Genomic DNA, 56,068 nt, shown 5'->3' with positions numbered 1-56,068 from the left:
TGCGAGGGGGCGGTCGGCGGCCTCGACGACGGTGACGGCGCAGCCCGCCTCGCGCGCGGCGGTGGCGAACTCGGCGCCGATCCATCCGGCACCGACGACCACGACGGTGTGGCGGCGCCCCAGGACGGGCCCGAGGCGTACGGCGTCGTCGAGGGTGCGCAGCAGGTGGACACCGGGGACGCCCTCGGCGCCGGGCAGGGTGACGGGCTGGGCGCCGGTGGCGACGACGAGGGTGTCGTAGCCGACGGGTCCGGCCTCGGTGTCGATCTCGTGGTCGGCGGCGCGCAGTCCGGTGACGTCGAGGCCGAGGCGGAGCTCGATGCCGAGGGCCTCGAAGTCGACGTCGAAGGCGGAGTCCTCGGCCTTGCCGAGGAGGACGGCCTTGGAGAGCGGGGGCCGGTCGTAGGGCTGATGGGGTTCGGCCCCGATGAGGGTCACGGGGCCGGTGAAGCCCTGTTCGCGCAGGGCGACGGCGGTCTGTACGCCCGCCATCCCCGCGCCGACGATCACGACACGCTGCTCGGCCTGCTTCTGCTCGCTCACCCGACCACCTTACGCAGCTGACGGGCCATCAGGAATATGGAGGTGAGGGAGGGGCCTGTGGCCCCCCGGAGGCGGAAGCTAGTCTGGCGGGCGTAAAGCACTCGCGGGAGCCCGGACGCACCGGGCTGAGAGGGAGGCTGGGACGGCCTCCGACCGTACGAACCTGATCCGGGTCATGCCGGCGAAGGGAGGGGCTGGACGCCCATGCGTTCTTCCGAAGTCTCACGCACCTCCGACACCTCCGACATCTGCGATGTCCTCGTGGTGGGGGGCGGGATCATCGGCCTGGTCACGGCCTGGCGGGCCGCGCGGCGCGGACTGCGCACCGCCGTCGTCGACCCGGACCCCGGTGGTGGCGCCGCGCGGGTCGCGGCCGGGATGCTCGCCGCCGTCACCGAACTCCACTACGGCGAGGAGACCCTGCTCGGGCTCAACCTCGCCTCCGCCGCACGGTATCCCGCGTTCGTCGCCGAGATCGAGGAGGCCACCGGCCACGACGTCGGCTACCGCGCCTGCGGCACCCTCGCGGTCGCCCTCGACGCCGACGACCGGGCGCACCTGCGCGAGCTGCACGCCCTGCAGACCCGCTGCGGGCTCGCCTCCGAGTGGCTCAGCGGCCGGGAGTGCCGCCGCCTCGAACCGATGCTCGCCCCCGGGGTGCGCGGCGGGCTGCGGGTGGACGGCGACCACCAGGTCGACCCGCGCCGGCTCGCCGCCGCGCTCCTCGTCGCCTGCGAACGGGCCGGGGTGGTCTTCCACCGCGCCCTCGCGCGGAGCCTGACGGTGGTACGGGACCGGGCGCGCGGTGTCGTACTCGCCGGGGGCCGGGAACTGACGGCCGACCAGGTCGTCCTGGCCGCAGGGAGCCTGAGCGGGCGGCTCGCGGGCGTGCCGGCCGAGGTGCTGCCGCCCGTGCGCCCCGTGAAGGGCCAGGTGCTGCGGCTGCGGGTGCCGGCCGCGTACGCCCCCTTCCTCTCCCGGACCGTCCGGGCCGTCGTGCGGGGCAGCCACGTCTACCTGGTGCCCCGGGAGAACGGCGAACTCGTCGTCGGCGCCACCAGCGAGGAGCTGGGCTGGGACACGACGGTCACGGCGGGCGGGGTGTACGAGCTGCTGCGCGACGCCCACGAGCTCGTCCCCGGGATCACCGAGCTGCCGCTCACCGAGACCCTGGCGGGGCTCCGGCCGGCGTCCCCCGACAACGCGCCGCTGCTCGGCCCCACCGCGCTGCCCGGCCTCCACCTGGCCACCGGGCACTACCGCAACGGGGTCCTGCTCACCCCCGTCACCGGCGACGTCATGGCCGAGGTCCTCACCACGGGCGTCCTCCCCGACGAGGCGCGTCCCTTCACCCCCCGCCGTTTCTCCCCCGCCCCTCCCGCACGTCAGGAGCAGCCCGTATGAACGTGTCCGTGAACGGAGAACCGCGCGAGCTCTCCGGCCCCGTCACCCTCGACGCCCTCGTCGCCACCCTGACCACGTCCCGCTCCGGGGTCGCCGCCGCCCTCAACGAGACGGTCGTGCCGCGCGGGGAGTGGGCGTCGACGCCGCTCGGCGAGGGCGACCGGGTCGAGGTCCTCACCGCGGTCCAGGGAGGCTGAACCCGATGTCAGACGACGTTTTCACCCTCGGCGGTACGGAGTTCTCGTCGCGCCTGATCATGGGCACCGGCGGGGCGCCCAGCCTCGACGTCCTGGAGCGCTCGCTGGTCGCCAGCGGTACGGAACTGACGACGGTCGCCATGCGGCGCCTCGACCCCACCGTCCAGGGCTCCGTCCTGTCCGTCCTGGAGCGGCTCGGCATCCGCGTCCTGCCCAACACGGCGGGCTGCTTCACGGCCGGCGAAGCGGTCCTGACGGCCAGGCTCGCGCGGGAGGCGCTGGGCACCGACTGGATCAAGCTGGAGGTCGTCGCCGACGAGCGGACGCTGCTGCCGGACGGGGAGGAGCTCCTCGCCGCGGCCGAGACCCTCGTGGACGACGGCTTCACCGTCCTCCCCTACACCAACGACGACCCGGTCCTCGCGCGGAAGCTGGAGGACGTGGGGTGCGCGGCGATCATGCCGCTCGGCTCCCCCATCGGCTCGGGTCTCGGCATCCGCAACCCGCACAACTTCCAGCTGATCACGGAGCGGGCGGGCGTGCCGGTGATCCTCGACGCGGGCGCGGGCACGGCGTCCGACGCGACCCTTGCGATGGAGCTGGGGTGCGCGGCGGTGATGCTGGCGTCGGCGGTGACGCGGGCGCAGGAGCCGGTGCTGATGGCGGGGGCGATGCGGCACGCGGTCGAGGCGGGGCGGCTGGCGTACCGGGCGGGCCGGATCCCCCGCCGGCACTTCGCGGAGGCATCGTCCCCGACGGAGGGCCGAGCCACGCTGGACCCGGAACGCCCGGCGTTCTGACCCCCGGCCGGGACGGACGCCCGGTCGGCGGGCGACGGCGCGCGGCCGGGCCCGGGGTCCGGGCGATGCTCGTCACAGGTGCGCTGCAACAGCGGGACGACCGCGCGGGGGCCCCGTCCACGGCTCGTAGACTCGACGCCGTGGACACGACCCTTCAGGACCCCCTCGTCGGGCGGCTGCTCGACGGCCGCTACCGCGTCGACGCGCGCATCGCCGTCGGCGGGATGGCCACGGTCTACCGGGCCGTCGACACCCGCCTCGACCGCGTCCTCGCGCTCAAGGTGATGCACCCCGCCCTCGCGACCGACGCCGCCTTCGTCGAGCGTTTCATCCGCGAGGCGAAGTCCGTCGCCCGCCTCGCGCACCCCAACGTCGTCGGCGTCTTCGACCAGGGCGCCGAGGGCGCGTACGTCTACCTGGCGATGGAGTACGTCGCCGGCTGCACCCTCCGTGACGTCCTGCGCGAGCGCGGCGCCCTCGCGCCCCGCGCCGCCCTGGACATCCTGGAGCCCGTGCTCGCCGCGCTCGGCGCCGCGCACCGGGCCGGGTTCGTGCACCGGGACATGAAGCCGGAGAACGTCCTGATAGGGGACGACGGCCGGGTCAAGGTCGCCGACTTCGGTCTCGTACGGACCGTCGGCTCGGCGACCGCCACCACCGGCTCGGTCCTCGGCACCGTCTCGTACCTCGCGCCGGAGCAGATCGAGCACGGCACCGCCGACACCCGCGCCGACGTGTACGCCTGCGGTGTCGTCCTGTACGAGATGCTGACCGGCGGCAGGCCCCACTCCGGCGACACCCCCGCCCAGGTGCTCTACCAGCACCTCAACACGGACGTGCCCGCCCCCTCGGCCACCGTCGCCGGTCTCGCCCTGGAGCTGGACGAGCTGGTCGCCGCGGCCACGGCCCGTAACCCCGACGTCCGCCCGCACGACGCCGTCGCCCTGCTCGCCCTCCTCCGCGAGGCCCGCGCCGCGCTCGGCGAGGAGCAGCTGGACGCCATACCCCCGCAGGCGCGGTCCGGGGCGCGGGACACCGCGGAGGACCGGACCAGCGTGATCGCCCGGCCCGTCCCCGCGGCCGGGGCGGAGGACCCCCAGCCGGTGCTGCACACGAACCGGCTGCCCGCACCCGAGCCCCCCGCTCCCCCCGCCACGGCCCGCCGGCGACCTCCCCGCGGCCCGCTCCTGATCGTCCTCGGCGTCCTGCTCGCCCTCGGCCTCGGCGCCGGTGTCTGGTACATCAATTCCGGCCAGTTCACCCGCGTCCCCGCCGTCCTCGGCCAGACCGAGCCGGCGGCGACGAAGCGGATCACCGACGCCGGCCTGGAGGTCGGCTCGACGAAACGCGCGTTCAGCGACGTGTACGAGCGCGGCACCGTCATGGCCGTCGACCCGGCACCGGGCGAGCGCCTCCGGGGCAACGCCACGGTGACCCTGACCCTCTCCCGTGGCCCGGAGATCGTGAAGGTGCCCAACCTCAGGAACAAGCCGCTCGCCGAGGCCAGGCGCGTGCTGGAGCGGGAGGGTCTGGCGCCCGGGGTGACCACCTCCGCGTTCAGCGAGTCCGTCGCCCAGGGCTCCGTGATCAGCTCCGACCCCGAGCCCGGCACCGAGCGCTCCCCCGACTCGGCCGTCGCCCTGGTGGTCAGCAAGGGCGCGCCGATCGACGTACCCGACGTCACCGGCGAGACCGTCGACGCGGCCACCGCCCGCCTCCAGGAAGCCGGGCTCACCGTCCGGGTCGCCCCGGAGCGGATCAACTCCTCCGAGGCCGCCGGCGCCGTCGCCGCGCAGTCCCTCGCCGAGGGCAGCCGGGCCGCCGAGGGCGACACCATCACCCTCACCGTCTCCAAGGGGCCGAAGCTGGTCGCGGTGCCGGACGTGACGGAGAAAACGACCGAGGACGCCCGCGCGGCCCTGGAGGACGCGGGCTTCGAGGTGGAGATCAAGAAGTCCTTCCCCTACCTCGGTGACACGGTCACGGGCCAGTCCGTGGCGGGCGGCGAGACCGCGCCCGAGGGCTCCACCATCACCCTCACGATCAAGGGACTCTAGAGACTCATGCGCAACCCCGTCGGCGGCCATGTCCCCGTGGCCGGAGGCCTCGCCACGACCGGCCTCGGCTACGCCCGTGAACTCGGCGCCGAGGCCGTGCAGGTCTTCGTCGCCAACCCGCGCGGCTGGGCCACCCCGCCCGGCAACCCCGCCCAGGACGAACGGTTCCGCGCCGAGTGCGCCGCCGAGTCGATCTCGGCCTGGGTCCACGCCCCGTACCTGATCAACTTCGGCTCCGGCACCGAGGCCACCGTGGAGAAGTCGGTGGAGTCGATGCGGCACTCGCTGCGGCGGGGCCGGGAGATCGGCGCGCAGGGCGTGGTGGTGCACACCGGCTCGGCGACCGGGGGCCGCCCGCGCGCGGAGGCGCTCGCCCAGGTACGGGAGCGGGTGCTGCCGCTCCTCGACGAGCTGACGCACGACGACGATCCGTATCTGCTCCTGGAGTCGACGGCGGGCCAGGGTTTCTCACTCTGCTCCCGCGCGGAGGACTTCGGGCCGTACTTCGACGCGCTCGACCGTCATCCGAAGCTGGGGATCTGCCTCGACACCTGCCACATCTTCGCCGCGGGCCACGATCTGACCGGTCCGCACGGCGCGACGCAGACGCTCGACCAGCTGGTGGAGACCGTGGGCGAGGGGCGGCTGAAGCTGATCCACGCCAACGACTCCCAGGACGTGGTCGGCGCCCGCAAGGACCGGCACGCGAACATCGGCGTGGGTCACATCGGCGAGGACGGGTTCCGGAACCTGCTCCGGCACCCGGCGACCGACGGCGTGCCGCTGATCATCGAGACGCCGGGCGGCAAGGAGGGGCATCTCGCGGACGTGGAGCTGCTGAAGAAGCTCAGGGGCGTCATTTCCCGTTGAGGAATACCCCAGGGGGGTATACGGTTCCTGTAACGGCAGGAACCGCTACCCGCCTTTGGGGGCACCCGATGCAGCACGACGCACACGCTCACCACGACCACCACGACCACAGCGCCCACACGGGCCACGCAGGTCACGCCGGCCACGAGGGCCACGAGGGCCACTCCGGCAAGGTCTCCTGGTCCATGGCCGCCAAGGCCACCCTGCACTGCCTCACCGGCTGCGCCATCGGCGAGGTGCTCGGCATGGTCATCGGCACCGCGCTCGGCTGGGGCAACGTGCAGACGATGATCCTCGCGATCACCCTGGCCTTCTTCTTCGGCTACGCGCTCACCCTGCGCGGCATCCTGGCCGCCGGCGTCGACTTCAGGACGGCGTTCAAGGTCGCCCTCGCCGCCGACACCCTCTCCATCGCGGTCATGGAGATCATCGACAACGGCGTCCTCGCCCTCTGGCCCGGAGCCATGGACGCGCACCTCTCGGAGCCGTTCTTCTGGATCGTGCTCGCCATCGCGCTCGCCGCCGCGTTCGTGATCACCACGCCGGTCAACAAGTGGATGATCGGCCGCGGCAAGGGCCACGCGGTGGTCCACCAGTACCACCACTGACGGCCTGACCCACACTGCACCCGCAGCTACAGCTCCGGGCCGTCCCCCGGCTCCTCCTGGTACGAGTAGCGCTGCTCGGTCCAGGGGTCGCCGAGGTTGTGGTAGCCGCGCTCCTCCCAGAAGCCCCGGCGGTCGGCGGCCATGTACTCCACGCCCCGGACCCACTTCGGGCCCTTCCAGGCGTACAGATGGGGAACGACCAGCCGGAGCGGGAAGCCGTGCTCGGCGGTGAGCAGCTCGCCGTCCATGTGGGTGGCGAAGATCGTGCGCTCCGCGGCGAAGTCGGCGAGCCGCATGTTGGCGCTGTAGCCGTACTCGGCCCAGACCATCACATGGGTGACCTGGGGCGCGGGCGGGGCGAGGTCGAGGACCGTGCGGGCCGGAACGCCACCCCATTCGGCCCCGAGCATGCTGAACTTCGTGACGCAGTGCAGATCGGCCACGACCGTGGAGAACGGGAGGGCCGAGAACTCCTCGTGGTTCCAGCACCGCTTGTCGCCGTCGGCCGTCGCCCCGAAGACGCGGAACTCCCAGCGGTCCGGCTTGAACTTGGGGACGGGCCCGTAATGGGTGACCGGCCAGCCGCGCTGGAGCCGCTGGCCCGGCGGAAGGTCCGGTGAACGATCCGGCTGCCCCGCTTCCCGGTGTACTCCGCTCTCCGGCTGACCCATGTCATCCATGGTGACAGACGGCGAGGGGTGGTCATGACCAGGAGACCACCCGCACCAGCGGATTCGGGCAACTCCGACTAAGCCTGCACTTACTGGACGACCCCCATTCGGGGTGCGAGGATGCGGCCATCCTGCCCAGTGACGGCATAGACACGTAACGTGGAAGGAGCCTCTGCGATGCAGGGCGACCCCGAGGTCCTCGAGTTCCTCAACGAGCAGCTGACCGGCGAGCTGACGGCCATCAACCAGTACTGGCTGCACTACCGCATCCAGGACAACAAGGGGTGGACGAAGCTCGCCAAGTACACGCGCGAAGAGTCCATCGATGAGATGAAGCACGCGGACAAGATCACCGAGCGCATCCTGATGCTCGACGGTCTGCCCAACTACCAGCGGCTCTTCCATGTGCGGGTCGGCCAGACCCTCACCGAGATGTTCCAGGCGGACCGCCAGGTCGAGGTCGAGGCGATCGACCGCCTGAAGCGCGGGATCGAGGTCATGCGCGCCAAGGGCGACATCACCTCGGCGAACCTCTTCGAGGAGATCCTCGCCGACGAGGAGCACCACATCGACTACCTGGACACGCAGCTGGAGCTGATCGAGTCCCTGGGTGAGGCGCTCTACATCTCGACGCTCATCGAGCAGCCGAGCTAGCGGAGCCGGGCCGAGCCGCGGAGCTAGGCGGCTTCCCCGAGTTCCACGACGGGCTCGGCGACGGACTCCGTCGCCAGCGCGGGCATCCCCTGGTCCAGGAGTTCGCGCCGGGGGCAGTTGCCGCGCCCGAGGATGGCCTGAATGCGACGGACGCAGGAACCGCAGTCCGTGCCGGCCTTGCAGGCCGAGGCGATCTGGCGGGGCGTGCAGGCGCCCGCGTCGGCATGCTGCTTGACCTGCTTCTCCGTGACACCGAAGCATGAGCAGACGTACAACGCGGTTCACCTCCCGCCGTGATCGATAAGGCTAACCTAACCTTACCCGGCGCGGCGGGACCGTAAAAGCCCTGGAAACGACGATGGGGCGCGGATCACATGGATCCGCGCCCCGTCGTCGTAGGTACCTACTTACTGATCGCGGTACATCTCCGCCACCAGGAACGCCAGGTCCAGGGACTGGCTGCGGTTGAGCCGCGGGTCGCAGGCCGTCTCGTAGCGCTGGTGCAGGTCGTCGACGAAGATCTCGTCGCCGCCGCCCACGCACTCGGTGACGTCGTCACCGGTGAGCTCGACGTGGATGCCGCCCGGGTGGGTGCCGAGGCCCTTGTGGACCTCGAAGAAGCCCTTGACCTCGTCGAGCACGTCGTCGAAGCGGCGCGTCTTGTGGCCGGAGGCGGCCTCGAAGGTGTTGCCGTGCATCGGGTCGGTGACCCAGGCGACGACCGCGCCGGAGGCGGTGACCTTCTCGACCAGCTCGGGGAGCTTGTCGCGGACCTTGTCGGCGCCCATGCGGACGATGAAGGTCAGCCGGCCGGGCTCGCGGTCGGGGTCGAGACGGTCGACGTACGTCAGCGCCTCGTCGACCGAGGTGGTCGGGCCCAGCTTGATGCCGATCGGGTTCGCGATCCGCGCGGCGAACTCGATGTGGGCGTGGTCGAGCTGGCGGGTGCGCTCGCCGACCCAGACCATGTGGCCGGAGGTGTCGTACAGCTTGCCGGTGCGCGAGTCCGTACGGGTCAGGGCGCCCTCGTAGTCGAGCAGCAGCGCCTCGTGGGAGGCGTAGAACTCGACGGCCTTGAACTCGGCCGGGTCGGTGCCGCAGGCCTTCATGAAGTTCAGGGCGTTGTCGATCTCGCGCGCCAGCTGCTCGTAGCGCTGGCCCGAGGGGGACGCCTTCACGAAGTCCTGGTTCCAGGCGTGCACCTGGCGCAGGTCGGCGTAACCACCGGTGGTGAAGGCGCGCACCAGGTTGAGCGTGGAGGCGGAGGCGTTGTACATCCGCTTCAGGCGCTCGGGGTCCGGGATGCGGGACTTCTCGTCGAAGTCGAAGCCGTTGACCGAGTCGCCGCGGTACGTCGGCAGGGTCACGCCGTCACGGGTCTCGGTCCCCTTGGAGCGGGGCTTGGAGTACTGCCCGGCGATGCGGCCGACCTTGACGACGGGCACGGAGGCCGCGTACGTCAGGACGGCGCTCATCTGGAGCAGCGTCTTGAGCTTGGCCCTGATGTGGTCGGCGGACACGGCGTCGAAGGCCTCGGCGCAGTCGCCGCCCTGGAGCAGGAACGCCTCGCCACGGGCGACGGCTCCCATCCGGGCGCGCAGCTGGTCGCACTCGCCGGCGAAGACGAGCGGAGGATACGACTCGAGGTCCGCGATCACATCGCGCAGAGCCTCGGCATCGGGGTACTCGGGCTGCTGCGCCGCGGGCAGGTCTCGCCAGGTCGCCTTGGCGACGGCGTGGGATTCAGCGTTCACGGTCACACGGACCACATTACGGGGTTCTTCGTCCGGTCCTGTCCCCCTGCCCAGTGGCTGAGACACGCGCCCGAAATGTCCACCGGCGATCTTCACGCCATCGAGTGGTGTTACCCTCTGGCCCGTTTCACAAGTTGACAGTCGAACCACAGGGGTGGGCGTGACCCAGAGGCACCGCAGGGACCGCAAGAAGAAACGAATCTTGTACGGAGCGGCGGCCGCCGTCGTGGCCACGGCCACGATCGGCACCATCGCGGTCGCCTCCCCCGGCCTGCTGGGCGTGGCGGCGAGCGACGGCAAGGCTGCTGGGGACTCTTCCCTGCAGTCGCAGTTCGCAAACGCGGCGCGTGAGTTCGATGTGCCGCAGAGTGTGCTGATGGCCGTGTCGTACAACCAGACGCGGTGGGAGTCGCACGACGGCGAGCCGAGCGTCACCGGCGCGTACAACGTCATGGGTCTGACGAAGGTCGACGCCGATGACGTGGAGCAGGAAGTCACCGACGAGCAGATCGATCACTTCAACGGCTCCGGCCGCCCGGAGATCGAGAAGACCTTCGACCGTGAGAAGGTCCGGAGCATCCTGGAGAAGGCGATCGTCGACACCGACGACCCCCGCCTCCACACCCTGGACAAGGCCGCCGAGCTGATCGACAGCTCCACCGAGGCCGTCCAGAACGACTCCGCGGCCTCCATCCGGGCCGGTGCGGCGCTGCTCGCCGACTACCAGAAGCAGGCGGGCGCCGAGCTGTCGGAGGAGCCGGGCGACTGGTACCCGGCGGTGGCGCGCTACGGCCAGTCCTCCGACCGGAAGGGCGCGGACCTCTTCGCGAAGCGCGTCTTCGAGTCGATCAGGACGGGTGAGCGGGAGCTCACCCAGGACGGCGAGCAGGTCGCCCTGCCGGCCGACGCCACGGTCGAGCCGGTCAAGCCGGCGAACGTGCCGTTGGCGGCGAGCTTCGCGGGCACGGCGGCCACCGCGCTCCCCGAGTGCCCCACCGGCCTGAACTGCAACGTCAAGCTGTCCGTCCCCGATGCCGAGGGGAGGAAGAACTACACCGCGGCCGACCGCCCCAACCAGGGCGTCGACATCCGTCAGATCGTCATCCACGACACCGAGGGCGGCTACGACGGCTCGCTCCAGGTGCTCACGACGCCGACGAGCGGGGCCAGCGCCCACTACCTGATCAAGGCCTCCGACGGCCTGGTCACCCAGATGCTCGAGAACAAGAATCTGGCGTGGCACGCGGGTAACTGGACCCACAACATGCACTCCATCGGCGTGGAGCACGAGGGCTACGCCATCAAGGAGGGCAGCTGGTACACGGAGCAGCAGTACCGTTCCTCCGCGGAGCTGGTGAAGCACCTGGCGAAGACGTACGGCGTGCCGCTCGACCGTGAGCACATCATCGGTCATGACGAGGTGGCGCTCCAGACGGACGCCGGCCTCGGCAAGCTCCACTGGGACGCGGGCCCGTACTGGGACTGGAACTACTACATGTCCCTCATGGGCGCCCCGCAGGGCGACAAGGGACCGGGCGGTCTACTCAAGGCCGGCCAGGTGGTCCGTGTGGTGCCGCCGTTCACCACGGCGAACCAGCCGAAGCTCACCACCGGTGGCACGGCCGTCCCCGCGCGTCCGTCCAACTTCGGCTACCTGTACACCTCGCCTTCGACGTCCGCGGCGACGCTGAAGGACCCGTACTTCAGCTCGCTCTGGTCCGAGGGCTCGAACTACGGGAACAAGGTCAGGGCCGGCGGCTCCTACGTCGTCGCCGAGAGTCAGTACAACTGGACGGCGATCTGGTACGCCGGCCAGAAGGCCTGGTTCTACAACCCGGGCGGTCAGTACACGGCGCCGGTGACCGGCGCCACGACCGTGAAGGTGAAGTCGGGGCTCACCTCGGCCAAGGTCTACGGTCGTTCCTTCCCGGAGACCGCCGCCTACACCGCGGCCGGCCTGGAGGTTCCGAAGGACGACGGTGCCTACCTGACCAAGTTCACCTTCGCCCCCGGTCAGGCCTACGTGAAGGCCGGCCCGGCGGTGAAGGGCGACGACTGGTTCGGCTCCGCCCAGAAGAACGTCGTCGGCAGCACGATGTACGTGCCGATCCGCTTCCACCACAAGGTCGTCTGGGTCAAGCAGAGCGACATCGCGGAGGCGCCCGGCGCTTCCCCCGTCGCCACGACCAACCGCTACAACGTCATCGCCCGTGACGCCTCCGGTGTCCTCTGGCAGTACCAGGGCACGGGCAACGCCTCCGCGCCGTTCCTGGCCCGGTACCGGGTCGGCAGCAGCTGGGGGGGCTACAACGTCGTCACCCCGATGACCGCTCTCCGGGCCGACGGCACCGGTGACGCCGTCGCCCGGGACACCTCCGGTGTGCTCTGGTACTACCAGGGCAGCGGCAACCCGTCCGCCCCGTTCAAGGGCCGACTGCGGACCGGTGGCGGCTGGGGGGCCTACGACCGGATCGTCGCCGTCCGCGACGTGACCAACGACGGCAAGCCGGACCTGATCGCGCGCGAGAAGTCGGGCGTCCTGTGGCTGTACCAGGGCACCGGCGTCCCGGCCACCCCGTTCGCGACCCGGGCCCGGATCGGCACCGGCTGGCAGGCGTACAACGCGATCGTCAGCACCGGCGACCTGTCCGGTGACGGCAAGGCCGACCTGATCGCCCGCGACACCGCCGGTGTGCTCTGGTCGTACACCGGTACGGGCAAGGCCACCTCGCCGTTCGCCACCCGCGTCAAGGTCGGGGCGGGCTGGGGCGCGTACAACAGCATCGTCGGTCCGAGCGACCTGTCCGGCGACGGCAAGGTCGACCTCATCGGCCGCGACGGCTCCGGCACGCTCTGGTCGTACAAGGGCCTGGGCAGCGCTACCACGCCGTTCGCCACCCGTGTCAACGTGGGCCCGGGCTGGCAGATCTACAACCTGATCTTCTGATCGGGTAGTCGAGACGCTCTCTCAACGGGGCCCGGTCCGTACCGTCCACGGTGCGGACCGGGCCCCGTTCCCGTGTCCCGCTGGGTTACAGTGCTGGCATGTTCGCGCCTCAGATCCAGAACTGGTGGTGGACCGCTCATCCGGCGGCCCACTGACTGCGCGTACACCGACAGACGCAAAGGCCGCCCGAGGGGCGGCCTTTTCTCGTACCCGGGCCGTTCCTCTCCGCACTCCGCCGGAAGGAACCACGGATCCCATGGACCTCTCCCGTCTCCTCGACGACTCCGCCCCGCCCTTCGCCCTGCTGCGCCGCCGCACCCCCGGCCGTGACCACGACACCGTCGAGGTGCTGATCGGCCGGGTCCACGAGGCCGAGCGCCTCGCGGAGCTGCCCGTCGGACCGCTGCCGACGCTCGCCCTCGTGCCCTTCCGGCAGATCCGGGAGCGCGGCTTCGACGTGCGCGACGACGGCACCCCGCTCTCCGTGCTCGTCGCCGACGAGGTGTACGAGCTGCCGCTCGCCGAGGCCCTCGAACGGCTTCCCGCGCACGACGTGGCCGTCGAGGGCGGCGGCTTCGACGTCTCCGACGAGGAGTACGCCGGCATCGTGCGGCGGGTCATCGACGAGGAGATCGGCTCGGGCGAGGGCGCGAACTTCGTCATCCGCAGGACGTACACGGGCGAGATCCCCGGCTTCGGGCGCACCGACGCCCTCGCCCTGTTCCGGCGACTGCTGACGGGCGAGCGGGGCGCGTACTGGACCTTCGTCGTGCACACCGGCGACCGGACCCTGGTCGGGGCCAGCCCCGAGGTGCACGTACGGATGTCGGGCGGGACGGTCGTGATGAACCCGATCAGCGGCACGTACCGCTACCCGGCCGGGGCCGCCCCGACCGCCGAGGGCCTCCTCGCCTTCCTCGCCGACCGCAAGGAGACCGAGGAGCTGTCGATGGTGGTCGACGAGGAGCTCAAGATGATGTGCACGGTCGGCGACATGGGCGGCGTGGTGATCGGCCCACGGCTCAAGGAGATGGTCCATCTCGCGCACACCGAGTACGAGTTGCGGGGCCGCTCGTCCCTGGACGTGCGGGAGGTGCTGCGGGAGACGATGTTCGCGGCGACCGTGACCGGCTCGCCGGTGCAGAACGCCTGCCGGGTGATCGAGCGTCACGAGGTCGGCGGGCGGGGTTACTACGCGGGGGCGCTGGCCCTGCTCGGCACCGACGCGCACGGCGCCCAGACCCTGGACTCTCCCATCCTGATCCGTACGGCCGACATCGACACCGGCGGGCGGCTGCGGGTCCCGGTCGGCGCCACCCTCGTCCGGCACTCGGATCCGGCGGGCGAGGTGGCCGAGACCCACGCGAAGGCGGCTGGGGTGCTCACCGCCCTCGGGGTACGGGAGGGCCGGCCGTCCGGCGGACCGGCACCGGCTCCCGCTCCCCTCGCCGACGACCCCCGGGTACGGGCCGCCCTGGACGCCCGGCGGGCCGACCTCGCGCCGTTCTGGCTGAAGATGCAGGTCCGCTCGGCCGAACTGTCCGGCCACGCCCTGGTCGTCGACGCCGAGGACACCTTCACGGCGATGCTGGCGCATGTCCTGCGCTCCTCGGGCCTCGACGTGTCGGTCCTCCGGTACGACGAGCCGGGCCTGCGGGAGTTCGCGCTCGCCCACGAGGGGCCTGTGGTGCTGGGCCCCGGTCCCGGAAACCCCTCGGACGCCGCCGATCCGAAGATGCGCTTCCTGCGCTCCCTGACGGCCGACCTCGTGCGGGACCACCGGCACGGCCTGCTCGGTGTCTGCCTCGGGCACGAGCTGATCGCCGCCGAACTGGGCCTGGAGATCGTCCGCAAGCGGACCCCGTTCCAGGGGGCCCAGCTGCGGATCGACCTCTTCGGTCAGGAGCGGACGGTCGGCTTCTACAACAGCTTCACCGCCCGCTGCGACGAGCGGACGGCGACGGAACTGGCGCTGCACCGGATCGAGGTGAGCCGGGACGCGGAGACCGGCGAGGTCCACGCGCTGCGCGGGCCGGGCTTCGCGGGGGTCCAGTTCCACCCCGAGTCGGTGCTCACGACGGACGGCGCCGCCCTGACGGCCTCGCTGCTCGCGGGCGTGCTGGTCTAACCGGCGACCCTGGGGACCAGGACGTTCTCGCCGCGCCGCCCCGCCGTGTAGTCGAGGACGTTCTGGACCGTGGTGTCGATGATCTGGCCGACCGCGTCCACCGTGTAGTACGCCTGGTGGGAGGTCACCACCACGTTCGGGAAGGTGACGAGCCGGGCCAGGGTGTCGTCCTCGACGACCTCCAGGGACTTGTCGAGGAAGAAGAGCCCGGCCTCCGCCTCGTACACGTCGAGGCCGACCCCGGTGAAGCGTCCGGCCCGGAGTTCGACGACCAGCGCCTCGGTGTCGACGAGCCCGCCCCGGCTGGAGTTCACCAGGATGGCGTCGTCCTTCATGGCCTTGAGGGCCCTGGCGTCCACGAGGTGCTGGGTCGACGGGAGCAGCGGCACGTGCAGGCTGATCAGGTCGGCCTCGGCGAAGAGCTGTTCCTTCTCGACGTACCTCATGCCGAGGGAGACGCAGGCGGGGTTCTCGGCGACGTCCCAGCCGAGCAGGTTCATGCCGAAGCCGTGGGCGATCCGGGTGAAGGCCTCGCCGATCTTGCCGGTGCCGAGGACGCCGACGGTACGGCCCCGCAGGTCACGGCCCATCAGCCCGTCGAGGCGGAAGTCGAAGTCGCGGGTCCGGTTGGAGGCGCGGACGATCCGGCGGTTGACGGCGGTCGCGAGGGTCCAGGCGAACTCGGCGACGGAGTAGGGCGAGTAGTACGAGACCCGGGCGACGGTGAGGCCGAGGCGCTCGGCCACCTCCAGGTCGATGTTGTTGAAGCCCGTGGAGCGCTGGGCGATCATCTGGGTGCCGCCGGCGGCGAGGGTCTGCAGGACCCGGTGGTCCAGGATGGCGTTGACGCTGGTGGAGACGATCTCGTAGCCGGCCGCGATGGGGGCGGTGTCCTCGGTGAGGAAGACGTCCAGGCAGCGGATGTCGTGGTGACCCGCGAACGCCTTCTCGAGCAGGGGCTTCTCGTCCGCCTGCACGCCGAATGCCAGGATTTCCACGTATACCCCTCGCTGCGGTGACAGGCCGTATATGCGGGAATATACGGCCCACCGTCACACCGGGCGCCTCAGGCGTCGTCGAGGCCGCGCTCGATGGCGTACCGGACGAGCTCCACCCGGTTGTGGAGCTGGAGCTTGCCGAGGGTGTTCTGGACGTGGTTCTGGACCGTGCGGTGCGAGATCACCAGGCGCTCCGCGATCTGCTTGTAGCTGAGGCCCTTGGCGACGAGCCGCAGGACCTCCGTCTCGCGCTCGGTCAGCTGCGGCGCCTTCGGCTCGTCGGCGCCTGCCGCCGGGGCGGGTTCCGAGGCGAGCCTGCGGTACTCGCCGAGGACCAGACCGGCGAGACCGGGGGTGAAGACGGGGTCGCCGACCGCCGTCCGCCGCACGGCGTCGATCAGCTCCTCCGTACTGGCCGACTTCAGGAGGTAGCCGGTGGCGCCGGACTTGACGGCCTCCAGGACGTCGGCGTGCTCGCCGCTCGCGGAGAGCACGAGGACCCGCAGTTCGGGGCGGGCTCCCACGAGCTCCTTGCACACCTGGACGCCCGGCTTCACCGGCAGGTTCAGGTCCAGGACGAGGACGTCCGGGGTGACGGCCTGGGCACGGCGCACCGCCTGCTCGCCGTCGCCCGCGGTGGCCACCACGTCCAGGCCCGCCTCGGCGAGGTCGCGGGCGACCGCGTCCCGCCACATCGGATGGTCGTCGACGACCATCACTCTGATCGGCCGCTCGGTCTGCTGCTCGTTCATCTTCCTCGTCCTGCCTTCCCCCGTGGGACCTTCAACTCGACTTCCGTGCCCTGCCCGGGGACCGAGATCAGCTCGGCCGTGCCGCCGAGCTCCCGCAGTCTCCCCCGGATGGAGAGGGCGACGCCCATCCGGCCCTCTCCCTCCGCCTGCGCGAGGCGGCCCTCCGGGATGCCGGGGCCGTCGTCCCGGACGGTGACGATCACCTCGTCGGTCCAGTCCTCCACGAGGATCCAGGCCTGGGCGTCCTCCCCCACGTGCACCCGCACATTGTCCAGGGCGGCGCCGACGGCGGCGGCCAGCTCGCGGGCGGCGGGCGGCGGCAGCAGGACCGGAGCGCCCGGATCGGAGAGGGTGACCCTGGCTCCGGCGCGCGGGGCGAGCAGGAGCCGCAGGTCGACGGGCGAGTCGTCGTCGGCCTCGTCGTCCTCGTCGACGACCCGGACGACGGCGCCCTCCGACTCGTCCTCGGAGACCAGGCTGGGCCGGGCGAGACCGCCCGCGACGAGGGTACGGAGGGCGACCTCCTGCTCCCCCGCCATCCTGCCGAGCTCGGCGGCCTCACCGCCGATCGCCGTGCCGCGCCGCTGCACCATCGCGAGGACCTGGAGCACGCTGTCGTGGATGTCCCTGGCGAGCCGCTCGCGCTCCCGGGTCGCGGCCTCGATCTCCAGGGCGCGGGCGAGGGTGCGCTCGGAGGCGCGGGCGACCTCGACGACGTATCCGATGGCGATGGAGGCCACCCAGACGAGCAGGACGTTGTGGAGGGTGTCCCGGCTGGGGTGGCCCCGCTCGACGATGTTCGCGACGGCGACGAGGGAGGAGGCGACACCGGCCCAGCGCCAGCCGCCCTTGATCGCGTACGCGAGGACGGAGCCGGCGGTCCATATCGACGGCAGGGTGGGGCCGTCGACGGTCTGGGCGTGGGCGTCGGCGAGCGGGGTGAGGAGGATGCCGACGAGGGCGACGGTGAGGTCTGCGCCCAGGAAGCGCTTGGTGCAGCTGGCCGCGTTCGCCACCTTGGGCAGCGTCGCGAGCGTCCAGACGCACATCACCGCGAGATAGGCGACGGCGATCCAGGGCCGCTCGTACGCGTCCCGGGTGAAGGCGAACAACAGGACCGCGTAGACCATGGTCAGCACGCGGTAGCCGGTCAGCGCACGCCACAGCGGCTGCTCGACCGACATGCGCACGACACGCTCGCGCTTGGCCATCTCCCCCACCCCCGGACGCCCCTCGCGGGGACGCCTACGCGCCGAACGCCTACGCGCCGGACTCTTCCCGCGCCGCGATCTCGGCCTTGACGGCTTCCTTGGCCGCCTTCTCGGCGTCCGCGATCTGCCGCTTGGCGGCGGTCGCGTAGATGTCGACGTACTCCTGGCCGGACAGCTTCATGATCTCGTACATGACCTCGTCGGTCACCGAACGCAGGATGAAGCGGTCCCCCTCCATGCCCTGGTAGCGGGTGAAGTCCAGCGGCTTGCCGATCCGGATCCCCGGGCGCATCAGCTTGGGGACGACCTTGCCGGGCGGCTGGATCTTCTCGGTGTCGATCATGGCGACCGGGATCACGGGCGCGCCCGTGGCCAGGGCCACGCGCGCGAGACCGCCGGGCTTGCCCCGGTAGAGACGCCCGTCGGGCGAGCGGGTGCCCTCGGGGTAGATCCCGAAGAGGCCGCCCTTCTCGATGACCTGGATCCCGGCCTTGATGGCCGCCTCGCCCGCACCGCGGGCACCCGAACGGTCCACCGGGAGCTGACCGACGCCCTTGAAGAAGGCGGCGGTGAGCTTGCCCTTCACGCCCGGCGAGGTGAAGTACTCCGCCTTGGCGATGAAGGTGACCTTGCGGTCGAGGACGGCGGGCAGGAAGAAGGAGTCGGAGAACGACAGGTGGTTGCTCGCCAGGATCGCGGGCCCCTCGGCGGGAATGTTCTCCAGACCCTCCACCCAGGGCCGGAAGGCAAGCTTCAGGGACCCTCCGAGGGAGAACTTCATTGCGCCGTAGATCAACTCGCCATGCCTTCCGTGTGCCGTGGCGACGACTTTATCCCGTACCGGCGTACGGCCCCCGCTACGGCCCTGGTCGGTGTCGGTCCGGTCGCGTACCGTGAAGGTCCTTCCCCGTTCTCCGTCGCTTCGGCGCATCCGAAGACGCCGGAGACGCAACCGAACAGGAGACCCCGGTGCCGGTCCTTCCCGGAGCCGAGCCGTACCGCCACGAGGGCGGAGAGGTCGGCGTCCTTCTCTGTCACGGATTCACCGGTTCCCCGCAGTCACTGCGCCCGTGGGCCGAGTATCTCGCCGAGCGCGGGCTCACGGTGTCGCTGCCCCTGCTGCCCGGCCACGGCACCCGCTGGCAGGACATGCAGCTCACCACCTGGCGCGACTGGTACGCGGAGGTGGACCGGGCGCTGCGCGAGCTCCTGGAGCGGTGCGAGACCGTCTTCGTCTTCGGTCTCTCCATGGGCGGGGCGCTGACGCTGCGGCTCGCCGCCCAGCACGGGGACGCCGTGCGGGGCGTCGTCCTGGTCAACCCGGGCAACAAGGTGCACGGCGTGGCGGCGCACGCGCTGCCGGTCGTCCGGCATCTGGTCCCCTCGACGAACGGGATCGCCAGCGACATCGCGAAGGAGGGCGTGAAGGAGATCGGGTACGACCGGGTGCCGCTGCACGCCGCGTACTCGCTGCGACAGTTCTTCCGGACCGTGGACCGGGAGCTTCCGCAGGTCACGCAGCCGGTTCTGCTGCTGCACAGCCCCCAGGACCATGTCGTGCCGCCGGCCGACTCGGCCCGGATCCTCTCCCGGATCTCCTCGACGGACGTCCGGGAGATCCTGCTGGAACAGAGCTACCACGTGGCGACGTTGGACCATGACGCGGAGCGGATCTTCGACGAGAGCCTGGCCTTCGTCGAGCGTCTCGCCCCGGGTCTGGTCGGCGGAAAGGGGAGCAGGAGCGGTGGCTGAGCAGCAGGACGGCGGCGAGCGGGAGCCGCAGCCCATCGACGAGGAGGCGGCCTGGGCCGCGATCGTCGCCGGGTACGGTGACGAGCCCGTGGACCCGCCGGGGGCGAAACCGTTCCGGACCGTCGAGAACCTGTCGTTGCCGGAGCCGGAGGACGAGGAGACGGACTCCTCCGACGGGCCCGGGAGCGGGGGCGCCCCGAAGGGAACCTCCCCGACCGGAACCTCTCCGACCGAGAAGTCCCTGACCGAGAAGTTCAGGATCGAGGCGTCCCGGCCCGCGGAGGACCCGGAGCCGGAGGACCCGAAGTCGAAGGACTCGACGCCGGGCGACACCGAGCCGGGCGACAGCGAGCCGGGGGACGGGCCCGCGCCGCCCGCGCTCGGGAGTTCCGTCGTGTTCGCACCCGGGGTGCGGCCCAGCGGCCCCCGGGACTACTCGCCCGCCGACCCCGAGGACTCCCCCGGCGGCTCCGGCGACCACTTCGTACCGCCGGAGCCGCCGCCGCTGCCCGAGGCGGACGCCACGACCAAGTTCGGCTGGCTGGCCGTGATCGGCGGCCCGGTGCTGATGCTGATCGCGGTCCTGCTGCGCTGGGACATGACCTGGTGGCTGACCACGCTCTGCGTCGGCGGCTTCCTGGGCGGCTTCGCCACCCTGGTGGCGCGCATGAAGCACGACGACGAGGACGACGACGGCTTCGACGACCCGGGCCGCGGCGCGGTCGTCTGATCTCTTGACGCCGCCCTCGCACCGTTCGGCGCCAGGGGCGCCTCGCGGGCTTCGGGCGGCTGCGCCGGACTCCGTCCGCCGAGCCGGTGGCGGGCGCCCCGGCCGGCGGGCGGGCGGCCCTCAGGTCGCCGCGGGGACGCGGACCGCCGCGAGCACCGGCAGGTGATCGGTGGCGGCCCGCAGGTCCGCCGGGTCGAGGTCCTTCGGCACCCCGCAGCCGAGGAACTCGATGCCCGGAGTGGCCAGGATCGCGTCGATCCGCTGGTGCGGGTCGGCGGGGGTCGAGGTGTGTTCGCCGCCCCACGGGCTGACCTCCCAGCCGTCCTGGAGCTCCTTGGTGAGGCGGCGGAAGGCGGGGCCGTCGGGCCGTTCGTTGAGGTCCCCCGCGACCAGGGCGTACGGGGTCCCCAGGGCGGCGACCCGGTCGAGGACCATCCCGGCCTGGGCGTACCGCTCCTCCTTCCGCAGGCTCAGATGGCAGCTGACGAGTCCGACCCGGGCCCCGGCGAAGCGGACGACGGCGGTCGCGAGACCGCGCCGGTGGAGGCCGGGGGTGAGGGGAAGCAGGACGTCCTCGGTGCGCTCCACGGTGGCCCGCAGGGAGCAGAGCAGCAGCGGCCCGGCGGCGGTGGCGCCGCCGCTCAGGACGACGAGGTCGCTCTTGGCGGCGAGCCGGGCGGCGTGCTTGCGCCAGCGGAAGAAGCGCGGGGCCTCCTGGACGAGGACGAGATCCGGGGCGCAGGCCCGGATCACCCGGGCGAGGGCGTCCTCGTCGTCGCGCATCGAGCGGACGTTGTAGCTGAGGACCCGCAGGACGGCCGAACCGTCCGCCTCGGTCCGGGAGTTGGGCAGCTCACTGATCGCCATGGAACGTAACGTACGACAACCGCCCGCCGCGTCCGCAAGGACGCGACGGGCGGTCGCCGTATGCCTTCGTACGGGTGCTCAGCCCTGGCGGGCCAGGTCCGCCGCGCCGACGAGTCCGGCCTTGTTGCCGAGCTGGGCCGCGAGGACCTGCGCGTGCGGGCGCCACTGGCCGCCGATCAGCCAGCGCCGGAAGGACTTGCGGATCGGGTCGAGGACGAGGTCGCCCTCGTCCGAGACGCCGCCGCCGACGATGAACGCCGACGGGTCGAACAGCGAGGCCAGGTCGGCGAGACCGGCGCCCGCCCAGCGGGCCAGCTCGCGGAAGGAGTCGACGGCGACCGGGTCACCGGCGCGGGCGGCCTGGCTGACGTGCTTGCCCTCGATGCCGTCGGGGGTGCCGTCGCCGAGACCGAGCAGGACCTCCGCGCGCTCCGGGGTGGCGTTGGCGCGCTGCTTGGCGTAGCGGACGAGGGCGCGTCCTGAGGCGTACTGCTCCCAGCAGCCCTGGCTGCCGCAGCCGCACAGCAGACCGTCGGGGACGACCCGGATGTGGCCGAACTCGGCGGCCACGCCGAAGCGTCCGCGGCGCAGCTTGTTGCCGATGATGATGCCGCCGCCGAGGCCGGTGCCGAGGGTGATGCAGATGACGTCCTCGTGGCCCTGGCCGGCGCCGAACCTGTACTCGCCCCAGGCGGCCGCGTTGGCGTCGTTCTCGACGACGACGGGCAGGCCGACCCGCTGCTCGACCTTGTCCTTGAGCGGCTCGTGCCGCCAGTCGATGTTCGGCGCGAAGAGGACGGTGGCGCGCTTGTCGTCGACGTAGCCCGCGGCTCCGATGCCGACGGCCTCGATCGAGTGCCCCTTGCCGGCCTCGGAGACGGCCGCGCAGATCGCGTCGACGATGCCCTCGGGGGTCGGCGGGGTGGGCACCTTGTGCGTGTCGAGGATGTTGCCCTCCTCGTCGACCACGCCGGCCGCGATCTTCGTGCCGCCGATGTCGACGCCGATGGTGAGTCCCATGTGTCCCTCAGTTTTCGGTCGAGCCCCGCTAGGGCCCACCGTACCCGAGGGGGACGGGGCTACTGATCAGTCGAGGTCGATGTGCTGGCCGGTTCCAGGCCCCTCGTCGTCCTTGCGGTCGTCCTTGTGGTCGTCGTCGCGCGGGTCGTCCGGGGATCGCGGGGGCACCGTGTCGTCGCGGGTCCAGCGGCGCTCGTGGCCCTCGACGGCGGAGCGGTAGGCGGCGAGCAGTTCGTTCCCGGCGGCGGCGAGGTGGTCGAAGACCTGCGGGTTGCGCTCGATGACGGGCTCGACGGCGGCCTTCGCCTGGTCGACGAGCTGCTGCACGGTCTGCGCGGCCTGTCCGCCGAGCAGCGGGCTCCCGAGGCTGCCGGAGACCTTGTCGGCGACGACCTCGAAGAGCTTGCGGAACTCCTCGGCGGGCGAGCCGGGCCCGTCCCCGCGCTGGGCCCTGCGGCGGGCCTTCTCCGCCTCCAGGTCCTCGGCGCACGCCTTGGCCCAGGCGTCCGAATCGCTCATGGCGTACTCCTCAGTGGCTGGTACTTCGACGGTACACGCCCTCTCAGGGAGTACGGGGCCACAGGCCGGGGTCCGGCGTGAAGCGCACCCTGAGGTCTCCTTCGACGAGTGCCGCCCCAGTGACGGTGCAGCGGCGCAGGGCGCCCGGCAGGGGCACGTTGCGGCGGAAGGCGCCGACGCCCAGAAGCAGTTCGTCGCCCCGCCGGACGAGGGACAGCTCCTCCTTGACGGCGCCGGGGAGGGCGATGTGCCAGACGAGGACACCGTCCTCCTCCCGCCGGTCCTCGACGGACCACTCCGGTACGGGGGCGGGTGCGGCGGCGGGCCGTGCGGGCGCGAGGAGCGCGAGGTCCTCGGGGCCGCGGGGGTCCCGGCCGAGGTGGGGGAGCTCGTCCACGGCGCCGGTGGCGGTACGGAGCTCCGCGAGGTGCCGGTGCTGCTGGGTGGTGAGGCCGGCGAGCCAGGGGTCGTCGGAGTCGGCGGGCAGCAGCCGGTTGGCGACGACGGTGTCGAGGGCGAGGCCCTGGAGGGCGAGGCCGAGCCGGGCGGTGCGCAGGGCGCGGCCGGCGGCGGGGCCGGGTTCCAGGACGAGACGGACGCTGGTGGTGGGGGCCTCGACGACGGCCTGGACGGCGGCGAGCTCGGCCTCCCAGCGCGCGGTGGTCTCGTACAGCCACTGCGCGGGCATGGGGACCCCGGCGAGCTGGGCGAGCATCGGGCGCAGGGCGCGGGCGGCCTGCCGTTCGGTGGGCAGGAGGCGGCGCAGGTAGCGGCGGAGCTGCTCGGGCAGGGCGAGGACGGCGAGGGCCTCGGGGAGCGGCGGCAGGTCGACGACGGCGAGGTCGTGGTCGCCCTGGGCGGCGTCGCGGAGGGAGCGGAGCAGGGCGAACTGGCGGCTGCCGGGGAGTTCGGTGAGTTCGGCGTCCTCGAAGGGTGCGGCGCCGAGCAGGTCGAGGGCGGCGCCAGAGCGGGCCTGGAGGTCGAGGAACTCGCGGCGGAAGTCGGCGGCCGGGGCGGGGCGCAGGATCCGGAGGCCGTCGCCGCTGCCGCCGCTGTCGCCGCCGTCGCCGCTGAAGAGCGGGTCGGCGTCCTCGGAGACGAGCAGGACCCGGCGGCCGGCGCGTGCCTCGGCGAGGGCGGTGGCGGCCGCGACGGTGGTACGGCCGGCGCCGCCGAGGCCGGTGACAAGGATGATCCGCATGGCGGGGAACGTTACCGCTCCCCCTCACGGCGGGTTACGCGCGGGATTCGACCCGCTTCTTCAGGCCGGCCAGCGCGCGGTCGATGATGACCTTCTCCGCCTTGCGCTTGATCATGCCGAGCATGGGGATCTTGACGTCGACCGTCAGCTGGTAGGTGACCTCGGTCCGGTCTCCGCCGACCGCGGCGAGCCGGTAGGACCCGTCGAGGGAGCGGAGCATCTGGGACTTGACCAGGGTCCAGCTGACCTTGTCGGTGCCGGTCCAGGTGTAGGCGAGGGTGTGGTCGTCCTTGATCGCGCCGGCGTCGAGGAGCAGCCGGACCTTCTCCGCGCGGCCGGAGTCGTCGGTCTCCAGGACCTCGGCCTCCTTCACCTCACCCGTCCACTCGGGGTAGCGGGCGAAGTCGGCGATCACGCCCATGACGTCGGCCGGTGCCGCCTCGATGGTGATGCTCGAGCTGGTGTGTTCGGCCATCGCGGTGGCTCCTCCACTGTGCGGTCCGGCAGAGATCGAGGGAAATCGCAGGGCACGAACGTGCAGATGTGCCGACGGCAGGCTATCGCGCCGCGACCGGGCGCCCGTCACCACTCCAGCGCGAAGGGTCTGCCCGTGGAGGCGAAGTGGCCGACGTTCACGCACTCGGTCGAGCCGATCCGCATCCGCCGGACCAGCGGCTGGTGGACGTGGCCGAAGAGGGAGTAGCGGGGCCGGGTGCGCCGGATGGCGTCGAGCAGGGCGCGGCTGCCGCGCTCGAAACGGCGGGCGACGGTGTCGTACGTCAGGTCCGGGACCTCCGGCGGGATGTGGGAGCAGAGGACGTCGACGTCGCCGAGGGCCTCGACCTTCGCCGCGTACTCCTCGTCCGAGATCTCGTACGGGGTGCGCATGGGGGTGCGCAGGCCGCCGCCGACGAAGCCGAACACGAGTCCGCCGAGCTCGATCCGGTCGCCGTCGAGGACGGTCGTCCCCGGCCGGGCGAAGTCGGGCCAGAAGCGGGGGATGTCGACGTTGCCGTAGGTGGCGTACGTGGGGGTGGGGAACGCGGCGAAGAGTTCGGCGTACTGGCCGCGGACCGCGGCCTCGATCGCGGTCTCTCGGTCGACGTCGAGCTCGGCCCAGAGGCGGCGGCCCAGGTCACGGGCCTCGTCGAAGCGGCGGGCGGTGCGGAGCTCCACGAGCCGGTCGGCGTTCTCGACGCCGAAGAGGTCGGGGAAGATCCCCCGGCTGTGGTCGGCGTAGTCGAGGAAGAGGACCAGGTCGCCCAGGCATATGAGGGCGTCGGCACCGTCCCCCGCCCTGGCGAGGTCTCCGGCGTTCCCGTGCACGTCACTGACCACATGGACTCGCATGCGCCCTACCTTAGGGGGTGCGACCTGCGGTTACTTCCGAGTCGGGAAACCCGTGGATTACTCTGCGCAGAGCACCGCCATACATGTGTGACGCACCGAACATCTGGCCGGGACCCCCTATCGGGAACCTAGTACTGATGGGTAACGTCCGGGCAGTCCAGTCGTGCTCATCCCCACTGAGCACCCGCCAGTTCTTGGACTTCACCGGTGCATCACACAGAGCCGTGGCGCCGGCGCCCGATGAGGAGCAGCAGTCTTGCGCGAGTTCAGCCTTCCGGCCCTGTACGAGGTCCCCGCGGACGGCAACCTGACGGATCTCATCCGCCGCAACGCCTCCCAGCACCCAGACGTCGCCGTGATGGGCCGCAAGGTCGGCGGTGCGTGGACCGACGTGACCGCCACCCAGTTCCTCGCGGAGGTCCGCGAGGCCGCCAAGGGTCTGATCGCCGCCGGGGTCGAGCCCGGCGACCGGGTCGCGCTGCTCTCCCGTACGCGCTACGAGTGGGTGCTCCTCGACTTCGCGATCTGGAGCGCGGGCGGTGTGACCGTACCGGTGTACGAGACGAGCTCGCCGGAGCAGATCCAGTGGATCCTCGGCGACTCGGGCGCGACCCTGGTGATCGTCGAGAGTGCGGCCCACCAGGCGTCGGTCGTGTCGGTCCAGGAAAACCTGCCGGACCTCAAGGGCATCTGGCAGATCGAGGACGACGCGGTCGCGCACCTGACCGGGACCGGCCTGGACATCTCCGACGAGTTGCTCGACGAGCGCATGTCGGCGGCGAACGCGGACGACCCGGCGACGATCGTCTACACCTCGGGCACGACGGGCCGCCCCAAGGGCTGCGTCCTGACCCACCGGGCCTTCTTCGCCGAGTGCGGCAACGTGGTGGAGCGGCTGAAGCCCCTCTTCCGTACCGGTGAGTGCTCGGTACTCCTTTTCCTGCCCGCCGCGCACGTCTTCGGGCGGCTCGTCGAGGTCGCGTCCGTGATGGCGCCGATCCGGCTGGGCTGCGTCCCGGACATCAAGAACCTCACCGACGAGCTGGCCTCGTTCCGGCCGACGCTGATCCTGGGCGTGCCCCGGGTCTTCGAGAAGGTCTACAACTCGGCGCGGGCGAAGGCGCAGGCCGACGGCAAGGGCAAGATCTTCGACAAGGCCGCGCACACGGCGATCGCGTACAGCCGGGCGCTCGGCACCCCGCAGGGCCCGTCCTTCGGTCTCAAGCTGAAGCACAGGATCTTCGACAAGCTGGTCTTCTCCAAGCTGCGGGCGGTGCTCGGCGGGCGCGGCGAGTACGCGATCTCGGGCGGCGCGCCGCTCGGCGAGCGGCTCGGTCACTTCTTCCGGGGCATCGGCTTCACGGTCCTGGAGGGCTACGGCCTGACGGAGTCGTGCGCGGCGACGGCGTTCAACCCCTGGGACCGGCAGAAGATCGGCACGGTCGGGCAGCCGCTGCCGGGTTCGGTGGTGCGGATCGCCGACGACGGCGAGGTGCTGCTGCACGGCGAGCACGTCTTCTCGCGGTACTGGAACAACGAGGCCGCGACGGCCGAGGCGCTGGCGGACGGCTGGTTCCACACCGGCGACATCGGCACCCTCGACGAGGACGGGTATCTGGCGATCACCGGCCGGAAGAAGGAGATCCTGGTGACGGCGGGCGGCAAGAACGTCGCCCCCGCGGTCATCGAGGACCGGATCCGGGCGCACGCGCTCGTCGCGGAGTGCATGGTGGTCGGCGACGGGCGCCCGTTCGTGGGCGCGCTGGTCACGATCGACGAGGAGTTCCTCGGCCGCTGGGCCGCCGAGCACGGCAAGCCGGCGGGCTCGACGGCCGTCACGCTGCGCGATGACGCGGACCTGGTGGCGGAGGTCCAGCGGGCGATCGACGACGGCAACGCGGCGGTCTCCAAGGCGGAGTCGGTCCGCAGGTTCCGCATCCTCCCGGCCCAGTTCACGGAGGAGGCGGGTCACATCACGCCGTCCCTGAAGCTGAAGCGGAACGTGGTGGCGAAGGACTTCGCGGACGAGATCGAGGCGATCTACACGGCGTGAGCCGGGAGCGCTGAGCACTGAACACTCAGTACCGAGCGCTGTACGAAGGGGCCCGAGGCGACTGGATCGCCTCGGGCCCCTCCGTACACCTACGACCGTCCTCAGAGCAGCGCGCGCAGCTTCTCCGCCAGGAGGTCCCAGCGCCATTTCTCCTCGACCCAGGCGCGGCCCCGCTCGCCCATGCGGGCGCGGAGCTCGGGGTCGAGCAGGAGGGTGCTGACGCGGTCGGCGGTGTCCTCGGGGGACTCGCCGCGGACGACCCAGCCGGTCTCGCCGTCGAGGACGGCGTCGGGCGCGCCGCCGGAGTCACCGGCGACGACCGGGAGGCCGGTGGCGGAGGCCTCCAGGTAGACGATGCCGAGGCCCTCGACGTCGAGGCCGCCGCGCCGGGTGCGGCAGGGCATGGCGAAGACGTCGCCGGCCCCGTAGTGGGCGGGCAGCTCGGACCAGGGGACGGCGCCGGTGAAGCGTACGGATCCGGCCACGTCGGTCTCGGCTGCGAGACGGCGCAGGTCCTTCTCGTACGGGCCGCCGCCGACGATCAGGAGGACCGCGTCCGGGACCCGGCGGAGGATCAGGGGCAGGGCCCGGATCAGGGTGTCCTGGCCCTTGCGCGGGACCAGCCGGGAGACGCAGACCACGACGGGACGGTCGCTGAGCCCGAGGCGGGCGCGGACCTCGGCGCCGCCCGAGCCGGGGTGGAAGGTCTTCTCGTCGACGCCGGGCGGGAGCTGTGTCATCCGGCCGGCGGCGGCGGGTGTGAGGGCCGCCGCGATGCGGGAGCGGGTGTACTCGCCGAGGTAGGTGATCGTGTCCGTACCCTCGCCGATCCGCCGCAACAGCTGCCGGGACGCGGGCAGTTGGGCCCAGGCCGCCTCATGCCCGTGGGTGGTGGCGACGAGCCTCCGGGCGCCCGCCCGGCGCAGCGCCGGCGCCATCAGGCCGAGGGGGGCGGCGGCGCCGAACCACACGGACTCGCAGCCGTGCTCGCGCAGGAGCTCGGTGGCCCGGGCGGTGACCCGGGGGGTGGGCAGCAGCATGGTGGTGCGATCACGGACAACCGTGAAAGGCTGTTCGGCGTCGAACAGAGCGGTCGCCTCGACCCCATCGCGGCTGCGCTTCCACGTGGAGGCGTAGACCACGACGCGCTCGGGATCCAGGCGGAGCGCCATGTTGTGCAGGAAGGCCTGGATTCCGCCGGGACGCGGCGGGAAGTCGTTGGTTACGATCAGGGTCTTGTGCATCGTGGCCGACAGTACCGCGAGCGCACCCACCGCCCAGCACCACCACTCCCCCGCGTGAGCGGGGCCGACAGGACAAGGACGAACCAGTGATGACGGGCGCAGTGGGGAAGTGGTCACGATCACGCACGGGTCTGGGGCTTCCGCTCGGACTCTGGGGTCTCACCCGGATCATCCTGCTGCTCCTCGTCTTCAAGGTCGTGGTGATCCCCGGACCGGACATCACGTTCGACATCGAGGACATCTACCAGGGCTGGTACGAGGTCCTGCGGACGGGCACGTATCCGCTGGACGACGTGACCTGGCAGTACCCGCCGGCCGCCGCGTTCGCGATCCTCGCCCCGGGGCTGCTGCCCTTCCTCGGCTACTCGGCCGCCTTCTTCGTCCTCGCCTTCCTCTGTGACGCGCTCGTCTTCGGGCTGCTCGTCCACACGGGCCGCCGGGCCGGCCGGACGATGCGGGGCGCCTGGATCTGGATCGCGGGCGTCGCGCTGCTCGGCCCGACCGCGTACGCCCGTTACGACGTGATGGTGACCGCCGTCGCGGTGGCGGCGCTGCTCGCTGCGGGCCGCAGCCCCCGCGTCCTCGGCGCCCTCGCCGGGTTCGGCGCGGTCCTCAAGGTGTGGCCGGTGCTGCTGCTCGCGGGTACCCCGAAGGGGCGGGCGACCTTCCGCGCCTGGCCGACGGCGGTGGGCGCGGCGGCCGCCGTGCTGCTGTTCTGCGTGCTGTGGATGCCGGGGGCGCTGGCCTTCCTCTCCTTCCAGCGCGACCGGGGCACGGAGGTCGAGTCGCTGGGTTCGATGGTCTTCCATGTGGCCCGGCACTTCGGCTGGGACGGCGAGGCGCGGATGAACTACGGCTCGATCGAGTTCCTCGGCCCGTACGTCTCCACGGTGTCGACGGCCGCCATGGTGCTCACCTTCGTCGCCTTCGGCTGGCTGCTGCTCTGGCGGTTCAAGGCGCGCCGCTTCACGTCGTCGACGGTGGCGGACGCGGCCTTCGTCGCGGTGCTGCTGTTCACGACGACGAGCCGGGTGCTCTCCCCGCAGTACATGCTGTGGCTGGTGGGTCTCGCGGCGGTGTGTCTCGCCTACCGGGCGAGCCGGATGGAGCGGCCCGTGCATCTGATCGTGTGGGCGACGGCGGTGACGCAGTTCGAGTTCCCGGTGTGGTTCTCGCACGTGACGCGGAGCGATCCGCTGGGTGTGGCGGTGCTGTTCACCCGGAACGGTCTGCTCATCGCCGCCACCGTCATGGCCTGCCGGATCCTGTGGCGGCAGACGGTGACGGAGCCCCGCCTCGCCGAGATCGCGAAGGTACCCGCCCAGGCGTCCGAGCCGGAGCGCGAGAAGGCCCTGTCCGGCACGTTCTGACGCCACGCCGAGAAGCCGGCGGCCGCCGTGGACGCGAAGCCCTCCGGGATGTCCCGAGGATCCCCGGTCGGTTAAGCTGCGGGGTCGGAAGAGGCCGTGCCGTCCCGACCCCGGTCGAGGGGGCGATCAGCGAAGCCGCTGCCGACGTCGACGTAGGAGAACACAGCGTGGATGTCCCACACGACGCGGACGGGTTCCGCCCGGTGCAGTCGCCAGGTAGAGCTCTGCTGGAGGTAGGCCCCTTGTCAGGTCGTCCGGGGGTGAGAGCCGTGGGCGAGATCAACGTGATGACGCGCCCTTCCTGGGAAGACGCGCTGGCGACCATGGCACGGCGTCACACGGACATCTCCTACGTGGAGATGTCCGGGCTGAACTTCGTCGACGTGGCCGGCGTGGCCGCTCTGGCGGTCACGGCGCAGAACCTGCCCGACGGCCGCATCGTCCTGGAGGACCCGCCGTCCGAGCTGCGGCGCGTACTGGACATCTTCTGGCCCGACCTGTCGACGATCGAGGTGGCACCGGTATGAGTTCAGTTGCCACCGGGGGGTCGTTCGTGCACCCGGCGCTGTTCTACCGGGACGAGCCGGAGTACCTGGCCGGAACCGTGCCCTTCGTACAGGAGGGCCTGGCCGCCGGCGAAGCCGTGGCGGTCGCGGTGCCCGGCGAGAACCTCGCAGCGATCAGGAGCGCCCTCGGGCCGAGCGCGGAACGTGTCAAGTTCCTCGACATGACCGAGGCCGGCCGTAACCCGGGCCGGATCATCCCGGGAGTGCTGAGGGCGTTCGCCGACGCTCACCCGGAGGGCCACGTCCGCATCATCGGCGAGCCGATCTGGGCCGGCCGTACCGCCGCGGAGTATCCGGCGTGCGTGCAGCACGAAGCGCTGATCAACACGGCCTTCCACGGCCGTGACGCGACCATCCTGTGCCCCTACGACACGGTGCGGCTCGACGCCGAGGTCATCGCCGACGCCTGGGCCACGCACCCCACGGTCATCGACCAGGGCCGTGAGCTGAACAGCCCGTCCTACGACTGGCAGAAGATCGTCGCCCGCTACAACGAGCCCCTGGCCCAGCCGGCGGGCGCCGCGACCGTCTCGTTCGGTGCCGGGGAGCTGCCGGCGGCGCGTCACTTCGCGGTGCGGGAAGCCGAAGTGCTGGGGCTGCCCGGCGGCCGGACGCAGGACCTCGCGCTCGCGGTGTCGGAACTGACGACCAACAGCGTGATCCACGGCGGCGGCTCCGGCACGCTGCGGATCTGGGCCGACGGCGAGCGGATCGTGTGCGAGGTCGAGGACGGCGGCCGCATGGCCGACCCGCTGGCCGGCCGTCGCCCGGCGGCCCGAGGCCAGCTGGGCGGGCGCGGTCTGCTCCTGGTCAACCACATCGCCGATCTGGTCCGGGTGCACACGGCTCCGGACGGCACCACCGTCCGCTTCTACCTGAGCCGCTGACCGCCTCCCGGCCTCGCCGGAGGAGCGAGCGCCTCAGCACTGAGTCGTGAGCATGCCTTCGCGAAGCTGCTTCAACGTGCGGGACAGCAGGCGGGAGACGTGCATCTGCGAGCAGCCCAGCTGCTCGCCGATCTGGGACTGGGTGAGCTCCTCGGTGAAGCGCATGTGGAGGATCCGCCGGTCACGGTCGGCGAGTTCGGCGATGAGAGGCGCGAGGGCGTGGAAGTCCTCGACGAGTTCCATGGCGGGGTCCTCGGCGCCGATGAAGTCGGCGAGGGCGGTCTCGCCGTCCTCGTGGTCGCCGGTGATCGCGGCGTCGAGCGAGCTGGAGTTGTATCCGTTCGCGGCCAGACGGGCTTCGATCACCTCGTCCTCCGACAGACTCATCAGCTCGGCCAGCTCCTTGACCGTGGGCGTGCGGCCGAGCCGGGTGCTCAGCTCGTCGGTGGCACGGGCGAGCTCGACGCGGGCCTCCTGGAGGCGGCGCGGGACGTGGACGGCCCAGGAGGTGTCGCGGAAGAACCGCTTGATCTCGCCCACGATGTAGGGGACGGCGAAGGTGGTGAACTCGACCTCACGGGACAACTCGAAGCGGTCGATGGCCTTGATCAGGCCGATCATCCCCACCTGGACGATGTCCTCCATCTCGTCGGCGCCACGGCTGCGGAAGCGGCCCGCCGCGTAGCGGACGAGGGACATGTTCATCTCGATGAGGGTGTTGCGCACGTACTGGTACTCGTGCGTCCCCTCCTCCAGCACCGCGAGCTGGCCGAAGAACGACTTCGACAACTCCCGGGCGTCCTTCGGAGCGACCTTGCGCGGGTCGTCGATCGTCGGCAGATCCGCCACCCCGTGGCCCGCCCGCGTCCTCGTTGCCGTCGTCAGCATTTCCGGCCCCTCCCTCATCGATCAGCACACATGTCGACCGTCAGGCGGCCCGCATACCCGGGACGGTGCCGGGTATGCGGATGATTTCATTTCTCGTCCCTGCGGGTCGAGTTCTCGTCCCTAAGGGCCGAGCAGCTGCCGCAGGTATTCCCGCCAGTCGGCGGTGAAGTCCTCCGGGGTGGTGCCGAGTACCTCCTGGAGGGCGTTCTCCACCGCGCCCGGGCGGCCCGGGTGCGCCCCCACTGTCCGGTAGAAGTCCGTCAGCTTCTCCTCGCCCCAGCGGTCCGCGATCAGCTCGCAGGCCAGCCAGCCGCCCTCGTAGGCCCGTGCCAGGGCCTCCGCGTCGCCGCCGAAGCCGAATTCGGGGTCCTCGGGGAGCCGGGCGGGCAGCTCGCCCGCGCGGACCGCGCGGCGCAGCTCGGGCGCGGCCTGGGCGGGGGTGCGGCCGGTGCCGCGGTAGGCGACCCAGTCGGCGAGACCCTCGGAGAGCCAGATCGGGGTGGCCCCGGTGGTCTGGGCCCGGGTGGCGACATGGGTGGCCTCGTGGGTGAGGACCAGCTGCCGGCCGAAGGCGCCAAGCACCGCGTACGCCTCGGGGTTCACGATCACCCGGTCGGCGGGCGCCTGGGGGCCGCCGCCCGTCTCGCCGGTCGTGACGGCCGCGATGCCCCGGTAGGAGGCGGCCGGTCCGCCGAGGAGCCGCCCCATCGCCTCGACCGACGCGGGTACGAGGACGACGACGCGGCCCGCCCAGTCGCCGTGCCAGGCGGACCCGACGGCGGGCACCGCCCGGTCCGCGGCCGCCGCGATCTCCCGGAGCCGCTCGGTGCTCTGGCCGACGCCGAGGACGAGGCTGCTGCGGCCGGTCACCGCCTCGACCTCGCCCTGCTGCCACAGCTGCTGCGGGGCGCCCTCGGCGGCGCGGTCGCCGGTGACGTACCAACGGCCGTCCCGCTCGGCGAGGTCCAGGATCCGTCCGGTGGTGACGGGCCCGGGGTCGTAACCCTCGATCCGGTACCCCAGCTCGGCCTCGGCGGTGGCCGTGTCCTCACCGGTCCGGTCGACGTCGGTGACCCGGTAGCTCAGGCCGCCGAGCGGGACCTGCGCGAGCCGGTCGAACTCGGTGCGCGCTGCCGGTGCGAGCGAGGGGTCGAGGGCCGCGAGGTAGCCGGCCTCGTCCCGGTCGAGCAGTGCCCGCGCGTGCCGGTCGAGCAGGCTCTGGATCTCCCGGGGCGCCGGGTCGGTCGGCGCGGGGGCGGTGCACCCGCCGACGGCCAGGAGGGCGGCAAGCAGACACCCGGCCGCGCCGCGCGCCGCTCCACTCCCCTGACCTGCCACGCCCCGATCGTACGGTCGGAACGGCCGGCCCCGCTTCCCGTACGGGACGGGCGCGACGGGGTGCCCGGCTCAGAGCCGGGTCACCGTCGCGTGCGACATCATGTTGACCGGGTCGTAGCGGACCCGCGCGCCCGGGTAGGGGGCGTGGATGACCTGCCCGCCGCCCGCGTAGATCCCGACGTGGCTGGCGTCGCCGCGGTACGTGACGAGGTCGCCCGGCTGCGCCTGCGACAGCGGCACCTGACGCCCCGCGTAGCGCTGCGCCGCCGAGGTGCGCGGCAGGCTGATCCCGGCCTGCCGGTACGACCAGACCATCAGGCCCGAGCAGTCGAAGGCGGACGGGCCGGTCGCCCCCCACACGTACGGCTTGCCGATCGCGCTGCGGGCGGCGATCACCGCCGCGGAGGCCCGCGAGGAGGCCGGACCGAGGTCGGCCATGGGCGGCGGTTCCTCGGCGGCCGCGCCGCCGAGTCCGCCGTCCCGCCCGCCGTCGCGTCCGCCGGACCTGGAGGCCCGGTCGAAGTCGGCGCGCTCGGCGGCGGTGAGACTCGCGAGGACCCGGCGGGCCTCGGCGAGCTTGCCCTCGACGGTGCGCTTGTGGCGGGCGACCTCGGCCCGGCTGCGCTCCAGATCGACCAGGGCCGTGTGGGCCTCGGAGCGCTTCTGGTTGAGCCTGCGCTGCTCCTGCTGGAGTGCGGTGAGGGCGGCGCCCTGGCGGGCGGTGATCCGGTCGAGGGCGGCGGCCCGGTCGAGGTAGCTGTCCGGGTCGGAGGAGAGCAGCAGGGCGAGGGCGGGGTCGATGCCGCCGGAGCGGTACTGGGCCCCGGCGACCGAGCCGAGCGCGCCCCGCATGTGGTTGATGCGCTCCTGGCCGCGGGCGAGCCCGTCGCGGGCCTGGGCGACCGTCCGGCGCAGCGCGTCCGCCTTCTCGTCCGCCTTGTTGTAGCCCTCGGTAGCCCGCTCGGCCTCCTCGAAGAGGCGGTCGACCGTGGCGCGGGTGGCCTCGGTCCCGGCTCCCGGGTCGGCGCTCGCGGGGACGGCCCCGAGGGACGCCGCCGCGGTGGCCGCGGCGGCGGTGAGGACGGTGACCCTGGCGGGTCGGCGGTGGGACGCCACGAATCGCGCTCCGTTCGGCTCGACGCAGACTGGCGCGGCAGACAGTAGCCGCTGATCAGTCCCCGTCCAACGAAGCGGATGGACACGCAAAGTGACGCCCCACCGGAGAACACAGGTCACCGGCGGGGCGTCAGGTCAGTGCGCGTCACCGCGAACCACCCGTTCGGGCGGCATACCGCGGTGGTTCAGCCTCCGATGCGGACGCCGAACTGGAACGTGCCCATGTAGCCCATGGACTCGTAGCGGACGCTGGCGCCCGGCTTGGGGGCGTGCAGGATCGTGTTGTTGCCCGCGTACAGACCCACGTGCGACAGGCCGTTGAAGAAGACCAGGTCGCCCGGCTTGAGCTGGCTGCGGCCGATCTTCGTGCCGTCGTTCTGCTGGGTGTAGGTGGTGCGGGTGAGGTTGACGCCGGCCTGGCCGTAGGCCCACATGGTCAGACCGGAGCAGTCGTACGCGCCGGGGCCCTCGGCGCCGGAGACGTACGGCTTGCCGACCTGGGTGGCGGCGGCGGCGAGCGCCGCGGCGCCGTAGCCGTTCGCGGGCGCCTCGTTGCCGAGGTCCATCCGCTCGCCGGCGGCGCGACTCGCGCGCTGCTCCTTCGCCCGCTCCTCCTGCTCCAGCTTGGCCTTCTCGGCCGCGGTGAGGGTGTTGAGGAGCTTCTGCGCCTCAGCCAGCTTGGCCTGGAACTTCTGCTTCTTGGCGCCGAGGGTCTTGCGGACGTCCTCGAGGTCGGCCAGCTTCGTGGTGGCCTCGGCCCGCTGCTGGGCGAGCGTGCGCTGCTTGGCCTGGATCGAGGTGAGGACGTCGGCCTGCTGGGCGCTCACCTGGTCGATCGCGGACGCCTTGTCGAGGTACGTGTCCGGGTCGGCGGAGAGGAAGAGCTGGAGCGCCGGGTCGATGCCGCCGGAGCGGTACTGGGCGCTGGCGACCGAACCGATCTGGTCGCGCAGGGTGTTGAGCTCCTGCTGACCGCGGGCCACCTTGTCCTGGAGCTGGCCGATCTCCTTCTGCAGCGTGCCGCGGCGCTCCTCGGCGAGGTTGTACTGCTCCGTGGCCTCCTCGGCCTCGTGGTGCAGCGCGTCGACCTTGGACTTGACCTCGTCGATCTTGGGCTTTGCGGGAGCCGCCTGGGCGCCGGACTGTGCGGTGAGGGCGACGGCCGCGGCCGCGGTCACGGTGAGCACGGTCACGCGGGCGCGGCTCGGCTGCTTGGGTCGACGGTGGGACGCCACGAAGGCGAGCTCCTTCTTCCTCGAGCCGCCCAACCGGTCAAGGGCAGGCGGTTCCTCCGCCGTCATCCCGGATGGATGATCAACCGCGCGAAGGTTCGAAGGCCGACCCTAGTGACCAAGTTGTGATCAGTTCAAATCCCACTGGCAAAAATATCGCTCAGGCACCACTTTATTTACGCGCATCGCACGGGCAGTGATGACCACTTGACGGTCCGCCATCCAGAATTCGGGCATAAGGCCCAGGAGTTGCCATGCGTTACGAGAGCCGCGAAAGCCGCTTCAGCAACAAGGCGGACGCGACCGGACGCGCCCCCGCCTTCGCCACCCCGTCGGCCACCTCACGGTCCGTGGAGACCACCACGACCGGCCGGCCGGGCGGCTCCGCCCGTACCAGCTGGCGGATCAACTCGTCGGCCGTGACCCCGGGCTTGGAGAACAGCACGCGCACCCCGCGCGGCGGCGCGAGCAGCACCGGGGCCGCCAGCTCCGCCCCGTCGAAGACGCAGGTGACCTCGGCGCCCGAGCGGGCCGCGAGGGCCGAGAGGGAGCCGAGCAGCCGCAGCCGCTGCTTCTCCAGCGGCATCGTCGGATAGCCGGTCTTGGTGACGTTGTAGCCGTCGACGACCAGATGGGCCTGCGGCAGCGCGAGGAGCTGGTCGAGCAGCGCGGGATCGGTCTCGGAGAGCGCCCGCGCCGCGATGTCCTTCGGGGACATCCGCCCCGGCTCCACCGCGTCCACCGTGTCCGCGGGGTGCGTCGAGACGGGCGGCAGCGCGAGTTCACGGCGCAGCCCCTGGGCGGCGTCGAGGACGGTGTCGAGCAGCAGGCGCAGCCGCATGTCCTCCACCGAGCGCCCTTCACGGGCGGACCTGCGGCTGGCCTCGAGGGCCGCCTCGACCTCGCCGAGCCGGGACTTGAGCCGCCGGCTCTCGCTCTCGGCCGAGGACACCTGGGCGGCCGCCTCCGCCCGCGCGCTCTCGATCTCGCCCTGGACGCGACGCAGCGCGGCCTCGCCGCGCTTCACGTCGCTCTGGGCGCTGCGCAGCTTGCGGTGAAGCGATTCCGCTTCCTTCCTGGCCGTCTCCAGGTCGCGCCGCAGCTGCTCGGTCTCGTCCCGTGAGCGGTCGCGGGCGGCGGCGAGTTCCTCGCGCAGCCGCTCCAGTTCGCGGCGGCCGGCCTCGTCGGCCCGCTCGGCGTCGACGCGCAGGGCCTCCTCGCCCGCGGCGGCCACGAGCTTGACCCAGCCCGGCGGGCGCATCACATAGGCGGCCGCCGCGACATCGAGGGGGTCGGCGGCGGCGGGCGGGGTGCCGGTCTCGAGGGCTCCGGCCAGTTCGGGCTGGCCCTGCTTGAACCGTTCGCCGATCCGCTGCCGGAACAGCGGGTCGCTCTCCAGGGCCGCCGCCATCGCGTTGCCGGCGAACTTGGCCCGGCGGCTCGCGGTGAACCGGGCGTACTGCCTCAGGGGGGCGGGCAGCTCCGCGACGGTCAGCCCGCCGAAGGCGTCCGCGACCAGCGCGACGACCCGCCGCCGTACGCCTTCGGGCAGTGGGTGGTCGAGCGTCTCGGCAGCGTCACCTGCCGCGCCGGCCGGCTCACCACCGTGCGCGGGCTGCTCCACGATCCGTCACCCCTATGTCGTCCGCGCCGTCCCTCAGGAGGCGGCGCCCGGCCTGTCCACCAGTTCGATCTGGTCCACCGCGTTGCACCAACGGCAGCGGACCGACTCGATGGTCTCACTGACCACCTGCCGCTCCTCGACCGTCGGCTCCCCCGCGAGGTCCAGATGGACGTACTCGACGACCTTGGAGGAGCGGGTCACGTCGAAGCGGGTCAGGTTGCCGCAGAGCGTGCAGCGCCAGCGGGTCTCGGCGGTCGGCAGGGGAACCGTCGTCATCGAGCCGTCCTTCTTCCTGTTGGTGGTACCAGGTGCGGGAGCCGCGGTGCGCCGTCGAACTGCGGTTGTACTGCCCGCAACCCTACGGCCTCACGGGTCGGCGGGGGCACGGCGAGGCACTCTGTCCACTTCGACGCGGGTACGCCATGATCTGTCCGTGATCGATTGGCGAGGAGCGGCCCTCGGTGCCTGGCGCGGCGCCCGCGGCGGACCCACGGTGACCTACGGACTGATCGCCGCCTGCTGCCTCCTCTTCCTGGTCAGTCCGGTCTCGGGACTCAATCCGGTGCACGGCGCCGGGGAGCAGCTGCTCGCGGCGCAGGGCACGTACTTCCGCCGCTGGGGCGTCATTCCCGCCGAGCTGATGAGCGGTGAGCCGCGCGCCCTGCTCACCCCGCTGACCGCGCTCTTCGTCCACGGCAGCTGGCTCCACCTGCTCGGGAACATGCTCTTCCTGTACGTCTTCGGGGCGATGACCGAGGAACGCATGGGCGCCTTCGGGTTCGCCCTCTTCTACCTGGGCACCGGCTACCTCGCGCTCCTCGGGTACGCGGCGGCGCACGCGCACAGCGAGCAGACGCTCGTCGGGGCGTCGGGGGCGATCTCAGGGGTGCTGGGGGCGTTTCTCTTCCTCTTCCCGCGGGCCCGGGTCACCAGCCTCTTCCCGTTCCTCTTCTTCCTGCCGCTGCGCTTCCCCGCCTGGATCGTGCTGATCTTCTGGTTCGTGCTCCAGTGGCTGGCCGCGCGGGCGGCGGGCGCCGGTCCCGGTGTCGCCTATCTGGCCCATGTGGTGGGCTTCTCCGTCGGCTTCCTCTACGCCTGGGGGCGCTACCGGGGTGGGGATAGAGTGAAAGCCCAAACCGCGGCGACCGAGGGAGAAAGCCAGCCGTGATCACCGCGATCGTGCTCATCAAGACCAGCGTGGACCGCATCCCCGAGATCGCCGAGTCGATCGCCGCGCTCGACAGCGTCAGCGAGGTCTTCTCGGTGACCGGTACGTACGACCTGATCGCCATGGTCCGGGTGCCGCGCCACGACGACCTGGCGGACGTGATCCCCGGCAGCATCAGCAAGATCCCGGGCGTCGAGGCCACGGACACCCACGTCGCCTTCCGTACGTACTCCCAGCACGACCTGGAGGCGGCGTTCGCCATCGGTCTGGAGTCCTGAGGCCGCGCACGACCCATGAGTGAAGGGGGCCTCCCGGTCGGGAGGCCCCCTTCACCCGTACGAGTGAGTGCTCAGCCGCGGTCGGGGACGCAGCGGCCGTCCTCGGTGCGGTAGTTCCACCGGGCGCCGTCGCGGACGAGCTCCTTCACGGCGCCGACGAACCGCTCCACGTGCTCGTCGGGCGTACCGGCGCCGAAGCTCACCCGGATGGCGTTGAGGGACTTCTCGCCGGGCGCGGCCTCGGGGGCGCCGCACTCGCCCTGGGTCCCCGGGTCGCTGCCGAGGAGCGTGCGGACCAGCGGGTGGGCGCAGAAGAGTCCGTCGCGGACGCCGATGCCGTACTCGGCGGAGAGCGCGGCGGCGAAGTGGGAGCTGTTCCAGCCCTCCACGACGAAGGAGATGACGCCGACCCGGGGGGCGTCGTCGCCGAACAGCGAGAGCACCCTGACCTCGGGGACCTCGGCGAGGCCCTCGCGGACCGTGGCGATCAGGTGCCGCTCGCGTGCGACGAGGCTGTCGAAGCCGGCCTCGGTGAGCGCCTTGCAGGCGGAGGCGATGGAGTACACGCCGATGACGTTCGGGGAGCCGGCCTCGTGCCGGGCCGCCGTGGTGTGCCACTCCACGTCCACGCCGCCGTCCGCCCGGCGCGCCACCTTGCGGGAGGCGCCGCCGCCCGCGAGGTAGGGCTCGGCGTCCTGGAGCCAGTCGGCGCGGCCCGCCAGGACACCGGAGCCGAAGGGCGCGTACAGCTTGTGTCCGGAGAAGGCGATCCAGTCCACGTCGAGCTCCTGGACGGAGACGGGGTGGTGGGGGGCGAGCTGGGCGGCGTCGAGCACGATCCGGGCGCCGTGGGCGTGTGCGGCGGCGGCGAGTTCCTTCACCGGCCACAGCTCACCGGTGACGTTGGAGGCGCCGGTGACGCAGACGAGGGCGGGGCCGTGAGGGTCGCGGTCGGCGAGGGCGCGCTCCAGGGTCGCGACGGCCTGCTCGGGGGTGCGCGGCGCGTTGAGGTAGGTCACGCGGGCGTCCTGCCACGGAAGCAGCGAGGCGTGGTGCTCGGTCTCGAAGACGAAGACCTCGCAACCGGCGGGGAGCGTCGCGGCGAGCAGGTTGAGCGAGTCGGTGGTGGAGCGGGTGAAGACGACCTGGTCGCCGGGGCGGCAGTCGAGGAACTCGGCGACGGTGACGCGGCTGTTCTCGAAGAGGTCGGTGGAGAGCTGGGAGAGGTAGCCGGCGCCGCGGTGGACGCTGCCGTAGTAGGGGGCGTACGCGGCGACGTCGTCCCACACCCGCTGGAGGGCCGGGGCGCTGGCCGCGTAGTCGAGCGCCGCGTAGGTCACCTCGCCGCCGGTGACGAGCGGGACGGTGACGTCCCGGCCGAGGACGGGCAGCGGGGCGGCGCAGCAGGCGTCGGCGGACTCGGCGGTGGTCTCGGCGGTGGTCTCGGCGGTGGTGGCGGCGGTGGTGGCGGCGGCGTGGGGGTGTGCGGACATGGCGGTATCTCCCGGCGGGCGGTGCGGAATGGCTTCGGTGATCCCGTACGCGGCCGGAGACGGCGGGGTACGGGTGATGCCTCGGAGACGACGGGGACGCGCACGGGTACGTGTGGGTGCGTGGGTACGCAGGTACGCCGGGTACGCGGAAGAGACCCTGTTCCGAGGGGTGAAGAAGGGGCGGACTCGCCCTATCGCATTCGCTTGCTCACGGAAAAAGCTCCTCGAGAGACCAGGACCCCTGGTGTTCGAGGGGTCCGCGCTTGCCGTAGACCTCGCTGCCTACGGCCTGGTCATCACCCGGGGCACCCCGCCACGGACGGAGGGTTGCCGGACAGCAAGCCGGGGCCAAAACGCTGTCACTCGTGACCTGTAGAGCATCCTGCCACATGATCGCCGAAGCGCAAGACCCCGGTCCGCATGCTGGACCGGGGTCGTACGGCGGCGGGACTGGTCCTACGCGTTGCTGACCGCGATCCAGCGCTCCAGGGCCCGGCGGGCCTGGCCGGAGTCGATCGCCTCCGCGGCCTGCTCGATGCCGGTACGGATCTGCTCCACGAGGGTGCCCTCCCCCGGTGCGAGCGCGGTCAGCGCCGCCGCCGAGTTGAGCAGCACCGCGTCCCGTACCGGACCCGTCTCCCCGGCGAGCAGCCGGCGGGCGACGTCCGCGTTGAACGAGGCGTCCGCGCCGCGCAGCGCCTCCACCGGTACGAGGTCGATGCCGACATCCCGGGGGTCGAAGGCCTCCTCCCGCACCGAGCCGTCGCGGACCACCCAGACCCGCGAGGTGGCGGTGGTGGTCAGCTCGTCGAGCCCGTCGTCGCCGCGGAAGACGAGCGCGGAGGAACCGCGCTCGGCGAGCACCCCGGCCATGATCGGAGCCATCCGGGCGTCGGCGACACCGGTGGCCTGGGCCCGGACCCGGGCGGGGTTGGTGAGCGGACCGAGGAAGTTGAAGGTGGTCCGGATGCCGAGTTCCTTGCGGGCCGCGGCGACATGACGCAGCGCCGGGTGGAACTTCACCGCGAAGCAGAAGGTGATCCCGGCTTCCTCCGCGACCTCGGCGACCCGCCGCGGGGTCAGCTCCAGGTTGACGCCGAGTTTCTCCAGGACGTCGGAGGCGCCGGAGGCCGAGGACGCGGCCCGGTTGCCGTGCTTGACGACCTTGGCGCCGGTGCCGGCGACGACGATCGCGGACATGGTCGAGATGTTGACGGTCTTGGCGCCGTCGCCTCCGGTGCCGACGATGTCGACGGAGGGGCCGGGCACCTCGATCGTGTTGGCGTGCTCGTACATGGTGCGGACGAGCCCGGAGATCTCCTCCACGGTCTCGCCCTTGGCACGCAGGGCGACCGCGAAGCCGGCGATCTGGGCGTCGGTGGCCTCGCCGCGCAGGATCCGGTCCATCGCCCAGGCGGTGTCCTCGGCGCTCTGGTCGCGGCCGGTCAGCAGGCCCTCCAGCACGACGGGCCAGGAGCGGCCCGCCGACGTAGGTCCTCCAGCGGGGGTCGCAGCGCTCATGGCAGCTCCTGGTCGTCACGTGACGGGTACGAGGGCCACCCTATCGACCCCGGGGGACGGCAAAGAGCCCCGTCCATCGAATGGACGGGGCTCTCGCCGTGGCGACCTTCAGGAGGTCAGGTGTTCAGGGTGATCAGTGGTGGCCGTGGCCGTCCTGGATCTCCTTGTACTCCTCGACCGTGGGCTTGGCGATCTGGTTGTCGTCGCCGTAGTAGCCCTTGTTGAGCTTGATCCGGAGCTTCTCCATGCGACCGGTCTTGCGCTCCACGCCGTTCTCGTCGACCGCCGGCGGAAGCGCCGCGGCCTCGTACTGCTCGTGCGCCGTGAGGCGGTGCAGCTCGCCCTGGCTGAGCGGCTGGTGGACCTCGACGAACTCACCGTGCGGCAGGCGCTTGATGATGCCGGACTCGCGGCCGTGCAGCACCTTGTCCTTGTCGCGGCGCTGGAGGCCGAGGCAGATCCGCTTGGTGGCGATGAACGCGATGACCGGGCCGACGAAGAAGAAGATCCGCACGAACCAGGTGATCGAGTTGAGCGACAGGTGGAAGTGGGTCGCCCAGAGGTCGTTTCCACCACCCACGAGCATGATCATGTACGCGGTGATCCAGGCGACACCGAAGGCGGTGCGCGTCGGAGCGTTGCGCGGGCGCTGCGCGATGTGGTGCTCGCGCTTGTCGCCGGTGATCCAGGACTCGATGAACGGGTAGACCGCGATCGCCGCGAGGACCGCCGGGAAGATGGCCAGCGGGATCATCACGCCGAGGACCAGCGTGTGGCCCCAGAGGTTGATCTCCCAGCCCGGCATGACGCGGATCAGACCCTCGGCGAAGCCCATGTACCAGTCGGGCTGGGCGCCGGTGGACACCATGTCGGGACGGTACGGGCCGAGCGCCCAGATCGGGTTGATCGAGGCGATCGCCGAGATGATCGCGATGACACCGAAGACCAGGAAGAAGAAGCCTCCGGCCTTCGCCATGTAGACCGGCAGCAGCGGCATGCCCACGACGTTGTTGTTCGTGCGGCCGGGGCCGGCGAACTGCGTGTGCTTGTGGAAGAACACCAGGATGAGGTGGGCCACCACGAGGCCGAGCATGATGCCGGGCAGCAGCAGCACGTGGGCCGAGTAGAACCGGGCCACGAAGTCGCCGCCGGGGAACTCGCCACCGAACAGGAACATCGACAGGTACGTGCCGATGACCGGCACGGACAGGATCGCGCCCTGCATGAAGCGGACACCGGTGCCGGAGAGCAGGTCGTCCGGGAGCGAGTAGCCGGTGAAACCGGTGAACATGCCCAGGAAGAACAGCAGGAAGCCGAACAGCCAGTTGATCTCACGCGGCTTACGGAACGCGCCCGTGAAGAACACGCGCATCATGTGCACGAACATGCCGGCGAGGAAGATCAGCGCCGCCCAGTGGTGGATCTGCCGGATCAGCAGACCACCGCGCACCTCGAACGAGATGTGCATGGTCGAGTTGAACGCCTCGGACATCAGCTGTCCCTGGAGCGGGACGTACGGTCCGGCGTACTCCACCTCGTTCATCGACGGGTGGAAGAACATCGTCAGATAGACGCCCGTCAGGATGATGATGAGGAAGCTGTAGAGGCAGATCTCGCCCAGCATGAAGGACCAGTGGTCCGGGAAGATCTTCCGCATGTTGGCCTTGGCCAGCGAGTAGATCCCCAGCCGTCCGTCGGCCCAGTCGGCGACCCGCTCACCCGCGGGCGCCTTCTTCGGTGAATCGGTCACGGTGCTCATCCGCGCTCCCAGAAGGCAGGACCGACGGGCTCGTCGAAGTCGCCGAGCGCCTCCAGGAAGCCCTTGTCGTTCACGCCGATCCGCAGCTGCGGGAGGGCGTGACCGGCCGGGCCGAAGATGACGCGGGCGCCGTCGGAGAGGTCGAAGGTGGACTGGTGGCACGGGCAGAGGACGTGGTGCGTCTGCTGCTCGTACAGGGAGATCGGGCAGCCCACGTGGGTGCAGATCTTCGAGAAGGCGACGATGCCCTCGTGCGACCACTCGAGCTCGCGCTTGTCCTTGATGTCCTCCGGCTGGATCCGGACGATCATCAGGGCGGCCTTGGCGATCTCGGTCTGGAAGTGGTGGTCGTGCTCCGAGAGGCCCTCGGGCATCGCGAAGGTCAGCGAACCGACGGCGACGTCCTCGGGACGAAGCGGCTCGTGCGTGTTCATGTTGATGAGCTGAAGACCCTTGGCCCACATGGTGGTCCGGAGCTTCTTCTCGGGCAGCGGGCCCATGTCACGCAGCAGCACGATGCCGGAGAGCGGTACGAGCGACAGCGCGCCGAACATCGTGTTGCGGATGAGCTTGCGGCGGCCCATGCCCGACTCGGCGGCACCGGCCGCGAAGTCCGACATGACCTTCGCCTTGACCTCGGGCGACGCCTCGATCGGGTGACGCTCGTCGGCGACCTCGACGTCGGACATCAGGGTGCGGGCCCAGTGGACCGCGCCCGCGCCGATGAAGAAGAGGGCGAGACCGAGGGTCCAGCCGAGCGCGAAGTTGAGCGCGGACACCCGGCCGAAGGGCCAGATGTACACGATCTTGTCGACCGGGAAGATCACGTACGAGGCGATGAAGCCGACCGTGGCCAGCATCGACAGCGTGAACATGAAGGCGACCGCGCGCTCGGACCGACGGGCGGCCCGCTCGTCGATGTCCTGGATGCGGGGCTTGTGGGGCGGGAGGCCCGGGTCGGCGAACGGGTCGTCGGCGACCTTCACCGCGCCGTGCGCGGTGTCCTGCCCTGCCGGCAGGTTCTCTTCTGGAATCTCTTGGGTACTCATGACTTCTTGGCCTTAGCGGTGTGGGCCGCGACCCAGATGGCAACTGCGATGAGCCCACCCAGACCGAAGATCCAGGCGAACAGGCCCTCGCTGACGGGGCCGAGGCCACCGAGCTTGAGACCGCCCGGGTTGTCGGCCTTGTCGCTGTTGACGGCCTGGACGTACGCGATGATGTCCTTCTTCTCCTTCTCCGGCATGGTCGTGTCCGGGAAGGAGGGCATGTTCTGCGGGCCGGTCTGCATGGCCTCGTAGAGGTGCTTCGCGCTCACGCCTTCGAGGCTGGGGGCGTACTTGCCGTAGGTCAGCGCGCCACCCTCACCGGTGAAGTTGTGGCACTGGGCACAGTTGTTGCGGAACAGTTCGCCACCGCGGCCCTGGTTGGCGCCGGCCGTGTCGTACTGGCTCTCGGCGGGCGTGACCGGGCCGGAACCGAGAGAGGCGACGTACGCCGCGAGCTGATCGATCTCAGCCTGCGAGTAGATGACCTTCTTCTTCGGGACCTGGGCGCCCGGCTGCTGGGCCGGCATGCGGCCCGTGCCGACCTGGAAGTCGACGGACGCCGAACCGACGCCGACGAGGGACGGGCCGTCAGTGGTGCCCTGACCGCCGGTTCCGTGGCAGCTGGCGCAGCCGACGGAGTAGAGCTTCTTCCCCTCCTCGATGGCGAGGGACTGGGCGGTCTCATCGGCCTTCGCCGTGCCCGCGGGCGCGAACGCGGCGTACAGCCCCCCAGTGGCCGCCAGCGCGAGAAGTAGGACGACGACCGCCGCCAGCGGATGGCGTCGTCGTGCGGAGAGCTTTTTCACGGATTACCCCGGTGTCAGGATCTTCTGCGTCGATGCTTGCTGGATGTCTCGGTCCGCCGTGTCGGCGGCGCCGATTACTTGATCATGTAGATCGTGGCGAAGAGGCCGATCCAGACGACATCGACGAAGTGCCAGTAGTAGGACACGACGATGGCGGCGGTTGCCTGCTCGTGAGTGAACCTCTTGGCGGCGTACGTCCGGCCGAGGACCAGCAGGAAGGCGATGAGTCCGCCCGTCACGTGCAGGCCGTGGAAGCCGGTGGTCAGGTAGAACACGGAGCCGTACGGTCCGGACGAGAGCGACATGCCCGCGTCCTTGACCAGCTCGGTGTACTCGAAGACCTGGCCGCCGATGAAGATCGAACCCATCACGAACGTGACGATGAACCACGTCCTGAGCTTCTTCACGTCGCCCCGCTCGGCGGCGAATACGCCGAGCTGACAGGTGAGGGAGGAGAGCACCAGGATCGTGGTGTTGGTCGCCGAGAACGGGAAGGCCAGGTGTTCTGCCTGGGCCTTCCAATAGTCGGCACCTGTCACCGATCGCAGGGTGAAGTACATCGCGAAGAGGGCCGCGAAGAACATCAGCTCGGAACTCAACCAGATGATGGTTCCGACGCTGGTGAGGTTCGGTCGATTGACCGACGGGTGCGCGTGCCCTGTTTCTACTGTCGTTACTGTCGCCACGACCGACATTATGTCGGTCGCTTATCCCGCCCTCACTCCGGGGGGTGCCGTTCGGAGTGTCAGAGGGGTGTGTCCAGCCCGAACGGCCCAGTGCGACGGCCCCCGAGCACCCTTCGAACAGGTGTTGAACGGGTGTTGACGAGGTGTGGACCGGAGTAGCATCCGCGCATCGGTCGACGACGACCCACCCGCCTTCCCAGCCGGAGGAACGATGCAGTCGAGTGCCACGGTCCTGGTCTACAGCGACGACGCGAACACCCGCGAGCAGGTACGGCTGGCGGCCGGGCGCAGGCCCGCGTCCGACGTCCCCCCGGTCGAGTTCGTGGAGTGCGCGACGCTGCCGGCGGTGCTGAAGCGCCTGGACGAGGGCGGCATCGACGTGTGTGTGCTGGACGGCGAGGCGGTGCCCGCCGGCGGCATGGGCGTCTGCCGGCAGCTCAAGGACGAGGTCTTCCACTGCCCTCCGGTACTGCTCCTGATCGGGCGCCCGCAGGACGCCTGGCTGGCCACCTGGAGCCGCGCGGACGCCGCGGTCACCCTTCCGGTGGAACCGGTCGACTTCGCGGCGTCCCTGGCGGCCCTGCTGCGCACGCGCCTCGCGATCGCCTCCTGAGCTGATCGGATCTCCTCAGATCGAGGGCCTGAGGCGGGCCTTCTCCGTGGAGGGCACCGGGTTTCCGGTGGCCTCCACCAGGGCGCTGCCCTGGCGCCACTTGTCCCAGGACAGGTTCCAGTCGCCGAAGCCGTTGCCGAAGGTGTCCATCGTGTCGCCGTAGCTGTTGACGGTCCTGACGATGTCGCCGGGGCGGACGGTCTCGTAGAACCAGGCCGCGTTCCCCGTCGACATGCCGACACAGCCGTGGCTGACGTTCGCCACGCCCTGTGAGCCGACGGACCAGGGCGCGGCGTGGACGTACTCGCCGCTCCAGGTCACCCGGGTGGCGTAGTAGACGGGCAGGTCGTAGGACTCTGAGCTGCCCTCGGCGATGCCGACGCTGGTGCCCCGCATCCGGACGTAGTACTCCTTGCCGAGCACCACCTTGATGCCGTTGCGGGTGGAGAAGCCGGGCTTGCCGGTGGTCACCGGAATGGTGTTGATCACTTCTCCGTTGCGCTTCACGGTCATGTAGTGCGACCCGGCGTCCGCGATCGCCTCGATCCGGTCGCCGATGGTGAGCTTCAGCGGCTTGGACGCGCCGCCGTAGAGCTTGTCGCCGACCTTGAGGCCGTCCAGGTTGCCGGTGACCGTGACGCGCGTGCCCGAGGGCCAGTACTCCTTCGGGCGGAAGTGCAGCTTCTTGTCGTCCACCCAGTACCAGGCGCCCTCGACGGAGGGGGTGGAGCGGACCTTGAGGGCCCGTTCGACGATGCCGCGCGCCTTGCGGTCCTTGACGGGGAGGCTGAGGTCGGCCGTGACGGGCTGTCCGACGCCGTACGTGCCCGCCTCCGGCCCGAAGGTCACGGTGAGGCCCCGTTTGGCCGGGGCCGTCTCGAAAGTGAACGTACGGGCGCCTGGAGCGCCGTCCCCGTCCTCGGTGGAGACGCGGACGGTGTAGCGGGCGCCGGCCGCCAGGGCGGCCGTGGAGCGCCAGCGCTGCCCGTCGGCGGTGAGTTCGCCGGCCAGGTGGTGTCCTGAGGCGTCGGTGGCGGTGACGTCGGTGATCCGGCCGCCCTCGCCCTTGGCGGTGATCTCCAGGGGCTTCTCGGGGTCCGCCTTGGCGCCGTCGGCGGGGGCGCTGACCGCGAGCTGGCCCGCCGCGTCGTAGGCCCTCGCGGACAGCGGGTGGCCGTCGCTGCCGGTGCAGGCGGTGGCGCCCGCGGTGACGGTGACAGCCAGAAAAGTGCAGCTCAGAACAGTCCGAATGCGCGGCGTGTCGTTCATGGACTCACCGTAAGAACAATCCTTCGCGGCAGCGCGCCGAGTGCTGCAAAAGAGGGGCCCGGACGCTTCGGTGACGAAGTGTCCGGGCCCCTCGGTGTGCTCCGGTGCGGAGCGGGGTATCGCTACTGGTTCTGGTTCTCGCCGCGGTAGAACTCGAAGACCCAGCCGAAGAGGCCGACCAGGATCAGCGGGAACGAGAAGTACAGCAGCCACCAGCCCATGGCGATGGCGAGGAAGGCGAGCGCGCCGCCGGTGGCCAGCGAGAGCGGCTGCCAGCTGTGCGGGGCGAAGAAGCCGACCTCACCGGCCTCGTCCGCGACGTCGGCCTCCTTGTCGTCCTGCGCCATCGCGTCGACACGCTTGGCCGTGAAGGCCAGGTAGTAGCCGATCATGATGGACAGGCCGAACGCGAGGAACAGCGCCGTGGTGCCGACCGGCTCCTTCGACCACACGCCGTACAGGACGGCCATGGCAAGGATGAAGACGCTCAGCCAGATGAACATCTTGCCCTGGATCTTCACTTGCCGGCCTCCTTGCTGCCCACGAGGGCCTCGGCGGCGTGCCCCTTGTTCTCGAGCTGGTCGAGAGCGGCGATCTCGGGGTGGTGCAGGTCGAACGCCGGGGATTCGGAACGGATCCGCGGCAGGGTGAGGAAGTTGTGCCGCGGCGGCGGGCAGGACGTCGCCCACTCGAGCGAGCGGCCGTAGCCCCACGGGTCGTCGACCTCGATCTTCTTGCCGTACTTGGCGGTCTTCCAGACGTTGTAGAGGAACGGCAGGATCGACAGACCGAGCAGGAAGGAGGAGATCGTCGAGATCGTGTTCAGCGCGGTGAAGCCGTCGGCGTCGAGGTAGTCCGCGTAACGACGCGGCATGCCCTCGGCACCGAGCCAGTGCTGCACCAGGAACGTGCCGTGGAAGCCGATGAACAGCGTCCAGAACGTCATCTTGCCCAGGCGCTCGTCCAGCATCTTGCCCGTGAACTTCGGCCACCAGAAGTGGAAGCCGGCGAACATCGCGAAGACCACGGTGCCGAAGACGACGTAGTGGAAGTGCGCGACGACGAAGTACGAGTCGGAGACGTGGAAGTCCATCGGCGGCGAGGCCAGGATGACACCGGTCAGACCACCGAAGGTGAAGGTGACCAGGAAGCCGATCGTCCAGAGCATCGGTGTCTCGAAGGACAGCGAGCCCTTCCACATCGTTCCGATCCAGTTGAAGAACTTCACGCCTGTCGGTACGGCGATGAGGAACGTCATGAAGGAGAAGAACGGTAGGAGGACGCCACCGGTGACGTACATGTGGTGGGCCCACACGGTCACGGAGAGACCGGCGATCGCGATGGTCGCGGCCACCAGACCGATGTAGCCGAACATCGGCTTGCGGCTGAAGACCGGGATGACCTCGGAGACGATGCCGAAGAACGGCAGCGCGATGATGTACACCTCCGGGTGGCCGAAGAACCAGAAGAGGTGCTGCCAGAGCAGCGCTCCACCGTTGGCCGCGTCGAAGATGTGCGCACCGAACTTGCGGTCCGCCTCGAGGGCGAACAGCGCGGCCGCCAGGACCGGGAAGGCGAGCAGGACCAGGACACCGGTCAGCAGCACGTTCCAGGTGAAGATCGGCATCCGGAACATCGTCATGCCGGGGGCACGCATGCAGATGATCGTGGTGATGAAGTTGACCGAACCGAGGATCGTGCCGAAGCCGGAGAAGGCCAGACCCATGATCCACATGTCGGCGCCGACACCCGGCGAGCGGACGGCGTCCGACAGCGGGGAGTAGGCGAACCAGCCGAAGTCCGCCGCACCCTGCGGGGTGAGGAAGCCGGCCACCGCGATGATCGAGCCGAAGAGGTACAGCCAGTACGCGAACATGTTCAGCCGCGGGAACGCCACGTCGGGCGCGCCGATCTGCAGCGGCATGATCCAGTTCGCGAATCCGGCGAACAGCGGCGTCGCGAACATCAGCAGCATGATCGTGCCGTGCATCGTGAACGCCTGGTTGAACTGCTCGTTCGACATGATCTGCGTACCCGGACGGGCCAGCTCGGCGCGCATGAAGAGCGCCATGAGTCCGCCGATGCAGAAGAAGACGAACGACGTGACCAGGTAGAGCGTGCCGATCGTCTTGTGGTCGGTGGTGGTCAGCCACTTGATCACGACGTTGCCGGGCTGCTTGCGCCGTACGGGCAGCTCGTTCTCGTACGAGTCCTCAGCTGCGGCGGCACCCTGGGTTTCGTTGTGGATGCTCACAGTTGGTTCTTCTCCGCATTCCTGGCCGGGTCCGTCTGCTCGATGCCAGACGGGATGTAGCCGGTCTGCCCCTTCTCGGCCAGCTCCTTCAGGTGCTGCTGGTAGCGCTCCGGGGAGACCACCTTGACGTTGAAGAGCATCCGGGAGTGGTCGACACCGCACAGCTCGGCGCACTTGCCCATGAAGGTGCCCTCACGCGTGGGAGTCACCTCGAAGGAGTTGGTGTGCCCCGGGATGACGTCCTGCTTCATCAGGAAGGGGACCACCCAGAAGGAGTGGATGACGTCACGGGAGGTCAGGACGAACCGGACCTTCTCGCCCTTCGGCAGCCACAGGGTCGGGCCCGGGTTGCCGTTCTGCGGGTTCCGGTCGCCGGGGATACCGGCGTCGTAGACTCCGCCGGCGTTCTCCGGGAAGTCCGCGAGGAACTTGTCCGGGATCGAGGCGAGGTTCTTGTCCGTCTTGGCGTCGCCCGTCACACCGGGCACGTTCTCGACGTAGTTGAAGCCCCAGCTCCACTGGTAGCCGACCACGTTGACCGTGTGGGTCGGCTTCGGGGTGAGCTCGAGGAGCTTCGACTCGTCGCGCGCGGTGAAGTAGAAGAGCACCGAGACGATGATGAGGGGGGTGACCGTGTACAGCGCCTCGATGGGCATGTTGTAACGGGTCTGCGGAGGTACCTCCACCTTGGTCCTGCTCCGCCGGTGGAAGATGACGGACCAGATGATCAGGCCCCACACCAGGATTCCGGTAATGAGCGCGGCCGCCCACGATCCCTGCCAGAGGGAGAGGATCCGAGGCGCCTCTTCCGTGACGGGGGTGGGCATGCCAAGGCGGGGGAAGTCTTCCCAGTTGTACGAGCAGCCCGTGGCTGTCGCCAGGATCAGGCCCGCAGTCAGCACCTGCGGCAGCTTCCGCCGCATCGGGCGCCGCGACGAGCGGTCGGAGCCGTTGGGACTCACGTAGCGCCTTCCCGAGAGTCTCGGCCCGCGTTGGTCGGCCACGGCCGTCCGTCTCGCTGGTCGGTCGCCGCCCCGTGCCGCGGGCAGGGGTTTGGATGTTTATGCGGACCAAACCCTACTGGACGCTATTTGGGGTCGCGCGGGGAGGGTGCCCAACGCGCCGTCCGAGTCCCCGAAGGGGTGGACTCCGGGGTTCCGGAGGGGGGTAGGACGCGTCCGTTCGGGCGTCTGCCGGTGCGGCGGGGTGTTGTTCTGACGGGGACTCACGGGGGTCGGCGCGGGGACGCGCCACGGGTGGACGAGGAGCACCGGCCCCCAGCCTCTACCGTGGGCGGATGCCGTACTTCGACACCGCGTCCGCCGCCCCGCTGCACCCCGTCGCCCGTCAGGCGCTGCTCGCCTCCCTGGACGAGGGCTGGGCCGACCCGGCCCGGCTGTACCGGGAGGGCAGGCGGGCCCGGCTGCTCCTCGACGCGGCGCGGGAGGCGACGGCGGAGGCCGTGGGCTGCCGCCCGGACGAGCTGGTGTTCACCCCTTCGGGGACGCGCGCGGTTCACGCGGGAATCTCCGGAGCCCTCGCGGGGCGTCGGCGTGTCGGGAACCGGCTCGTGGTCTCCGCGGTCGAGCACTCCTCCGTCCTGCACGCGGCCGAGACGCACACGGCGGCCGGCGGAGCTGTGACCGAGGTGCCGGTGGACCGGTCCGGGGCGGTCGACGCGGACGTCTTCGCGGCGGCCCTCGACTCCGGGACGGCCCTGGCGTGTCTCCAGTCGGCCAACCACGAGGTGGGGACCGCACAGCCGGTGGCCGAGGTGGCCGAGGCCTGTCGGGCGGCGGGCGTGCCGCTGCTCGTGGACGCGGCCCAGTCGCTGGGCTGGGGGCCGGTGGAGGGCGCCTGGTCGCTCCTCGCCGCGAGCGCGCACAAGTGGGGCGGGCCGGCGGGGGTGGGGCTGCTCGCCGTACGGAAGGGCGTCCGGTTCGCGCCGCAAGGCCCCTCGGACGAGCGGGAGTCGGGCCGGGCGCCCGGCTTCGAGAACCTGCCGGCGATCGTGGCGGCGGCGGCCTCGCTGCGGGCGGTCCGGGCGGAGGCGGAAGCCGAGGGGGCGCGGCTGCGGGGTCTCGTGGACCGGATCCGGGCGCGGGTGCCGGAGCTGGTGCCGGATGTGGAGGTGGTGGGCGACCCGGTGCGGCGGCTCCCCCACCTGGTCACCTTCTCCTGTCTGTACGTCGACGGGGAGACGCTCCTGCACGAGCTGGACCGGGAGGGTTTCTCCGTTTCGTCCGGTTCGTCGTGTACGAGTTCGACGCTGACGCCCAGCCATGTGCTGCGCGCGATGGGTGTACTGAGCGAGGGGAACGTCCGGGTGTCCCTGCCGGCCGGCACCGCGGAGGACGACGTGGACCGCTTCCTCGACGTCCTGCCGGGTCTGGTCGCGGGGGTACGGGAACGACTCGGCGCCCCGGCCGCGTCCCCCGCCCCGGCGGCCACCGCGGGCCCGCTCGTCGTGGACGCCCTGGGCAAGCGGTGCCCGATCCCGGTGATCGAACTGGCGAAGGTGTTCGGGGAGGTCCCGGTGGGGGGGACGGTGACGGTGCTGTCGGACGACGAGGCGGCGCGGCTGGACGTTCCCGCATGGTGCGAGATGCGGGGCCAGGAATACCTGGGCGAGGAGGCTTCGCCTCGGGGGGGCCGGGCGTACGTGGTGCGACGCGTCTCCTGACGCCCCCCCCGGTGCGGCGGGGGGGGGTAGCCCCCCGGCGCGGCGCGGCGGGGGGTTAGTTCAGGTGGGACTGGACTTCTGTGGTCGCCTCTTCGCCGTATGCCTTCTTGAAGCGCTCCATGAAGTTCGCCCGCCGCAGCGTGTACTCCTGCGTCCCCAGCGTCTCGATCACCAGCGTCGCCAGCATGCACCCGACCTGCGCCGCCCGCTCAAGACCGACACCCCACGACAGTCCCGTGAGGAAGCCCGCGCGGAACGCGTCGCCGACACCCGTCGGGTCGACCTTCGCCGTCTCCTCGGGGCAGCCGACCTCGATCGGGTTCTCGCCGACCCGCTCGATCCGCACACCGCGCGAGCCGAGCGTGGTGACGCGGTGCCCGACGCGGGAGAGGATCTCGGCGTCGGTCCAGCCCGTCTTGGACTCGATGAGGCCCTTCTCGTACTCGTTCGAGAAGAGGTAGGCCGCGCCTTCGAGGAGGGTGCGGATGTCGTCGCCGCCCATGCGGGCGATCTGCTGCGAGAAGTCGGCGGCGAAGGGGATCCCCCGCGTCTTGCACTCCTCCGTGTGGCGGAGCATCGCCTCGGGGTCGTCGGCGCCGATCAGGACCAGGTCGAGCCCGCCGACCCGGTCGGCGACGGCCTTGAGCTCGATCAGCCGGGCCTCGCTCATCGCACCCGTGTAGAACGAGCCGATCTGGTTGTGGTCCTTGTCCGTGGTGCAGACGAAGCGCGCGGTGTGCAGCACCTCGGAGATGCGCACCGATCCGGTGTCGACGCCGTGCCGGTCGAGCCACCCGCGGTACTCGTCGAAGTCGTAGCCCGCCGCGCCCACGAGGATCGGTGCGCCGCCGAGCTGTCCCATGCCGAAGCAGATGTTGGGGCCGACCCCGCCGCGCCGGACGTCGAGGTTGTCGACGAGGAAGGAGAGGGACACCGTGTGGAGCTGGTCGGCCACGAGCTGGTCGGCGAACCGGCCGGGGAAGGTCATGAGGTGGTCGGTGGCGATGGAGCCGGTGACTGCGATACGCACGGCGGGGTGCTCCTGCGGGATTCGATTGAAGGGGCGTCGAGGGCGACGGACGGTCGTCGACGGCCGTCAGTTCACGCTACCGGGTGGGGGCGCGGCTGCCGAACAGCGGAAACTACCCCAGAGTAGGCCTTTTCCCCGGGGGCGTGCGGTGCATACGGTGCGCCCATGACCACGTACCCCGCTCCTCGCGAGCGACACGAGCCGGAGCTGAGCCTCGCCGACCTGCGCGGCGCCGGCGTGCGCATGGCTCCGCACTGGGTGACCCCGGTCTCCCCGGCCCCAGCTCCGGTCTCCCCCACGCTGATCCACGGGGTCGTCGTACCCGCGGCCTCAGCCCGGCTGATCGACGCCACCGCGGAATACGGGGGCTGACGGACGGAACCGCGAGCGCGTCCGCTCCGTCCCATCGGCGTCCGGTCGAGGAGAGGGAGCTTGTGGTGAGCGGTACGGAGAACGTACGGAGGCGACGGAACGTCCTGGCCGCCTCGGTGGCGGCGGGTGTGCTGCTCGCCGGAGGCGGTGGCGTCTACCTCGCCACCACGGCGTCCGGTGACGGCGGCGACGGCCCCGCCACCCGGGCCGCCGCCGACGCGTCCGGACCGCCCCCGCCATTGCGCCTGGACGGCGACGGCGGCGGCAGTACGCGGGGCGGCCCCGGGATCGCTCCCGGCGAGCCGGACCCCGGAGGCGGCCCCGACGGGACCGTCTACACAGCCAAGGGCCCACTCCCCCAAGGGCCCTCCTCGGCCGCGGTCCACCGGCCCGAGGGCCTGGTCACCTCGGCGGAGGTGACCAGGCTGGCGCAGGCGCTGGGCATCTCCGGGAGCCCCGCCCTGGTGGGCGAGGTCTGGACGATCCGGCCCGAGAAGGACGGTTCGGGGCCCCGCCTCGACGTGTCGCACAAGGCCCCGGGGAACTGGACGTACTCCTGGTACGACGGCGGCCCGGCCGGTGACACCTGCCTCAAGGGCAAGGCCTGCCCGCCGCCGGGAGAGACGAAGCCGGCACCGGGCGGTACGCCGCTGAGCGAGGCCGCGGCGAAGGCGGCGGCCGCGCCCGTCCTGAAGGCGCTCGGGCAGGACGACGCGAAGGTCACCGCGACCCAGGTGATGAACGGTTCGGTACGGGTGGTCAACGCCGACCCGGTCGTGGGCGGCCTGCCGACCTACGGCTGGTCCACGGGGCTGCACATCGCGCGGGACGGCCGGACGGTCGCCGGGAGCGGGATGCTCAAGGAGCCGGTCGAGGGCGCCACGTATCCGGTGATCGGCGCGGCGAAGGCGCTCGCCGCGCTCAACGAGGACTCGAAGGGCACCGGCCCGATCGGTATCGGCCACTGCGACACGGCCCCGCCGGCCGCGGACGTGCCCGGCATCGGGAAGGAAGACACGCGGACGCCGGTCCCTGGGAAGGCGGAGCCGACCGCACCCTGCCAGACGATCGTGGACAGGGCGGCCCCTGATCAGGTGCCGGTGACGGGCGCGGTGCTCGGTCTGGCCGCGCGGGACGTGGCCGGCGGGCGGCTGCTCGTACCGTCGTGGCTGTTCACCGCGGACCCGGCGGACGCGGCGCCGTACACGGTGGTGCGGACGGCGGTGGCGCCGGAGCACCTGGCACCGCCGGCGAAGCCCTCGCCGACGCCCACGCCCCCGCCGTCTCCCGAGGACGGTACGGCGAAGCCGCGGCAGGTCGAGTCGTTCCGTACGGACGAGGCCGGCCGGAAGTTGACGGTCACCTTCTGGGGCGGGGTGTGCAGCACGTACACCGTGACGGCCGAGGAGACCCCGGCGCAGGTGTCGGTACGGATCGCCGAGAAGCCGATCGACCAGGACCGGGTCTGCATCATGGTCGCCAAGGAGATCACGCGGACCGTGACGCTCCAGAGTCCGCTGGGCGACCGGCCCGTGGTGGACGCGGCCAGCGGAGAAGCGGTGCCGCGCCGCTAGCCCGGCGGCCCACCTGAGGGCACACGCAGATGAGGGCGGGGGGGCCGGGGGGGGTCCCCGGCCCCCCCCCCCCCCGGCGGGGGGGGGGGGGGGCGGTCCCGGGGGGGGCCCCCGGGCCCGGACCCCCGGCGGGGGGGGTGTGGGTTGTGTATCCCAGCGTGT

General features: G+C 71.2%; 54 protein-coding genes and 2 riboswitches (1 of these 56 only partly in view). Of the genes, 22 read left to right on the top strand and 32 right to left on the bottom strand.

Annotation, left to right across the window (positions count from 1 at the left end):
• Positions 1-543: the beginning of an NAD(P)/FAD-dependent oxidoreductase gene (locus ACIRB7_RS27305; protein WP_403603501.1), read on the bottom strand. The gene continues 672 nt to the left of window position 1, outside the view; the window shows 543 of its 1,215 coding nt (coding positions 1-543); the start codon lies at positions 541-543; its stop codon lies beyond the left edge, outside the window.
• Positions 544-636: 93 nt separating this feature from the next.
• Positions 637-750: riboswitch (TPP riboswitch) on the top strand.
• On the opposite strand from ACIRB7_RS27305, the gene thiO reads away from it, so the two are divergent.
• The 6 genes from thiO to ACIRB7_RS27275 all read left to right on the top strand — a co-directional run bounded on the left by thiO (position 748) and on the right by ACIRB7_RS27275 (position 6,479).
• Positions 748-1,947: a glycine oxidase ThiO gene (gene thiO / locus ACIRB7_RS27300; protein ID WP_403603499.1), complete on the top strand. Its 1,200-nt coding sequence runs from the start codon at positions 748-750 to the stop codon at positions 1,945-1,947. It overlaps the preceding riboswitch by 3 nt.
• Positions 1,944-2,144 (top strand): sulfur carrier protein ThiS, encoded by a 201-nt coding sequence (gene thiS, locus ACIRB7_RS27295; RefSeq protein WP_403603497.1) that lies wholly within the window; start codon positions 1,944-1,946, stop codon positions 2,142-2,144. Before thiO ends, thiS begins: the two co-directional genes overlap by 4 nt.
• A gap of 5 nt (positions 2,145-2,149) precedes the next feature.
• Positions 2,150-2,944, top strand: a complete 795-nt coding sequence (locus tag ACIRB7_RS27290) for a thiazole synthase (RefSeq protein WP_403603495.1) — start codon at positions 2,150-2,152, stop codon at positions 2,942-2,944.
• Positions 2,945-3,084: 140 nt separating this feature from the next.
• Positions 3,085-5,001: a Stk1 family PASTA domain-containing Ser/Thr kinase gene (pknB, locus tag ACIRB7_RS27285; protein ID WP_403603493.1), complete on the top strand. Its 1,917-nt coding sequence runs from the start codon at positions 3,085-3,087 to the stop codon at positions 4,999-5,001.
• A 6-nt stretch (positions 5,002-5,007) separates the two neighbouring features.
• Positions 5,008-5,871 (top strand): deoxyribonuclease IV, encoded by an 864-nt coding sequence (locus ACIRB7_RS27280; protein ID WP_403603491.1) that lies wholly within the window; start codon positions 5,008-5,010, stop codon positions 5,869-5,871.
• Positions 5,872-5,939: 68 nt separating this feature from the next.
• A complete protein-coding gene (locus tag ACIRB7_RS27275) occupies positions 5,940-6,479 on the top strand; it encodes a DUF4396 domain-containing protein (RefSeq protein WP_403603489.1) in 540 nt (179 codons plus the stop codon).
• Positions 6,480-6,505: 26 nt separating this feature from the next.
• Here ACIRB7_RS27275 and ACIRB7_RS27270 read toward each other — a convergent pair whose 3' ends face one another.
• Positions 6,506-7,150, bottom strand: a complete 645-nt coding sequence (locus ACIRB7_RS27270) for a sulfite oxidase-like oxidoreductase (protein WP_403603487.1) — start codon at positions 7,148-7,150, stop codon at positions 6,506-6,508.
• Positions 7,151-7,327: 177 nt separating this feature from the next.
• Here ACIRB7_RS27270 and bfr point away from each other — a divergent pair, with 177 nt between their 5' ends.
• Entirely contained in the window at positions 7,328-7,804 is a 477-nt protein-coding gene (gene bfr, locus ACIRB7_RS27265; protein WP_403603485.1) for a bacterioferritin, read from the top strand.
• Between the two features lie 23 nt (positions 7,805-7,827).
• On the opposite strand, the gene ACIRB7_RS27260 is transcribed toward bfr, so the two are convergent.
• Together ACIRB7_RS27260 and ACIRB7_RS27255 are read right to left on the bottom strand one after the other, a co-directional pair.
• Positions 7,828-8,079 carry a bacterioferritin-associated ferredoxin gene (locus ACIRB7_RS27260; RefSeq protein WP_403603483.1) on the bottom strand — a complete coding sequence of 84 codons (252 nt, stop codon included), beginning with the start codon at positions 8,077-8,079 and terminating at the stop codon, positions 7,828-7,830.
• Positions 8,080-8,211: 132 nt separating this feature from the next.
• Positions 8,212-9,564 carry a class II 3-deoxy-7-phosphoheptulonate synthase gene (locus ACIRB7_RS27255; RefSeq protein ID WP_403603481.1) on the bottom strand — a complete coding sequence of 451 codons (1,353 nt, stop codon included), beginning with the start codon at positions 9,562-9,564 and terminating at the stop codon, positions 8,212-8,214.
• 154 nt (positions 9,565-9,718) lie between these two features.
• Between ACIRB7_RS27255 and ACIRB7_RS27250 the strand changes: the two genes are divergently transcribed.
• From ACIRB7_RS27250 to ACIRB7_RS27240, 3 genes are all read left to right on the top strand, one after another.
• Positions 9,719-12,505, top strand: coding sequence for an N-acetylmuramoyl-L-alanine amidase (locus ACIRB7_RS27250; protein ID WP_403603479.1), 2,787 nt, complete (start codon positions 9,719-9,721; stop codon positions 12,503-12,505).
• A 98-nt stretch (positions 12,506-12,603) separates the two neighbouring features.
• Complete coding sequence (locus ACIRB7_RS27245; protein WP_071892416.1) at positions 12,604-12,660, top strand: trp operon leader peptide; 57 nt, start codon at positions 12,604-12,606, stop codon at positions 12,658-12,660.
• 101 nt (positions 12,661-12,761) lie between these two features.
• Complete coding sequence (locus ACIRB7_RS27240; RefSeq protein WP_403603477.1) at positions 12,762-14,633, top strand: anthranilate synthase family protein; 1,872 nt, start codon at positions 12,762-12,764, stop codon at positions 14,631-14,633.
• On the opposite strand, the gene ACIRB7_RS27235 is transcribed toward ACIRB7_RS27240, so the two are convergent.
• The 4 genes from ACIRB7_RS27235 to ACIRB7_RS27220 all read right to left on the bottom strand — a co-directional run bounded on the left by ACIRB7_RS27235 (position 14,630) and on the right by ACIRB7_RS27220 (position 18,375).
• Positions 14,630-15,631, bottom strand: coding sequence for a 2-hydroxyacid dehydrogenase (locus tag ACIRB7_RS27235; protein WP_403603475.1), 1,002 nt, complete (start codon positions 15,629-15,631; stop codon positions 14,630-14,632). The genes ACIRB7_RS27240 and ACIRB7_RS27235 overlap by 4 nt on opposite strands.
• A 68-nt stretch (positions 15,632-15,699) precedes the next feature.
• Entirely contained in the window at positions 15,700-16,383 is a 684-nt protein-coding gene (locus ACIRB7_RS27230) for a response regulator (RefSeq protein WP_403603473.1), read from the bottom strand.
• Entirely contained in the window at positions 16,380-17,594 is a 1,215-nt protein-coding gene (macS, locus tag ACIRB7_RS27225; RefSeq protein ID WP_403603471.1) for a MacS family sensor histidine kinase, read from the bottom strand. Before macS ends, ACIRB7_RS27230 begins: the two co-directional genes overlap by 4 nt.
• Positions 17,595-17,643: 49 nt before the next feature.
• Positions 17,644-18,375, bottom strand: coding sequence for a lysophospholipid acyltransferase family protein (locus ACIRB7_RS27220; RefSeq protein WP_403603469.1), 732 nt, complete (start codon positions 18,373-18,375; stop codon positions 17,644-17,646).
• Positions 18,376-18,563: 188 nt separating this feature from the next.
• On the opposite strand from ACIRB7_RS27220, the gene ACIRB7_RS27215 reads away from it, so the two are divergent.
• Both ACIRB7_RS27215 and ACIRB7_RS27210 read left to right on the top strand, forming a co-directional pair.
• Entirely contained in the window at positions 18,564-19,346 is a 783-nt protein-coding gene (locus tag ACIRB7_RS27215; RefSeq protein ID WP_403603467.1) for an alpha/beta hydrolase, read from the top strand.
• Positions 19,339-20,076, top strand: a complete 738-nt coding sequence (locus ACIRB7_RS27210) for a hypothetical protein (RefSeq protein WP_403603465.1) — start codon at positions 19,339-19,341, stop codon at positions 20,074-20,076. Before ACIRB7_RS27215 ends, ACIRB7_RS27210 begins: the two co-directional genes overlap by 8 nt.
• Positions 20,077-20,196: 120 nt before the next feature.
• Here ACIRB7_RS27210 and ACIRB7_RS27205 read toward each other — a convergent pair whose 3' ends face one another.
• From ACIRB7_RS27205 to ACIRB7_RS27180, 6 genes are all read right to left on the bottom strand, one after another.
• Positions 20,197-20,943 carry an endonuclease/exonuclease/phosphatase family protein gene (locus ACIRB7_RS27205; protein ID WP_403603463.1) on the bottom strand — a complete coding sequence of 249 codons (747 nt, stop codon included), beginning with the start codon at positions 20,941-20,943 and terminating at the stop codon, positions 20,197-20,199.
• A gap of 78 nt (positions 20,944-21,021) precedes the next feature.
• Positions 21,022-21,963, bottom strand: a complete 942-nt coding sequence (locus ACIRB7_RS27200; RefSeq protein ID WP_351214735.1) for an ROK family glucokinase — start codon at positions 21,961-21,963, stop codon at positions 21,022-21,024.
• A 66-nt stretch (positions 21,964-22,029) separates the two neighbouring features.
• A complete protein-coding gene (locus ACIRB7_RS27195) occupies positions 22,030-22,482 on the bottom strand; it encodes a DUF5304 domain-containing protein (protein ID WP_403603461.1) in 453 nt (150 codons plus the stop codon).
• A gap of 43 nt (positions 22,483-22,525) precedes the next feature.
• A complete protein-coding gene (locus tag ACIRB7_RS27190) occupies positions 22,526-23,683 on the bottom strand; it encodes an ArsA-related P-loop ATPase (RefSeq protein WP_403603459.1) in 1,158 nt (385 codons plus the stop codon).
• Between the two features lie 34 nt (positions 23,684-23,717).
• Positions 23,718-24,158: an SRPBCC family protein gene (locus ACIRB7_RS27185; protein WP_403603457.1), complete on the bottom strand. Its 441-nt coding sequence runs from the start codon at positions 24,156-24,158 to the stop codon at positions 23,718-23,720.
• A 107-nt stretch (positions 24,159-24,265) separates the two neighbouring features.
• The gene (locus tag ACIRB7_RS27180; RefSeq protein WP_403603455.1) at positions 24,266-25,033 is read right to left on the bottom strand and encodes a metallophosphoesterase; all 768 of its coding nucleotides are present in this window, start codon (positions 25,031-25,033) and stop codon (positions 24,266-24,268) included.
• 256 nt (positions 25,034-25,289) lie between these two features.
• On the opposite strand from ACIRB7_RS27180, the gene ACIRB7_RS27175 reads away from it, so the two are divergent.
• Positions 25,290-27,086: an AMP-dependent synthetase/ligase gene (locus ACIRB7_RS27175; RefSeq protein ID WP_403603453.1), complete on the top strand. Its 1,797-nt coding sequence runs from the start codon at positions 25,290-25,292 to the stop codon at positions 27,084-27,086.
• Positions 27,087-27,187: 101 nt separating this feature from the next.
• Here the strand turns inward: ACIRB7_RS27175 and ACIRB7_RS27170 are convergent, their stop codons facing one another.
• Positions 27,188-28,330 (bottom strand): glycosyltransferase family 4 protein, encoded by a 1,143-nt coding sequence (locus tag ACIRB7_RS27170; RefSeq protein WP_403603451.1) that lies wholly within the window; start codon positions 28,328-28,330, stop codon positions 27,188-27,190.
• An 89-nt stretch (positions 28,331-28,419) separates the two neighbouring features.
• Between ACIRB7_RS27170 and ACIRB7_RS27165 the strand changes: the two genes are divergently transcribed.
• The 3 genes from ACIRB7_RS27165 (at position 28,420) to ACIRB7_RS27155 (ending at position 31,153) form a co-directional block, all read left to right on the top strand.
• Entirely contained in the window at positions 28,420-29,700 is a 1,281-nt protein-coding gene (locus ACIRB7_RS27165) for a glycosyltransferase 87 family protein (RefSeq protein ID WP_403603449.1), read from the top strand.
• 269 nt (positions 29,701-29,969) lie between these two features.
• Entirely contained in the window at positions 29,970-30,227 is a 258-nt protein-coding gene (locus tag ACIRB7_RS27160; RefSeq protein WP_403603447.1) for an STAS domain-containing protein, read from the top strand.
• Positions 30,224-31,153, top strand: coding sequence for an anti-sigma factor RsbA family regulatory protein (locus ACIRB7_RS27155; protein WP_403603445.1), 930 nt, complete (start codon positions 30,224-30,226; stop codon positions 31,151-31,153). Before ACIRB7_RS27160 ends, ACIRB7_RS27155 begins: the two co-directional genes overlap by 4 nt.
• A gap of 33 nt (positions 31,154-31,186) precedes the next feature.
• Here ACIRB7_RS27155 and ACIRB7_RS27150 read toward each other — a convergent pair whose 3' ends face one another.
• The 6 genes from ACIRB7_RS27150 to ACIRB7_RS27125 all read right to left on the bottom strand — a co-directional run bounded on the left by ACIRB7_RS27150 (position 31,187) and on the right by ACIRB7_RS27125 (position 37,627).
• Positions 31,187-32,041 carry an RNA polymerase sigma factor SigF gene (locus ACIRB7_RS27150; protein WP_403603443.1) on the bottom strand — a complete coding sequence of 285 codons (855 nt, stop codon included), beginning with the start codon at positions 32,039-32,041 and terminating at the stop codon, positions 31,187-31,189.
• 120 nt (positions 32,042-32,161) lie between these two features.
• On the bottom strand, positions 32,162-33,379 hold the full coding sequence (locus ACIRB7_RS27145; protein ID WP_403603442.1) for a hypothetical protein: 1,218 nt from the start codon (positions 33,377-33,379) through the stop codon (positions 32,162-32,164).
• Between the two features lie 69 nt (positions 33,380-33,448).
• The gene (locus tag ACIRB7_RS27140; protein ID WP_403603440.1) at positions 33,449-34,495 is read right to left on the bottom strand and encodes an NlpC/P60 family protein; all 1,047 of its coding nucleotides are present in this window, start codon (positions 34,493-34,495) and stop codon (positions 33,449-33,451) included.
• Between the two features lie 185 nt (positions 34,496-34,680).
• Complete coding sequence (locus ACIRB7_RS27135) at positions 34,681-35,730, bottom strand: NlpC/P60 family protein (protein ID WP_403603438.1); 1,050 nt, start codon at positions 35,728-35,730, stop codon at positions 34,681-34,683.
• Between the two features lie 256 nt (positions 35,731-35,986).
• Complete coding sequence (locus ACIRB7_RS27130; protein ID WP_403603436.1) at positions 35,987-37,351, bottom strand: NYN domain-containing protein; 1,365 nt, start codon at positions 37,349-37,351, stop codon at positions 35,987-35,989.
• A 33-nt stretch (positions 37,352-37,384) separates the two neighbouring features.
• Entirely contained in the window at positions 37,385-37,627 is a 243-nt protein-coding gene (locus ACIRB7_RS27125) for a hypothetical protein (RefSeq protein ID WP_015033005.1), read from the bottom strand.
• A gap of 157 nt (positions 37,628-37,784) precedes the next feature.
• Between ACIRB7_RS27125 and ACIRB7_RS27120 the strand changes: the two genes are divergently transcribed.
• Positions 37,785-38,519, top strand: a complete 735-nt coding sequence (locus tag ACIRB7_RS27120) for a rhomboid family intramembrane serine protease (protein ID WP_403603433.1) — start codon at positions 37,785-37,787, stop codon at positions 38,517-38,519.
• Positions 38,516-38,797 carry an Lrp/AsnC family transcriptional regulator gene (locus ACIRB7_RS27115; protein ID WP_030205672.1) on the top strand — a complete coding sequence of 94 codons (282 nt, stop codon included), beginning with the start codon at positions 38,516-38,518 and terminating at the stop codon, positions 38,795-38,797. Before ACIRB7_RS27120 ends, ACIRB7_RS27115 begins: the two co-directional genes overlap by 4 nt.
• Positions 38,798-38,868: 71 nt before the next feature.
• On the opposite strand, the gene ACIRB7_RS27110 is transcribed toward ACIRB7_RS27115, so the two are convergent.
• The 6 genes from ACIRB7_RS27110 to ACIRB7_RS27085 all read right to left on the bottom strand — a co-directional run bounded on the left by ACIRB7_RS27110 (position 38,869) and on the right by ACIRB7_RS27085 (position 46,120).
• Complete coding sequence (locus ACIRB7_RS27110) at positions 38,869-40,290, bottom strand: aminotransferase class V-fold PLP-dependent enzyme (RefSeq protein WP_403603431.1); 1,422 nt, start codon at positions 40,288-40,290, stop codon at positions 38,869-38,871.
• Positions 40,291-40,544: 254 nt separating this feature from the next.
• A riboswitch (SAM riboswitch) is annotated at positions 40,545-40,661 on the bottom strand.
• Between the two features lie 85 nt (positions 40,662-40,746).
• Positions 40,747-41,811, bottom strand: a complete 1,065-nt coding sequence (gene trpD, locus ACIRB7_RS27105) for an anthranilate phosphoribosyltransferase (protein ID WP_403603429.1) — start codon at positions 41,809-41,811, stop codon at positions 40,747-40,749.
• A gap of 133 nt (positions 41,812-41,944) precedes the next feature.
• A complete protein-coding gene (locus tag ACIRB7_RS27100; protein WP_403603427.1) occupies positions 41,945-43,570 on the bottom strand; it encodes a cytochrome bc complex cytochrome b subunit in 1,626 nt (541 codons plus the stop codon).
• A complete protein-coding gene (locus ACIRB7_RS27095; protein ID WP_403603425.1) occupies positions 43,567-44,619 on the bottom strand; it encodes a Rieske 2Fe-2S domain-containing protein in 1,053 nt (350 codons plus the stop codon). Before ACIRB7_RS27095 ends, ACIRB7_RS27100 begins: the two co-directional genes overlap by 4 nt.
• On the bottom strand, positions 44,616-45,425 hold the full coding sequence (locus ACIRB7_RS27090) for a c-type cytochrome (RefSeq protein WP_403603423.1): 810 nt from the start codon (positions 45,423-45,425) through the stop codon (positions 44,616-44,618). Before ACIRB7_RS27090 ends, ACIRB7_RS27095 begins: the two co-directional genes overlap by 4 nt.
• A gap of 74 nt (positions 45,426-45,499) precedes the next feature.
• Positions 45,500-46,120 carry a heme-copper oxidase subunit III gene (locus ACIRB7_RS27085; RefSeq protein WP_351214770.1) on the bottom strand — a complete coding sequence of 207 codons (621 nt, stop codon included), beginning with the start codon at positions 46,118-46,120 and terminating at the stop codon, positions 45,500-45,502.
• A gap of 202 nt (positions 46,121-46,322) precedes the next feature.
• Here ACIRB7_RS27085 and ACIRB7_RS27080 point away from each other — a divergent pair, with 202 nt between their 5' ends.
• Entirely contained in the window at positions 46,323-46,724 is a 402-nt protein-coding gene (locus ACIRB7_RS27080; RefSeq protein ID WP_403603420.1) for a hypothetical protein, read from the top strand.
• A gap of 15 nt (positions 46,725-46,739) precedes the next feature.
• Here the strand turns inward: ACIRB7_RS27080 and ACIRB7_RS27075 are convergent, their stop codons facing one another.
• From ACIRB7_RS27075 to coxB, 4 genes are all read right to left on the bottom strand, one after another.
• On the bottom strand, positions 46,740-47,993 hold the full coding sequence (locus ACIRB7_RS27075; protein ID WP_403603418.1) for an Ig-like domain-containing protein: 1,254 nt from the start codon (positions 47,991-47,993) through the stop codon (positions 46,740-46,742).
• Between the two features lie 122 nt (positions 47,994-48,115).
• A complete protein-coding gene (locus tag ACIRB7_RS27070; protein ID WP_403603416.1) occupies positions 48,116-48,514 on the bottom strand; it encodes a cytochrome c oxidase subunit 4 in 399 nt (132 codons plus the stop codon).
• Positions 48,511-50,247, bottom strand: coding sequence for a cytochrome c oxidase subunit I (gene ctaD, locus ACIRB7_RS27065; protein WP_351214778.1), 1,737 nt, complete (start codon positions 50,245-50,247; stop codon positions 48,511-48,513). Before ctaD ends, ACIRB7_RS27070 begins: the two co-directional genes overlap by 4 nt.
• Entirely contained in the window at positions 50,244-51,209 is a 966-nt protein-coding gene (gene coxB, locus ACIRB7_RS27060) for a cytochrome c oxidase subunit II (RefSeq protein ID WP_351214780.1), read from the bottom strand. The genes ctaD and coxB overlap by 4 nt, the downstream gene beginning before the upstream one ends.
• Before the next feature lie 335 nt (positions 51,210-51,544).
• Here coxB and ACIRB7_RS27055 point away from each other — a divergent pair, with 335 nt between their 5' ends.
• The gene (locus ACIRB7_RS27055; RefSeq protein ID WP_403603414.1) at positions 51,545-52,930 is read left to right on the top strand and encodes a cysteine desulfurase/sulfurtransferase TusA family protein; all 1,386 of its coding nucleotides are present in this window, start codon (positions 51,545-51,547) and stop codon (positions 52,928-52,930) included.
• A gap of 55 nt (positions 52,931-52,985) precedes the next feature.
• On the opposite strand, the gene ACIRB7_RS27050 is transcribed toward ACIRB7_RS27055, so the two are convergent.
• Positions 52,986-53,960, bottom strand: a complete 975-nt coding sequence (locus ACIRB7_RS27050) for a carbohydrate kinase family protein (RefSeq protein WP_403603413.1) — start codon at positions 53,958-53,960, stop codon at positions 52,986-52,988.
• Positions 53,961-54,125: 165 nt separating this feature from the next.
• Between ACIRB7_RS27050 and ACIRB7_RS27045 the strand changes: the two genes are divergently transcribed.
• Positions 54,126-54,332 carry a hypothetical protein gene (locus ACIRB7_RS27045; protein WP_403603411.1) on the top strand — a complete coding sequence of 69 codons (207 nt, stop codon included), beginning with the start codon at positions 54,126-54,128 and terminating at the stop codon, positions 54,330-54,332.
• Positions 54,333-54,397: 65 nt separating this feature from the next.
• Entirely contained in the window at positions 54,398-55,906 is a 1,509-nt protein-coding gene (locus ACIRB7_RS27040) for a hypothetical protein (protein ID WP_403603409.1), read from the top strand.
• Positions 55,907-56,068 lie beyond the last annotated feature (162 nt).

Source organism: Streptomyces sp. NPDC093795 (assembly GCF_044764665.1).
Lineage (GTDB): Bacteria > Actinomycetota > Actinomycetes > Streptomycetales > Streptomycetaceae > Streptomyces.
This window is presented reverse-complemented; position numbering and strand designations above follow the sequence as displayed.

Coding starts and splice junctions, on each gene's coding strand:
- thiO (WP_403603499.1), top strand. CDS start 748: ATGCGTTCTTCCGAAGTCTCACGCACCTCCGACACCTCCGACATCTGC.
- ACIRB7_RS27220 (WP_403603469.1), bottom strand. CDS start 18,375: ATGAAGTTCTCCCTCGGAGGGTCCCTGAAGCTTGCCTTCCGGCCCTGG.
- thiS (WP_403603497.1), top strand. CDS start 1,944: ATGAACGTGTCCGTGAACGGAGAACCGCGCGAGCTCTCCGGCCCCGTC.
- ACIRB7_RS27075 (WP_403603418.1), bottom strand. CDS start 47,993: ATGAACGACACGCCGCGCATTCGGACTGTTCTGAGCTGCACTTTTCTG.
- ACIRB7_RS27290 (WP_403603495.1), top strand. CDS start 2,150: ATGTCAGACGACGTTTTCACCCTCGGCGGTACGGAGTTCTCGTCGCGC.
- ACIRB7_RS27185 (WP_403603457.1), bottom strand. CDS start 24,158: ATGGCCGAACACACCAGCTCGAGCATCACCATCGAGGCGGCACCGGCC.
- ACIRB7_RS27080 (WP_403603420.1), top strand. CDS start 46,323: ATGCAGTCGAGTGCCACGGTCCTGGTCTACAGCGACGACGCGAACACC.
- ACIRB7_RS27240 (WP_403603477.1), top strand. CDS start 12,762: ATGGACCTCTCCCGTCTCCTCGACGACTCCGCCCCGCCCTTCGCCCTG.
- bfr (WP_403603485.1), top strand. CDS start 7,328: ATGCAGGGCGACCCCGAGGTCCTCGAGTTCCTCAACGAGCAGCTGACC.
- ACIRB7_RS27170 (WP_403603451.1), bottom strand. CDS start 28,330: ATGCACAAGACCCTGATCGTAACCAACGACTTCCCGCCGCGTCCCGGC.
- ACIRB7_RS27270 (WP_403603487.1), bottom strand. CDS start 7,150: ATGGGTCAGCCGGAGAGCGGAGTACACCGGGAAGCGGGGCAGCCGGAT.
- ACIRB7_RS27230 (WP_403603473.1), bottom strand. CDS start 16,383: ATGAACGAGCAGCAGACCGAGCGGCCGATCAGAGTGATGGTCGTCGAC.
- ACIRB7_RS27165 (WP_403603449.1), top strand. CDS start 28,420: ATGACGGGCGCAGTGGGGAAGTGGTCACGATCACGCACGGGTCTGGGG.
- ACIRB7_RS27085 (WP_351214770.1), bottom strand. CDS start 46,120: ATGTCGGTCGTGGCGACAGTAACGACAGTAGAAACAGGGCACGCGCAC.
- ACIRB7_RS27100 (WP_403603427.1), bottom strand. CDS start 43,570: ATGAGCACCGTGACCGATTCACCGAAGAAGGCGCCCGCGGGTGAGCGG.
- ACIRB7_RS27045 (WP_403603411.1), top strand. CDS start 54,126: ATGACCACGTACCCCGCTCCTCGCGAGCGACACGAGCCGGAGCTGAGC.
- ACIRB7_RS27200 (WP_351214735.1), bottom strand. CDS start 21,963: ATGGGACTCACCATCGGCGTCGACATCGGCGGCACGAAGATCGCGGCC.
- ACIRB7_RS27275 (WP_403603489.1), top strand. CDS start 5,940: ATGCAGCACGACGCACACGCTCACCACGACCACCACGACCACAGCGCC.
- ACIRB7_RS27110 (WP_403603431.1), bottom strand. CDS start 40,290: ATGTCCGCACACCCCCACGCCGCCGCCACCACCGCCGCCACCACCGCC.
- ACIRB7_RS27280 (WP_403603491.1), top strand. CDS start 5,008: ATGCGCAACCCCGTCGGCGGCCATGTCCCCGTGGCCGGAGGCCTCGCC.
- ACIRB7_RS27095 (WP_403603425.1), bottom strand. CDS start 44,619: ATGAGTACCCAAGAGATTCCAGAAGAGAACCTGCCGGCAGGGCAGGAC.
- ACIRB7_RS27205 (WP_403603463.1), bottom strand. CDS start 20,943: ATGGCGATCAGTGAGCTGCCCAACTCCCGGACCGAGGCGGACGGTTCG.
- ACIRB7_RS27190 (WP_403603459.1), bottom strand. CDS start 23,683: ATGCGGATCATCCTTGTCACCGGCCTCGGCGGCGCCGGCCGTACCACC.
- ACIRB7_RS27150 (WP_403603443.1), bottom strand. CDS start 32,041: ATGCTGACGACGGCAACGAGGACGCGGGCGGGCCACGGGGTGGCGGAT.
- ACIRB7_RS27055 (WP_403603414.1), top strand. CDS start 51,545: ATGCCGTACTTCGACACCGCGTCCGCCGCCCCGCTGCACCCCGTCGCC.
- ACIRB7_RS27195 (WP_403603461.1), bottom strand. CDS start 22,482: ATGAGCGATTCGGACGCCTGGGCCAAGGCGTGCGCCGAGGACCTGGAG.
- ACIRB7_RS27180 (WP_403603455.1), bottom strand. CDS start 25,033: ATGCGAGTCCATGTGGTCAGTGACGTGCACGGGAACGCCGGAGACCTC.
- ACIRB7_RS27125 (WP_015033005.1), bottom strand. CDS start 37,627: ATGACGACGGTTCCCCTGCCGACCGCCGAGACCCGCTGGCGCTGCACG.
- macS (WP_403603471.1), bottom strand. CDS start 17,594: ATGGCCAAGCGCGAGCGTGTCGTGCGCATGTCGGTCGAGCAGCCGCTG.
- ACIRB7_RS27155 (WP_403603445.1), top strand. CDS start 30,224: ATGAGTTCAGTTGCCACCGGGGGGTCGTTCGTGCACCCGGCGCTGTTC.
- trpD (WP_403603429.1), bottom strand. CDS start 41,811: ATGAGCGCTGCGACCCCCGCTGGAGGACCTACGTCGGCGGGCCGCTCC.